56 protein-coding genes and 1 tRNA gene are annotated in these 55,972 nt (G+C 69.2%); 22 read left to right on the top strand and 35 right to left on the bottom strand.

Going from position 1 to position 55,972, the window contains the following annotated elements:
* Window positions 1–463: 463 nt before the first annotated feature.
* The 4 genes from IG98_RS0138965 to IG98_RS0138950 all read left to right on the top strand — a co-directional run bounded on the left by IG98_RS0138965 (window position 464) and on the right by IG98_RS0138950 (window position 2,711).
* Window positions 464–844 carry a hypothetical protein gene (locus IG98_RS0138965; RefSeq protein ID WP_157594778.1) on the top strand — a complete coding sequence of 127 codons (381 nt, stop codon included), beginning with the start codon at window positions 464–466 and terminating at the stop codon, window positions 842–844.
* The gene (locus IG98_RS0138960; protein ID WP_157594777.1) at window positions 841–1,797 is read left to right on the top strand and encodes a WXG100-like domain-containing protein; all 957 of its coding nucleotides are present in this window, start codon (window positions 841–843) and stop codon (window positions 1,795–1,797) included. The genes IG98_RS0138965 and IG98_RS0138960 overlap by 4 nt, the downstream gene beginning before the upstream one ends.
* Before the next feature lie 14 nt (window positions 1,798–1,811).
* Window positions 1,812–2,198, top strand: coding sequence for a YbaB/EbfC family nucleoid-associated protein (locus IG98_RS0138955; protein WP_030924492.1), 387 nt, complete (start codon window positions 1,812–1,814; stop codon window positions 2,196–2,198).
* A gap of 99 nt (window positions 2,199–2,297) precedes the next feature.
* Window positions 2,298–2,711, top strand: coding sequence for a Fur family transcriptional regulator (locus tag IG98_RS0138950; RefSeq protein WP_030924489.1), 414 nt, complete (start codon window positions 2,298–2,300; stop codon window positions 2,709–2,711).
* A 40-nt stretch (window positions 2,712–2,751) separates the two neighbouring features.
* Here the strand turns inward: IG98_RS0138950 and IG98_RS0138945 are convergent, their stop codons facing one another.
* Window positions 2,752–5,688 carry a poly(A) polymerase gene (locus tag IG98_RS0138945; RefSeq protein WP_030924485.1) on the bottom strand — a complete coding sequence of 979 codons (2,937 nt, stop codon included), beginning with the start codon at window positions 5,686–5,688 and terminating at the stop codon, window positions 2,752–2,754.
* A gap of 2 nt (window positions 5,689–5,690) precedes the next feature.
* On the bottom strand, window positions 5,691–7,472 hold the full coding sequence (locus IG98_RS0138940; RefSeq protein ID WP_030924482.1) for an RNA ligase family protein: 1,782 nt from the start codon (window positions 7,470–7,472) through the stop codon (window positions 5,691–5,693).
* Between the two features lie 274 nt (window positions 7,473–7,746).
* Between IG98_RS0138940 and ygfZ the strand changes: the two genes are divergently transcribed.
* The gene (gene ygfZ, locus IG98_RS0138935; protein ID WP_030924481.1) at window positions 7,747–8,730 is read left to right on the top strand and encodes a CAF17-like 4Fe-4S cluster assembly/insertion protein YgfZ; all 984 of its coding nucleotides are present in this window, start codon (window positions 7,747–7,749) and stop codon (window positions 8,728–8,730) included.
* A 139-nt stretch (window positions 8,731–8,869) separates the two neighbouring features.
* Here the strand turns inward: ygfZ and dtd are convergent, their stop codons facing one another.
* Window positions 8,870–9,295: a D-aminoacyl-tRNA deacylase gene (gene dtd / locus IG98_RS0138930; RefSeq protein WP_030924480.1), complete on the bottom strand. Its 426-nt coding sequence runs from the start codon at window positions 9,293–9,295 to the stop codon at window positions 8,870–8,872.
* A gap of 58 nt (window positions 9,296–9,353) precedes the next feature.
* Between dtd and IG98_RS0138925 the strand changes: the two genes are divergently transcribed.
* Window positions 9,354–10,295: an asparaginase gene (locus tag IG98_RS0138925; RefSeq protein ID WP_030924477.1), complete on the top strand. Its 942-nt coding sequence runs from the start codon at window positions 9,354–9,356 to the stop codon at window positions 10,293–10,295.
* Between the two features lie 36 nt (window positions 10,296–10,331).
* Here IG98_RS0138925 and IG98_RS0138920 read toward each other — a convergent pair whose 3' ends face one another.
* Window positions 10,332–11,999 (bottom strand): DUF2207 domain-containing protein, encoded by a 1,668-nt coding sequence (locus IG98_RS0138920; RefSeq protein WP_063766363.1) that lies wholly within the window; start codon window positions 11,997–11,999, stop codon window positions 10,332–10,334.
* A gap of 134 nt (window positions 12,000–12,133) precedes the next feature.
* On the opposite strand from IG98_RS0138920, the gene IG98_RS0138915 reads away from it, so the two are divergent.
* From IG98_RS0138915 to IG98_RS0138905, 3 genes are all read left to right on the top strand, one after another.
* Window positions 12,134–13,162, top strand: coding sequence for a neutral zinc metallopeptidase (locus tag IG98_RS0138915; RefSeq protein WP_051753499.1), 1,029 nt, complete (start codon window positions 12,134–12,136; stop codon window positions 13,160–13,162).
* 250 nt (window positions 13,163–13,412) lie between these two features.
* Window positions 13,413–14,051, top strand: a complete 639-nt coding sequence (locus tag IG98_RS0138910) for an SGNH/GDSL hydrolase family protein (RefSeq protein WP_051753498.1) — start codon at window positions 13,413–13,415, stop codon at window positions 14,049–14,051.
* Between the two features lie 341 nt (window positions 14,052–14,392).
* On the top strand, window positions 14,393–14,719 hold the full coding sequence (locus IG98_RS0138905) for a hypothetical protein (RefSeq protein WP_157594776.1): 327 nt from the start codon (window positions 14,393–14,395) through the stop codon (window positions 14,717–14,719).
* Between the two features lie 350 nt (window positions 14,720–15,069).
* Here IG98_RS0138905 and IG98_RS45880 read toward each other — a convergent pair whose 3' ends face one another.
* The 16 genes from IG98_RS45880 to IG98_RS0138830 form a co-directional block, all read right to left on the bottom strand.
* Window positions 15,070–16,653, bottom strand: coding sequence for an endo-1,4-beta-xylanase (locus IG98_RS45880; RefSeq protein ID WP_051753497.1), 1,584 nt, complete (start codon window positions 16,651–16,653; stop codon window positions 15,070–15,072).
* Between the two features lie 42 nt (window positions 16,654–16,695).
* The gene (locus IG98_RS0138895) at window positions 16,696–18,213 is read right to left on the bottom strand and encodes a cellulase family glycosylhydrolase (RefSeq protein ID WP_084195979.1); all 1,518 of its coding nucleotides are present in this window, start codon (window positions 18,211–18,213) and stop codon (window positions 16,696–16,698) included.
* Window positions 18,214–18,328: 115 nt separating this feature from the next.
* Window positions 18,329–20,845 (bottom strand): glycoside hydrolase family 9 protein, encoded by a 2,517-nt coding sequence (locus tag IG98_RS0138890; protein ID WP_051753496.1) that lies wholly within the window; start codon window positions 20,843–20,845, stop codon window positions 18,329–18,331.
* 136 nt (window positions 20,846–20,981) lie between these two features.
* Window positions 20,982–22,988, bottom strand: coding sequence for a glycoside hydrolase family 48 protein (locus tag IG98_RS45875; protein ID WP_342666883.1), 2,007 nt, complete (start codon window positions 22,986–22,988; stop codon window positions 20,982–20,984).
* Window positions 22,989–23,058: 70 nt separating this feature from the next.
* Window positions 23,059–23,616, bottom strand: coding sequence for a cellulose binding domain-containing protein (locus IG98_RS54685; protein ID WP_342666882.1), 558 nt, complete (start codon window positions 23,614–23,616; stop codon window positions 23,059–23,061).
* Window positions 23,617–24,011: 395 nt separating this feature from the next.
* Entirely contained in the window at window positions 24,012–25,577 is a 1,566-nt protein-coding gene (locus tag IG98_RS0138880; protein WP_051753495.1) for a cellulase family glycosylhydrolase, read from the bottom strand.
* A gap of 275 nt (window positions 25,578–25,852) precedes the next feature.
* A complete protein-coding gene (locus IG98_RS0138875; protein ID WP_063766362.1) occupies window positions 25,853–27,238 on the bottom strand; it encodes a serine/threonine-protein kinase in 1,386 nt (461 codons plus the stop codon).
* Complete coding sequence (locus tag IG98_RS0138870) at window positions 27,225–28,229, bottom strand: LacI family DNA-binding transcriptional regulator (protein ID WP_030924448.1); 1,005 nt, start codon at window positions 28,227–28,229, stop codon at window positions 27,225–27,227. The genes IG98_RS0138875 and IG98_RS0138870 overlap by 14 nt, the downstream gene beginning before the upstream one ends.
* 105 nt (window positions 28,230–28,334) lie before the next feature.
* On the bottom strand, window positions 28,335–28,889 hold the full coding sequence (locus IG98_RS0138865) for a GNAT family N-acetyltransferase (RefSeq protein WP_030924445.1): 555 nt from the start codon (window positions 28,887–28,889) through the stop codon (window positions 28,335–28,337).
* A gap of 67 nt (window positions 28,890–28,956) precedes the next feature.
* The gene (locus IG98_RS0138860; RefSeq protein WP_030924443.1) at window positions 28,957–29,283 is read right to left on the bottom strand and encodes a DUF2516 family protein; all 327 of its coding nucleotides are present in this window, start codon (window positions 29,281–29,283) and stop codon (window positions 28,957–28,959) included.
* A 204-nt stretch (window positions 29,284–29,487) separates the two neighbouring features.
* Window positions 29,488–29,907: a hypothetical protein gene (locus IG98_RS51430; protein ID WP_030924441.1), complete on the bottom strand. Its 420-nt coding sequence runs from the start codon at window positions 29,905–29,907 to the stop codon at window positions 29,488–29,490.
* Window positions 29,908–29,910: 3 nt separating this feature from the next.
* The gene (locus IG98_RS0138850; RefSeq protein ID WP_030924438.1) at window positions 29,911–30,438 is read right to left on the bottom strand and encodes a helix-turn-helix domain-containing protein; all 528 of its coding nucleotides are present in this window, start codon (window positions 30,436–30,438) and stop codon (window positions 29,911–29,913) included.
* A 111-nt stretch (window positions 30,439–30,549) separates the two neighbouring features.
* Window positions 30,550–31,476 (bottom strand): M56 family metallopeptidase, encoded by a 927-nt coding sequence (locus tag IG98_RS0138845; RefSeq protein ID WP_030924435.1) that lies wholly within the window; start codon window positions 31,474–31,476, stop codon window positions 30,550–30,552.
* Complete coding sequence (locus IG98_RS0138840; RefSeq protein ID WP_084195977.1) at window positions 31,477–31,845, bottom strand: BlaI/MecI/CopY family transcriptional regulator; 369 nt, start codon at window positions 31,843–31,845, stop codon at window positions 31,477–31,479.
* Between the two features lie 121 nt (window positions 31,846–31,966).
* Complete coding sequence (locus tag IG98_RS0138835; RefSeq protein WP_030924430.1) at window positions 31,967–32,758, bottom strand: class I SAM-dependent methyltransferase; 792 nt, start codon at window positions 32,756–32,758, stop codon at window positions 31,967–31,969.
* Between the two features lie 3 nt (window positions 32,759–32,761).
* Window positions 32,762–33,499: an SDR family oxidoreductase gene (locus tag IG98_RS0138830; protein WP_030924427.1), complete on the bottom strand. Its 738-nt coding sequence runs from the start codon at window positions 33,497–33,499 to the stop codon at window positions 32,762–32,764.
* Window positions 33,500–33,597: 98 nt separating this feature from the next.
* Between IG98_RS0138830 and mshA the strand changes: the two genes are divergently transcribed.
* From mshA to IG98_RS0138815, 3 genes are read left to right on the top strand one after another with little or no spacing between them, the layout of a single operon-like run.
* Window positions 33,598–34,881 carry a D-inositol-3-phosphate glycosyltransferase gene (mshA, locus tag IG98_RS0138825; RefSeq protein WP_030924425.1) on the top strand — a complete coding sequence of 428 codons (1,284 nt, stop codon included), beginning with the start codon at window positions 33,598–33,600 and terminating at the stop codon, window positions 34,879–34,881.
* A 22-nt stretch (window positions 34,882–34,903) separates the two neighbouring features.
* Window positions 34,904–35,383 carry a type III secretion system chaperone family protein gene (locus tag IG98_RS0138820; protein WP_030924423.1) on the top strand — a complete coding sequence of 160 codons (480 nt, stop codon included), beginning with the start codon at window positions 34,904–34,906 and terminating at the stop codon, window positions 35,381–35,383.
* A 34-nt stretch (window positions 35,384–35,417) separates the two neighbouring features.
* Window positions 35,418–36,161, top strand: a complete 744-nt coding sequence (locus IG98_RS0138815) for a phosphoglyceromutase (protein ID WP_030924421.1) — start codon at window positions 35,418–35,420, stop codon at window positions 36,159–36,161.
* 90 nt (window positions 36,162–36,251) lie between these two features.
* Here IG98_RS0138815 and phoU read toward each other — a convergent pair whose 3' ends face one another.
* A complete protein-coding gene (gene phoU / locus IG98_RS0138810) occupies window positions 36,252–36,911 on the bottom strand; it encodes a phosphate signaling complex protein PhoU (protein WP_030924419.1) in 660 nt (219 codons plus the stop codon).
* A gap of 158 nt (window positions 36,912–37,069) precedes the next feature.
* Here phoU and IG98_RS0138805 point away from each other — a divergent pair, with 158 nt between their 5' ends.
* Window positions 37,070–38,254 carry a sensor histidine kinase gene (locus tag IG98_RS0138805; RefSeq protein ID WP_030924417.1) on the top strand — a complete coding sequence of 395 codons (1,185 nt, stop codon included), beginning with the start codon at window positions 37,070–37,072 and terminating at the stop codon, window positions 38,252–38,254.
* On the top strand, window positions 38,251–38,940 hold the full coding sequence (locus IG98_RS0138800) for a response regulator transcription factor (RefSeq protein ID WP_030924415.1): 690 nt from the start codon (window positions 38,251–38,253) through the stop codon (window positions 38,938–38,940). The genes IG98_RS0138805 and IG98_RS0138800 overlap by 4 nt, the downstream gene beginning before the upstream one ends.
* Before the next feature lie 103 nt (window positions 38,941–39,043).
* Here IG98_RS0138800 and IG98_RS0138795 read toward each other — a convergent pair whose 3' ends face one another.
* The gene (locus tag IG98_RS0138795) at window positions 39,044–39,625 is read right to left on the bottom strand and encodes a copper chaperone PCu(A)C domain-containing protein (protein WP_030924413.1); all 582 of its coding nucleotides are present in this window, start codon (window positions 39,623–39,625) and stop codon (window positions 39,044–39,046) included.
* Between the two features lie 261 nt (window positions 39,626–39,886).
* Here IG98_RS0138795 and IG98_RS0138790 point away from each other — a divergent pair, with 261 nt between their 5' ends.
* The 4 genes from IG98_RS0138790 (at window position 39,887) to IG98_RS0138775 (ending at window position 41,657) form a co-directional block, all read left to right on the top strand.
* Entirely contained in the window at window positions 39,887–40,369 is a 483-nt protein-coding gene (locus tag IG98_RS0138790; protein ID WP_030924410.1) for a CarD family transcriptional regulator, read from the top strand.
* A gap of 17 nt (window positions 40,370–40,386) precedes the next feature.
* Complete coding sequence (gene ispF, locus IG98_RS0138785) at window positions 40,387–40,845, top strand: 2-C-methyl-D-erythritol 2,4-cyclodiphosphate synthase (protein ID WP_030924407.1); 459 nt, start codon at window positions 40,387–40,389, stop codon at window positions 40,843–40,845.
* A gap of 187 nt (window positions 40,846–41,032) precedes the next feature.
* Window positions 41,033–41,299, top strand: a complete 267-nt coding sequence (locus IG98_RS0138780; protein WP_030924403.1) for a GlsB/YeaQ/YmgE family stress response membrane protein — start codon at window positions 41,033–41,035, stop codon at window positions 41,297–41,299.
* A gap of 91 nt (window positions 41,300–41,390) precedes the next feature.
* A complete protein-coding gene (locus IG98_RS0138775) occupies window positions 41,391–41,657 on the top strand; it encodes a GlsB/YeaQ/YmgE family stress response membrane protein (protein WP_030924390.1) in 267 nt (88 codons plus the stop codon).
* An 11-nt stretch (window positions 41,658–41,668) separates the two neighbouring features.
* On the opposite strand, the gene IG98_RS0138770 is transcribed toward IG98_RS0138775, so the two are convergent.
* Entirely contained in the window at window positions 41,669–42,880 is a 1,212-nt protein-coding gene (locus IG98_RS0138770; RefSeq protein WP_030924387.1) for a fumarylacetoacetate hydrolase family protein, read from the bottom strand.
* A gap of 61 nt (window positions 42,881–42,941) precedes the next feature.
* Window positions 42,942–44,228, bottom strand: coding sequence for a DUF2637 domain-containing protein (locus IG98_RS0138765; RefSeq protein WP_030924385.1), 1,287 nt, complete (start codon window positions 44,226–44,228; stop codon window positions 42,942–42,944).
* A gap of 193 nt (window positions 44,229–44,421) precedes the next feature.
* On the opposite strand from IG98_RS0138765, the gene cysS reads away from it, so the two are divergent.
* From cysS to IG98_RS0138750, 3 genes are all read left to right on the top strand, one after another.
* Complete coding sequence (cysS, locus tag IG98_RS0138760; protein WP_030924382.1) at window positions 44,422–45,819, top strand: cysteine--tRNA ligase; 1,398 nt, start codon at window positions 44,422–44,424, stop codon at window positions 45,817–45,819.
* 23 nt (window positions 45,820–45,842) lie between these two features.
* Window positions 45,843–46,811 carry a 23S rRNA (guanosine(2251)-2'-O)-methyltransferase RlmB gene (gene rlmB, locus IG98_RS0138755; RefSeq protein ID WP_030924379.1) on the top strand — a complete coding sequence of 323 codons (969 nt, stop codon included), beginning with the start codon at window positions 45,843–45,845 and terminating at the stop codon, window positions 46,809–46,811.
* 72 nt (window positions 46,812–46,883) lie between these two features.
* Window positions 46,884–46,956 (top strand) — tRNA-Thr (locus IG98_RS0138750).
* Window positions 46,957–47,007: 51 nt separating this feature from the next.
* On the opposite strand, the gene IG98_RS0138745 is transcribed toward IG98_RS0138750, so the two are convergent.
* The 11 genes from IG98_RS0138745 to IG98_RS0138695 form a co-directional block, all read right to left on the bottom strand.
* Window positions 47,008–48,162: a tyrosine-type recombinase/integrase gene (locus IG98_RS0138745; protein ID WP_037972473.1), complete on the bottom strand. Its 1,155-nt coding sequence runs from the start codon at window positions 48,160–48,162 to the stop codon at window positions 47,008–47,010.
* Window positions 48,162–48,416 carry an excisionase family DNA-binding protein gene (locus IG98_RS0138740; RefSeq protein WP_245651899.1) on the bottom strand — a complete coding sequence of 85 codons (255 nt, stop codon included), beginning with the start codon at window positions 48,414–48,416 and terminating at the stop codon, window positions 48,162–48,164. Before IG98_RS0138740 ends, IG98_RS0138745 begins: the two co-directional genes overlap by 1 nt.
* Window positions 48,413–50,131: a replication initiator gene (locus IG98_RS0138735; RefSeq protein WP_030924373.1), complete on the bottom strand. Its 1,719-nt coding sequence runs from the start codon at window positions 50,129–50,131 to the stop codon at window positions 48,413–48,415. Before IG98_RS0138735 ends, IG98_RS0138740 begins: the two co-directional genes overlap by 4 nt.
* A complete protein-coding gene (locus tag IG98_RS0138730) occupies window positions 50,128–50,322 on the bottom strand; it encodes a hypothetical protein (RefSeq protein WP_030924370.1) in 195 nt (64 codons plus the stop codon). Before IG98_RS0138730 ends, IG98_RS0138735 begins: the two co-directional genes overlap by 4 nt.
* Entirely contained in the window at window positions 50,322–51,767 is a 1,446-nt protein-coding gene (locus IG98_RS0138725) for an FtsK/SpoIIIE domain-containing protein (RefSeq protein WP_030924367.1), read from the bottom strand. The genes IG98_RS0138730 and IG98_RS0138725 overlap by 1 nt, the downstream gene beginning before the upstream one ends.
* Before the next feature lie 85 nt (window positions 51,768–51,852).
* Entirely contained in the window at window positions 51,853–52,170 is a 318-nt protein-coding gene (locus IG98_RS0138720) for a hypothetical protein (protein WP_030924364.1), read from the bottom strand.
* Window positions 52,167–52,592 carry a hypothetical protein gene (locus IG98_RS0138715; protein ID WP_030924361.1) on the bottom strand — a complete coding sequence of 142 codons (426 nt, stop codon included), beginning with the start codon at window positions 52,590–52,592 and terminating at the stop codon, window positions 52,167–52,169. The genes IG98_RS0138720 and IG98_RS0138715 overlap by 4 nt, the downstream gene beginning before the upstream one ends.
* A 119-nt stretch (window positions 52,593–52,711) precedes the next feature.
* A complete protein-coding gene (locus IG98_RS0138710) occupies window positions 52,712–53,446 on the bottom strand; it encodes a GntR family transcriptional regulator (protein WP_030924358.1) in 735 nt (244 codons plus the stop codon).
* A 147-nt stretch (window positions 53,447–53,593) separates the two neighbouring features.
* The gene (locus IG98_RS0138705; protein WP_030924355.1) at window positions 53,594–53,941 is read right to left on the bottom strand and encodes a hypothetical protein; all 348 of its coding nucleotides are present in this window, start codon (window positions 53,939–53,941) and stop codon (window positions 53,594–53,596) included.
* A complete protein-coding gene (locus IG98_RS0138700) occupies window positions 53,928–54,272 on the bottom strand; it encodes a hypothetical protein (RefSeq protein WP_030924352.1) in 345 nt (114 codons plus the stop codon). Before IG98_RS0138700 ends, IG98_RS0138705 begins: the two co-directional genes overlap by 14 nt.
* 289 nt (window positions 54,273–54,561) lie before the next feature.
* Window positions 54,562–55,347 (bottom strand): GntR family transcriptional regulator, encoded by a 786-nt coding sequence (locus IG98_RS0138695; protein ID WP_030924349.1) that lies wholly within the window; start codon window positions 55,345–55,347, stop codon window positions 54,562–54,564.
* A 76-nt stretch (window positions 55,348–55,423) separates the two neighbouring features.
* Here IG98_RS0138695 and IG98_RS0138690 point away from each other — a divergent pair, with 76 nt between their 5' ends.
* A complete protein-coding gene (locus tag IG98_RS0138690; protein ID WP_030924346.1) occupies window positions 55,424–55,882 on the top strand; it encodes an NUDIX hydrolase in 459 nt (152 codons plus the stop codon).
* Window positions 55,883–55,972 lie beyond the last annotated feature (90 nt).

Here is a 55,972-nt window from a genome sequence, read left to right as displayed (position 1 = left end):
CGGACAGCCACCTCGCTAGCCCAACTATGATCAACCATTGTTCGGACCACCTCCTTTCGGCGTGCCTGTACGTTATGAAATCTCATGCCGTCGAGGCAAATGAATATTCGCCATCCCGCCGAGCCGAGGGTCCGGCCCCAAAGTCGATCCCCTGACCAGGCCCGATACGGCCTGATGGGAGCGGGCAAACGATCATACTTGATCCGCCGTTGCCGACTCTGGACAGGGCTGCGGTACATGCCGCCATGCGCCGTGGCGAGCCCCCGGTCTTCCCGAGGGGCTTCGGGCCGGAGTTCAGAGCAGGGATCGCCGAGTCGCGTCGGTGCGAGGTTCGTCCGGCCGGCCAGATGAGATGATCAAGATTAATGCCATTTTAATTATAAATTACCCCATTTGGAACATGCGGCCAAGACACTCTCGCTCGTAGTGTCTTGTGATCTGTTCACGGTTAGGAGTCCGGCAGTTGGCCGATCCCGAGTCCGCAGGCAATTCGTCAACCATGGCTTACGACCACGACCAACTGCAGAATCAGGCGGGGCTCGGCTTTGCCGATGTCAGCAGTGATCTTGGCGCCGTGGTCAAACGTGCCCTTGAGGACTTACAGGCCATCGGTCCCCTGCCGAGTGGGGAGGAGGTGGATCAGCGGTTTCTCGAATGGTTCACCCCCAAATACGAACAGATGCTGACACTGACGGCCGACCTCGCCGGCGCTTACGGCGACATCGGAAAAGGGCTGATCGCGATGAGCCGCAATATGTTGGACATCGACTGGGGCTTGGCGAAGAGCCTGGACGCGGTGCCGGACTACACCGACGACGGCCCGGTGAAGCGGGCCGAACCATGATCCCGACGAAGGCTCTTGCCATGGTCGGTCTCACCGGGTTGGGCTCCATGGCCGCGCTGAAGATCTACGCCGGCGTCACGGCTCCCGAGATCCCCCCCGACAAGCTGCGGGAGATCGCGAAGGTCTTCTTCCGGCTGGCCGACGAGATCGACGGCGGAAGCGGGAAGGACGGCATCGCGGATCAGGCCGACGCGCTGGCCGTCTCGGTGTGGAAGAACTCGGGGAGCGAAGACCAGGGCAGCGAGGGTCGGAGTATCGAGGCGTTCCGCCGCGTCTATCAGGACGCCGTGTCCGTCTACGTGCCACAGCTCGCCAAGGACTGCCGCATCGTGGCCATCGGCTGCGAGGCGTACGCGGAACAGATCGAGGAGGTCAAAAAGGGCTTCGCCGTTTACGAAGATCTGATCTTGCAGATCGTGTGGCTCGTGGCGTTCCAGCCGATGACGACCGCCCTCTACGGGTTCGCCGCCGCGCGGATCGCCGCACTGGCCGCGGCGGCGAGAGGCCTGCAGACCGCCTTCGCCATGAACGCGGCGAGAATCATGGCGATGGCCGTGCCGAAGTACGCCATGACCACGCTTCTCTACATGGCGGTGGACGGCGCGGCCTACGCGGCCGGGCCGATGGGACTGACCAAGCTCGTCCAGCTCGGCAACGACCAGCCGACGGGGTCGGGGAAGGAGAACGCCGCCGAGTTCGGCAAGATCGTTGGAGCGAACGGCGCGTACGTCCTCGCCTACGACCTGGCCAAGGTACCCCTTGGCAGTGCGCCGACCACTCGCGGCATCGAGCTGGGCGCACGCCTGTTCGGCTCGGGCGCCGGCTTCACCCCCACCTACAACCTGTTGGACGACAACGGCAAGGTTATGCCCACGGACGAGGAGTGGATGACCAAAATCACCGGGCACGGCCTGCGCTCGGTCATCTTCCCGCCCGGGTGGAAATTCAAATAGCGAAGGAGCACACCGTGGATCGCCCGAACGACGCGACACTGCGCGTGATGGAGGACGGCCTGAGTGATCTCACCGGCAAGGGTGAGGCGGCGGACGCGATGATCCAAGCCGTCACCGACTCGGCGGGCCGGCTCCTGAAGCTCACCCTGAACCCGCGCGTCATGCGGATGGACAGCCAGAAGCTGGCGGAGGAGCTCTGCCTGGCCGTACAGCGGGCACAGCTGGACGGGGAGCGCAGGACGCGAGAACTGGTCGGTGAAGCGCTCGGCTCGCCGGCACCGGGAAACCTGACCGATCGCGCGCAGTTCTGGGACGAGCTGCGGGGGCTGCGGGAATCCCTCGACCAGTCGATGACGGAGCGGGTGGAGAAGGTCGCGCGACGGCTCCAGGACCTGGACTAGCTCCTCGGAGTCGAAACGCCGGCCTTCGGGGCTGTCCGGCGTACGTGTTCCGTGGCGGAGGGCGTTCACCGACATGACGACTGCTCCTAGACTCTGGACATGACCGAGACGTCGTGGCATGAGGAACTGCGGGCCCGTGGTTACCGGGTCACTCCGCAACGCCAGCTGGTGCTTGAGGCGGTCAAGGCCTGCGAGCACGCCACCCCGGAGGAGATCTGCAACCGGGTGCGGGAGACCGCTCGCGGGGTGAACATCTCGACCGTCTACCGGACCCTTGAGCTCCTTGAGGAGCTCGGCATGGTCACCCACTCCCATCTCGGGCACGGTGCCCCCACCTACCACCTGACCTCCGAGGCCGATCACGTGCACCTGGTCTGTCGCGGCTGCGGGGAGATCAGCGAGGTCAGTCCGGATCTGGTGGAGAGCTTCGTCGACAACCTCGACCAGAAGCTCGGGTTCGTCACCGACGTGCACCACCTGACGGTCTTCGGCCGCTGCCGGAACTGCCGCTAGCGGCGGAGTCCGGCCGCCGGGAACCCGGATCGAGGTGTGATCAGCAAAGCGTCGGTACCTCGCCGCCCTCCGCCCACTCGACGTCGACTCCGCGCAGGCCCGCCGCCCACGGGCCGGCTGCCTCGGCCAGCGCGGCCGCGTCCGGCGGTGTGCGGCCGAGCCCTATCGCGAACCGGGCCATTCCCGGCCCGGCCTCGAACGGCCTGGGCCAGGCGTGCGCGTCCCGTACTCCCGCGCGTTCCAGGGAGGTGAGCAGCGCACGCACCCGGCCCCGGACGCGGCCCAGCGTCACGGCGAATCTCTCGGCCCGCTCGTCCCGTACGGTCACCACCGCCCACGCGGCGTGCCGCCGGTGCGACGACGGTGCCGACAGCAACTCCTCCCGGGGACTCCGGCCGGTCCGCGCCGCCTCCTCCACGATCTCCCAGGCGGTGTAGAGCTCCTGTGCCAGCAGATCCCGCCCGCCGGCGCCGACCTGTTCGCTGCACAGGCGGACGGGGGCCGTGGGGGTCATGACCGACACGGCCGCACCGGACTCTCCGCCCGGCGGCCCGTCCGGTGCCCCCGGCCACAGGCCGACCGGCCGGCGCCAGTCCCACGCGGCCCAGGTGGCGAAGAAGCGCCGGAGCAGGTCGCCGGGAGGGAGATCCCCGGATTCGCACACCGTCAGCGCCGCGAGGATGGTCCAGGCCAGGCCCGGCAACCCGCCGAACGGGGCCGAGTCCAGCCCGTGCGCCCTCGCCCATGCCTTCACCTCCCGGGCCAGCCCGGCGAAGGCGGCGTGGTTCGCACCGACCGCGGCGAGCACGGCGTCGGCGTCGCTGACCGAGCTCAATGCGATCGCTGAGGCCTCGTCCAGCTCCGTACGGCGCGACACCGCCTCGGCGGGGGTGACGCCGGTGACCGCCACGACGGCCAGATCGACGTTCAGGCCGTCGATCCGCCACCGGAGGCCGGGCACCCTGGCGCCGATCACACTCCGCAGCCCGGTCGCCTCCGGCAGTGCCGCCCGCACCCGCGCCTCGACGTCCGCGAGGGCGACCGCCGTGGGCAGCGCCACCACCAGGTCCAGGTCCGCGTCGGCCAGGGCGCAGCCCAGGCGTCGCGACCCGGCGACGTGCACGACCCCCTCGGCCAGCGAGACCCGCAGCCGCGCCACGACCTCCCGTGCCACGGCGTCGCCGTGACGCTCCCGCGCCTCGGAGCCGTCCTCCGCGCGGGCGCCGTCCTTTCCCGATCCCGGGGCGTCCCGGGGGGTGCGCGCCGGGTCCGGCTGGGCGTCTGGCGCGGGTGTCCCGTGGTCGAGCCAGCGCACCTCGCCCGTTCCGAGGGCGACGGTCGCCCGGGGCCGCATGGGCTCCGCACCCCGGCGTGACAGCAGGACCAGTTCGCCGACCCGCACCGACCCGCCGCCCAGCCGTGCCGCGCAGTTGGCGACCAGCCGTTCGGGATCCCGGACCCTTCCCAGGGTCAGGTGCGGGGTGTAGCCCTCGGAGCGGCCCCGGCAACGCGGGAACCCGCGCTCCAGCACGCCGCGCAGCGCGGCCCACGGTTCGGCTCCGTCCGCGGCCGGGTCGAGCCAGACCGTGGAGCCGTCACGATGGGAGAAGACGTGCACGCCCTCCAACCGGGCGGTGAACGGGGGGATCGCGGCCGCGGCGGCGGACAGGAGAGGGGCCGCCTCCTCGAAGTCGGCCTCCGGTACGAAACCGAACATCACCGTGACGTGCGGTGGCCACCTGTGGATCTGAGGATCGTGCTCCCGGCGGATCTCCTGGATCGCCGGCCAGAGTTCCCGTGGCGGGATCCAGGCCAGCGCGGTCCGTGCCGTCGGGCGCGCGTCGAGGACGCCGGAGACGCCGGAGACGCTTCCGCCGATGGTGACGTCGGCGGCGACGGCGTAGTGGTCCGACACGAACAGGCCGTCCGGCGTCGGAACGTCACCCCGTACGGCCGCGGTCGTGACGCGCAGGTCGTGGCCGCGCAGCAGGACGCGGTCGAGCCGGGAGGCGCGGCCGGAGAGCGAGGAGAGGGCCGCCAGCGGATTGACCCGCGGATCGAAGGTGGCGGTCGCATCATCGGGGCCGTGGGCCTCGATCCAGGCGTCTCGCAGGCCCAGCACCTCGGCGGGCCGGCCCCCGCCGTCGTTGAGATCGCCCAGAAGGATCACATCCCCGTCCACGCCGAGCAGCACCTCGGCGAGCCGGGCGAGCTCGGCCTCGCGCCGGGCGGGGCCGTCGTCGGTGTGGTCGCTGGTCAGATGCGTGGCGGCCACCACGACCGGCCCGGCGGCGGACTCCACCGTGACGGCCGCGACGGCCTTGTGCGGGCCGAGAACGTGCAGGCCCGCCTCTCGAACGGGCAGGCGGCTCAGCAGGAGGAGCCCGGCGTCGTCGACGCTCTGGCCGGCCGGGTCGGTGCTCAGCGTGTAACCGGAGCGGATCCACGGGGTCCGCAGCAGCATGCCGAGCAGCTCGGCCTCCACCTCCTGCAGCGCGATGACGTCCGCGTCGGCCCGCTCCAGCTCCTCCAGCAGCAGCCGCCGGCGCCGCGCGGTGTCCAGCCGGTCGCTGTCGTAGCGATCCCACAGGGTGTTCCAGGTCAGCACGCGCAGGTGTGCCGTCGTGGGCGCGGCCCCGGCCGGCACGGGGGGCACGGGACGCCAGCCCGCGACCGGATCCCACCCGAACGGTGTCCTGGCCGCGAAGAACGGCGCCCGGAGCCTGCGCGGATCCCGTACCCGGCCGGCCTGCGAGGAGTCGATGCGGTCCAGGCCCGCCGACCGGTCCCAGACCGTCTCGCCGTCGGCCTCGACGAACAGGATCCGGTGCCACGGGATATCGCCTCCCGGTACGAACGCGGGCAGTGGCACGCGCTTGGGCGAGGCCCCGCGCACGTTGATGCCCAGGACGAACCGCGCCGGGTCGAACCGCGGATCCCAGCAAATCCGGTGGAAGATCTCCTCGCTCGTCCGCATGATCATTCCTCATCGCCGTCGAGGGCCCCGGCGACGTCGAGGACGTTCCCCTCCGGCCCGATGTACCACGTACGGTGCGCCTCTCCCGGATAGGGCGGGGAGAAGCGGCGAAGCTGGGCGGAGAGCACCTCCGGCGGCACCGGGTGCGCACGGCCCACGTTACGCCGGGCCAGCACGTCGCCGGGGACCAGCATGACCGCCTGCGTCGTCAGCGCGTCGCGCCCGCGGGCCACGGTGTGCACCAGGGAGCGCTGGTGCCGGTTCAGCGCCGTGGCGTCCCACACCACGGTTCCGCCGTCGGCCAGGAGCGCGTCGAGCCGGTGCAGGCCCTCGCGGAGGATCGCCGGGTTGGCCCGCTGGTCGGACCGGGCCCCCCGGGCCTGGCGCAGGTCGTCGAGCGCGACGACGGCCCCGGCCTCCGGCAGGCCGCCGGCGAACGTGCTCTTCCCGCTGCCCGACGGGCCGACCATCACGACGAGCCGGGGAAACCGGCCGGACCGCCAGCGCCCGCTCAGCGCCAGGCCCCCCTCGGCCGTGGCGATCCGGCCCAGCGCGTAGGACTCCCGCGTCTCGGCCCAGCACCGGTCCGCCACGTCGGGATCACACCCGTCGAGCGCCTGACGCAGGCCCAGGCGCAGCGGCTCCAGCGGCGCCTCGCCCAGCAGCCCGGCCTCCTCGGCGTGGAGCTCGGACCAGCCGACCTGCTCGCGCGCGTCGGCGGCCTCATCGCCGGCGCGCCCGGTCAGGGCCGCGGCGGCGACCGCGTGCAGGACCCCCAGGTCGGCCGCGGCCGTCAGCCGTACCAGACCGGTCCTGCGCTCCTCGTCGGGAAAGGGGCGGTGCAGGCGGGTGCTCAGCTCGGCCAGGTCGGCGACCCGTCGGGCCAGGGGCATGCCGAGGGGAGCCACCAGGGCGGACGCCAGCCAGGTCCGGCGCGTGCCGTGGAACAGGGTGGCCAGGACGCCCGCCAGCCGGGCGTCCCCCGCCCGGCCGAGCAGATCGAGCCTGGCGGAGACGTCGGCCACGGCTGCCTCGACGCGCTCGGCGGCGGCTACCGGGATCGCCTGCCCCGCCGGGTCACCGGCCGTCATCCCCGTCATGCCCGTCGCCGCGATGAGCGTCGGCACGTCCGGATCGGCTCCTGAACGCACCCCCCACAGTGCGGCGGCCGGTCCCAGGCCGTTCTCGACGACAGGAGCGAGCATCCAGTGCTCGGTCGTCCGGACATGCCGTGGGCGCACCCATTTGGCGATGCGGTGGGCGAACTCCTGCCGGTGGAATCCGGCGGTCGTTCGCACGACGTACCCTTCCCGCCGCGCCGTGTCCAGGCGCAGGGCCCGTAGCGCCCGCTCGTCGAAGGTGCCGCGCCACAGCACCGGCGGAACCGGGATCCCCAGCCGCCGGGTCAGGCGCACCGTCCTGTCCCAGTCGAGGCAGTGGTCACCGTCCCAGACGGAGAAGGCGTAGAACCAGCTCTCCAGGTCCCGGTACTCGATCGAGTGCCGGGCGTAGAGGTTCTCACCGCATATCCGTCGGCCCGGTGGGAGGAGTTGGGCGATCCTGCCCTGCAGGGCCTTGACCCACGCGCGGGACGGATGGTGTGCCGAATCCAGCGAACGGGCGTGCACCCCGTCGGGGTACACGGTGGTGTTCTCCCCGTCGAGCTTCTCGGTGACGACGACCTCCCGGCCGGCCAGCCCCGACAGGCCGTCGGCGCGTACGTCGTCCGAAGTGGCCCCGGGAGACCAGGGCAGGTGAGGGGTGCGGGGATAGTGCACTCGCATGATCCGCTCCCCATGACGACGTCGCGTTCCGGCGACTGTACGGGGAGGGGGAGAGGCGGATCCACCGGATAAACGCGCGGCCCGACCTGGTCCGCGCCAGGATCGTGCCGACCGGCGCGAGCCGGCCGCACCGCCGGGACACACGCGCCCGTTGATCCTCTGGAGGCGCTCCGCCGCTGAGCCACCGCGATCCGCGGACGCCTCCGGAATTCCGTCCCGGGAGCGTGGCGGAGCCGCCGCCGCCCTGCTTGGTGCGGCCTCGTAGGCTGTGTACATGCGAAGCCCTCTGCTGGACACTCCCGGCGCGGTCGCGGCCGAGGCCCCCGACGCCGATGTCGCCGGACACTACGGCGACCCGTTCGCCGAGCAGCGCGCGCTGCTCGCCGGAGAGGCGATGGTCGACCGGAGCAACCGCGAGGTCGTCCGGATCTCCGGACCCGACCGTCTGAGCTGGCTCAACAGCCTCAGCTCGCAGAAACTCGACGACCTGAAACCCGGTCAGCCCACCGAGACGCTGCTGCTGGACGCCCAGGGCAGGGTGGAGCACCACCTCGTCCTCGTCGACGACGGTGAAACCGTCTGGGCGCATGTCGAGCCGGGTACCGGCGCGGAGCTGGTGGCGTTCCTCGACAGGATGCGCTTCATGCTCCGGGTCGAGGTCGCCGACGTGACGGACCACTACGCCGTGGTCTCCGTGCTGGGGGAGACGCCGCCCGATCTGCCCGAGGGGGCCGTCGTGGTGGGGCGTGACATCCTGCTCCCGCGTGAGGAGCTGGCGAAGGGGCTCGGGCTGAGGCTCGCCGGGCTCTGGGCGTACGAGGCGCTGCGGATCGAGGACCATCGTCCCCGGCTGGGTTTCGAGACCGACCACAAGACGATCCCGCACGAGGTGGGCTGGATCGGCACGGCCCTGCACCTCAGCAAGGGCTGCTACAAGGGCCAGGAGACCGTGGCCCGCGTCCACAACCTGGGCCACCCTCCGCGCCGCCTGGTCTTCCTGCACCTGGACGGCAGCGTCGACACCCTGCCGAAGCACGGTGCCCCCGTGACGTACGACGGCGTGGAGATCGGCTCCGTCGGCAGCGCCGCGCGCCACCACGAGCTGGGCCCGATCGCGCTGGCCGTGGTCAAGCGGACGGTGCCGGTGGACGCCACGCTGGAGGCCGGCGGGGTGGCCGCGTCCCAGGAGGTCATCGTGCCGCCGGACGCCGGACGCAACGTCCAGATCGACCCCTCCCTGCGCCGCCGCATCCGCTGACGGCACGACGTCATCGGCTCACCGGGGCCCAGGCGGCCCCGGTCCTGGGCGGCCCCGGTCCCGGGCGGCCAAGCGGTCCAGGACCAAGGGGCGGACGGTTTTCCCGGGCGCCGGGTTCCGGTTTCGTCGGGGACCGGGGTCAGACGTCCAGGATCAGGGTGATCGGGCCGTCGTTGGTCAGCCCGACCTTCATGTCGGCGCCGAAGACCCCCGTCTCCACATGAGCGCCCAGCCCGCGCAGCTCCGCGCAGACCGTCTCGACCAGCGGCTCGGCGACCGGGCCCGGCGCGGCGGCCTGCCAGGTGGGGCGGCGACCCTTGCGGGTGTCGCCGTACAGGGTGAACTGGCTGACCACCAGCAGGGGCGCTCCGACGTCGGAGCAGGACTTCTCGCCGGAGAGGATCCGCAGGCCCCAGAGCTTGGCGGCGAGCCTGGCCGCCTGTTCGGGGGTGTCGGTATGGGTCACGCCGACCAGGACCAGCAGTCCTGGCTCGTCGATCGCCCCGACCGTCACGCCGTCCACCACCACTGACGCGGAACTCACCCGCTGCACGACCGCACGCATGCCTCCCATCATCTCGTGCCTCCCGACCTCCCTAGACTCTGGGCGAAAGGAGACAAAGGTGTCTGCTGAGTCATTGTTCGTCGAGGTCGTCCGTTCGGGGTTCGTGGAGTCCACCCATCGGGCGCGGATGCTCGCCGTCGCCGCCGACGGCTCCCTGGTGAGGGTGCACGGGGCGGTGGACGCGCCGGCCTCGCCGCGCTCGTCGATGAAGCCCCTGCAGGCGCTCGCCATGGTCCGCGCCGGGCTCCTCCTGGAGGGGGAGCTGCTCGCGCTGGCGTGCGCGAGCCACGCGGGTGAACCGTTCCATGTGGACGGGGTACGCGAGATCCTGGCCGGGGCCGGGCTGGACGAGAGCGCGCTGGGCTGCCCGGAGGACCTGCCCGAGCACACCGCCTCCCGGGAGGAGGTGCTGCGCTCCGGAGGGGACCGGGCCAGGGTCTACATGAACTGCTCGGGCAAGCACGCGGCGATGCTCGCCACCTGCGTGGTCAATGACTGGCCGGTGGAGACCTACCTCGACCAGACCCATCCGCTGCAGCGGGCGATCCGCGCCACGGTCGAGGAGCTGACCGGCGAGCGTGTCGCGGCCGGCGGGGTGGACGGCTGCGGCGCCCCGTTGTTCTTCGTCTCGATGCTGGGCGTGACCCGGGCGTTCCGCGCACTGGTCCTGGCCGAGCCGGGCACCCCGGAGCGCCGGATCGCGGATGACTTCCGGGCCCACCCCGAATGGACGTCGGGCACCACCCGCCCCGAGGCCCGGCTGATGCGGGTGATTCCCGGGCTGATGGTCAAGATCGGTGCGGAGGCGTTCGACGCCTTTGCCTTCGGCGACGGGCGTTCCGGGACCGTCAAGATCGAGGATGGTGGCCAGCGCGCCCGGGTTCCGGTCACCGTCGCGGCCCTGCGGGCGCTCGGCTTCGAGAGCCCCGAACTCGACGAGCTGGCCACCGGGGTGCTGCTCGGTGGCGGGCGTCCGGTGGGGGAGATCCGCGTGCGGTAGTGATCCGCAGGTCTCCCCGGCACCCCACCGACGAGCTCACAGGGAGCGGAACTGGCGGGTGGTGGAGATCGCGCCGGAGGTGGTCATGGTGAAGGTCCGCATCGAGTCGGCGAACCTGGACAGGTCCCACTCGGCCGGGCCGTGGTACCAGTACAGGTTGTCGGCCTGCCGGCCGTCGCCGGTGATCGAGGAGACCACGCGGGCCCAGCGGTCGACGCTGTCGAAGATCACGGCGTAGGGCAGGTAGCGGGAGAACAGCTCCACCCGCTGGGCCGTCGGCACGTCGTCGGCGATGTCACCGCCGGACAGGTACTCCTTGAACCCCAGGGTGTGGGCGAGGGCTCCCGCACCCTTGGCGGTCTTGGCCGGCATGTACTGGCCGCCCACCGCCAGGGCGGCACCGGCGATGATCAGGGCCAGGCCGAGCAGTCCGTACGTGGTCAGCCAGGCCAGCGCGAAGGTGGTGAGGACGCCGAGCACGGTGAGAAGCACGCCGAGGGTCGTCCAGCGGGTGCGGACGGTGTCGGGGCGGCGGGCGAACCAGCCCTGCTTGACCACGTCGCGGTAGAGCGCCTCGCGGACCTTGCCGAGCTTGGCGCCGAACGACCCCTGGAGTTCGGAGAGCAGCACCGTGTCGCGACCGTCGAAGATGGCGTCGTAGAGCTCCAGTTCGTAGGCCATCAGCGCGGAGAGCTGGGCGGTGGGCAGCCTTACGAGCCTCCAGTCGGGTGTCTCGTACGTCTGCCGGGGCTGCTCGTCGATCCTGAGGTAGCCCCGGACGGCCAGGTCGACGATCGTGGCGGTCACGTCGATCACGTCGGCCTGCTCGTCCATGAGGGTGCCGATCTGACCGGGGCGGACGCCGTCCGGCGGGGCGAAGTGACCGTTCTCGACACCGCTGAGCGAACCCGACTCATGGCCGACCACGCGGGCGTCCCGGCCTCGCGTCCAGTAGAGGAGGGCGAGGCCGCCGAGCATCAGGAGGAGCAGGACGGCCAGCGCGCCGCCGGTCACGGTGTTGAGGGTGAAGGCATTGGACAGCTCGAAGCGGCGCGCCAGGATCGGCGCGCCCTTGGTGGCGGCGGCGGGGTAGCCGATGACCACGGTGAGCACCTCGCCGGCGTCCAGGCCCTGCTGCCCGAACTCGGCGGCGATGCCCGTGTGGTCCATGGATGCCTCGGTGCAGGCGATCGCCGAGGTCAGGGGGCCGGCGAAGCACGACAGGTGCTGCAGCGCGGCCGGGCCGCTCACGGTGACCCTGGCCTGCTCGACCGGGACGGACCAGCCGCCCACGGCGTACCAGCGCAGTTCCTGGGCGTCGGTGAGCGGAGTGATGGTGCCCCTGACGTCGTACTCCAGGACGGCGCTGCCGGTGCCCTTCAGGGTGATGGTGCCGTCGGTCAGGGTGGCGTCGCCCTTCAGGTCGGTGACCTGGTAGAGCCGGTCGCTGCGACTGTCGTAGCGGGTCCGGTCGACGAGGTCGCGCGACGGCGCGTCGCCTTCGAAGGTGACCTCTTCCTTGACATGGAGCACCCCGTCCTGCCGGAGCTCCATCCGCACCGTCGTGCTCGTCACCTTGCCGTCCTGCGCGGCCTGGGGGGACGCGGAAACAGCCGCGAGGGCAGGGGAGACGCCGACCAGCAGCGCGAGGATGGCCGTCGCGGCCAGGCTTCCGGCTGCTCGGTGCAAGAAAGATGCCGCCATGGGTGGGGAGCCTATCGAGAAGCACCGAGCCGTGATGATCGGCCCCGTCTCCATTTCTTCGCACCCGTAAACCCATATGTGTATGTATCCGCTAGATTGCCGCCCGGAGATCCACTCTTGGGAGAGGCGGTCGCATGCGCCCACGGAGGTCGAACCCACTGGCCTTTGGCGTCCTGGGCATTCTCGCCCTGGCGTTCGCCGGGGTCGTGGTGATCGCCGGCCTGGCCGGTGGCGAGGAGGCCGAGAGTCCGGCCGGTCCCGGGACCGGCCCGGTGGCGACCGGGAAGGCCGTCCCCACCCAGACCGGCGAGGTCGAGATCACCCCGCCGGCCTTCACCCCGCCGCGGAAGCTGAACCTCGGCTCGCTGGGTGACACCGGGATCGTGCCGGCCGCCGCGGAGCGGAGCATGGCCGTCGACCTCCGCCACATGCGCCGTTCCGACACCGCGGCCCGGCTCAAGCGCAACCCGCTGTACGGCACCGGCCTGATGCGCCCCACCTCCTGCCGTGCTCCTCGGCCCTCGACCCACCCCGGTGACATGCTCGCCTATCTCAATGCCGTCACCGGTTGCCTGGACCGGGCGTGGAGCGCGAAGTTCTCCCAGGCCGGAGCGGTCTTCCTGGAGCCGAGCAAGGTCTACTGGTCCCGTGCGGGACGCGGGCCCTGCGGGGTCTATCCCAACCCCGACGCCTCCGCCTACTACTGCCCGGCCAACCGGGGCATGTACATCGGCCTGAGCCATGTGATCCAGCAGAGCGGTCAGGTCGACCCCGCCCGGAACCACGTGCCCTACCTGACCGTGCTCGCCCACGAGTACGCCCACCACGTACAGTCCATGGCGGGCATCGGCGGGGCCTGGTGGTGGGAGGTCTCCACCAGGTCCCGTGAGGCGCAGGACGCGCACTCCCGGCGCCACGAGCTCCAGGCGCAGTGTCTCGCCGGGGCCTTCGTCCGGACCGTGCGGGTCCCGCTGGGTGTCACCGGCGCCCGCTGGCAGCAGGTGCTGCGGACGGAGTACGGGCGCGGCGACGACCAGAACGGCGCCCCCCGGCGCGACCACGGCACCGGCGAACACTACGCCGCCTGGCTCCACCAGGGCTGGAAGTACGCCCGGACCGGCTACTGCAACACCTGGGTCGTCCCTCCCTCCCAGGTCGGCTGACCCGCTCCCGCCGAACGGGCAGGCCGCTCGGAGAGGCCTGCGGACCCTGTGATGCCGCAGGGTCCGGCTTTTCCGCTTTCCGAGTCCGGCTACCGGCGGACATCTACAATCATGTCGGCAGTCCGACGTCCCCCGAGGTGGCATGCGCACGCCCGCACGTAGACGACCGTGGGCGTTCGCGGTCGCGTTTGTCATAGCGATTTCCTGTCTTATTTCGGGATGTGTCCCTGAGAGCGGCACGGCCGTACCGGTGACACTGGGTGCCGAACTCCCCGCCTCGGCCACCCCGTCACCCCCGAGCCGGGCACCGCTCGTCATGATCATCGGTGACAGTTTCACGGTCGGGTCGGGGCCGGTACAGGGCTGGGACGGCTACGCGGCACAGGTCGCTCGGCAGCTGGGCTGGCAGCTGATCACCGCGGGCGCCGCGGGAACGGGCTTCGTCAATCCGGGCAGGGTGGACCGGACCTTCCAGCAGTCCTTCGTCAAGGAGCTTTCCTGGCGTCCGGAGCCCGACCTGCTGATCATCTCCGGCGGGCGTAACGACCGCCGGATCGGGGCCGCCAGGATCGAGGGAGCGGCGGTCCGCCTGCTGGAGCTGGTCAGGCGGTGGTGGCCGCACACCAGGATCGTGCTGGTCGGCCCGATCTGGATGACGAGGGCTCCCCGATGGGCCTACCGGGTGAGGGAGGCCGTCTCGACCGCGGCCGACCGGCTGGAAGTGCCCTTCCTCGACCCGTTCGAACCGCTCGGCCCGTACGGCCGGGGCTGGGGCAGGGGGGCGGTGCTGCCCGACGGGGTCCATCCCACCCTCGTGGGCCATCTGCGCCTCTCCCGCTGGATGGTCACCAGGCTGCACGAGTACGGCATCGAGGCCCGTCCCCTCTGACCCGCACCGCCCTCTGTCCTGACCGGCGGTACGAAAAGCGGTCCGTTCGTTCACGGCCGTGGGACCGGGAGTCACGGGTTCGGCGGCTCACCTGGTCCTGGTGGATTGCGGCCCCTCAGGGTGCATAAAGGATATTTCATCCCAAAGCGACTCATAATAGTTTAATGTCCGCCATAAGTAGACAAGAATAGCGTAAAAGCCTTGAATCATTGTTTGTGGGCAGACATGGCAGGAAACTATGACAATCAGTGATGGCTCACATCTGGCCATCTCAGGCGATTTTCGGCCGATCTACGAAATGCCGGAAATTGGGGTAACTGAACCTTTCGAGGGGAAACACAATGCCCAAGTCCAAGAGTGTTATCGCAGGGCTCGCGATCAGTGCGGCACTGACCGGTGGGGCTGTCGGTATGGGGGCGGCGACCACCGCCACGAGCGCCGGCGCGACCACCACCACGGTCACCGCCGCGGCCTTCCCGACCTGGGGCGGTGGCTGCGGGCGCGGCTGCGGCTGCGGCGGCGGCTGTGGCGGCTGGGGCGGCTGGGGACGCGGCCACCGCAACCACAGCCGCGTCAGGGTGATCATCAACAACCACAACAACAACGTCAACCGGCTGAACAACAGGAGCGGTGGTTCCGGCTTCCGCGGCTTCGACGACGAGGACTAGGCCTTCCGGTCGTCCAGCCGTGGTCGCGCTCTGATCGGGGCGCGATGCGGGGCCGAGGTATCCGGGATGTCGAAGACATCCGGGATGTGAGGTCACTCGCGGCCGGATCCGCGATTTCGTACGGCTCCGGAAGCGTTGCCAGGAGATGGGGATCCCGTATTCACCGGGACCGTGTTTTTCCACAGAGAAACGCCGCCCCGAACTGAGGGCACGGAAATCCGGGAGAGATCTCTTCGGGGTCCTGACTCTCAATACAGTGCGAGTTGTTGTTTCTCACAGGATTACCGGCGGCGGCACCGTGGTTTTCGAACCGCGGTGTCGCCGCCTCGCGCTGTCCGGCTTCCGTCGCGTCACCGGCTAGGAGATGGTGGGGGTGGGTGGGGTGCCGCTTCCGTTCCAGCTGCCGATGAAGCCGAAGGTGGTGGATCCGCCGGCGGGGATGGAGCCGTTCCAGGCGGCGTTGGTGAAGGTGAAGTGAGAACGGTCTTCCAGCCGGTGACGGCGGCGGGGCAGCTCACGGTGACCTCGCCCTGGAAGCCGCCCTGCCAGGAGTTGACCGTCTTGTAGGTGGAGGCGCAGGGGCCGCCGGGCTGCCCGGCGAGGGTGGTGAAGGTCACCGCCGCGGAGGCGGCCGAGGTGTTCCCCGCCGCGTCACGGGCGACGACGGTGACGCTGTAGGCGGTCTGCGGGCTGAGGCCGGTCAGCGTGACGGAGTTGGTGGTCGACGAGCCGAGCCTGGTGCTTCCCTGGTAGACGTCGTAGCCGGTCACCGCGCGGTTGTCGGTGGAGGCGGTCCAGTTGAGGGTCGCTCCCGAGGAGGTGACGGCCGAGGCGGTCGGGGTTCCCGGCCTGGTCGGGGCCTCGGTGTCCGGGGTGGTGGTGCCACCGGCCAGCGCGTCGTGCACCGCCGTGTAGGCGGGCTTCTTGGCGTAGTTCGCGTCGTAGATCAGGGCTGCGCCTTCGCTGGGGAAGGTGTCAGGGACCCAGGAGTACTTGTCGGTGAAGCCCCAGAGCGTGATGCCCGCGCACTGGGTCACCGCCAGGCAGGCGTTGATGACGTCACGGTAGTAGGTGGCCTGTTGGGCGTCCTTGGCCGCGTCGCGGGGCATCTGGATCCGGATGTCGATCTCGGTGAACCTGACCTGGACGCCGAGGTCGGCGAAGCGCTGGAGGTTCTGCTGGACCTGGCCGGGGAAGCCGTACTGGGTGGCCAGGTGCCCCTGGAACCCGACGCAGTCGACCGGCACGTTCTGCGCCCGCAGTGTCCGCACCAGGTTGTACATCGCGGTGCTCTTGGCGTTGACGCCCTCGACGTTGTAGTCGTTGATGCAGAGCCTGGCGTCGGGGTCGGCGGCTCGGGCGGCCCGGAAGGCATCGGCGATGTAGGTGTCGCCGAGCTTCTGGTACCAGAACGAGTTGCGCAGGTTGCCGTTGTCGTCGAAGACCTCGTTCACGACGTCCCAGGAGACGACCGTGGGGTTGGCGGCGTAGCGGCCGACGACCTTGGCGATGTGGTTCTGCATCGCGGAGCGCATGTCGGTGGCGTTGAGGTTCTGCACCCAGTTCGGCGTCTGGCTGTGCCAGACCAGCGTGTGCCCGTGCACCTGCTGGTTGTTCTGGGTGGCGAAACTGACGACGGCGTCCGCCCCGGTCCAGTTGAACTGGTTCTGGCTGGGTTCGGTGGTGTCCCACTTCATGACGTTCTCGGCGGTGATCTGGTTGAACTCGGTCGCCGCGATGTTGCGGTAGGAGGTCTCGTTCGCCAGCGGGGAGGTGGCGACCGCGGCGCCGATGAACTTGCCGCGCGCGGCGGCGTGTTCGCGCAGGGAGGCGGAGGCATGGGCCGGGGTGGCGGGCAGGATGGCGACGGCTGCCGTGACGAGCGGGAGCAGGGCGATCGCCCCTGCCGAGATCGCTTTGCGGAGGCTGGACATGGGGGGTCCTCTCTGAGGGTGATGGAAGATCCGGCCTAATGGTTAGAAAATTTGCGATAAACTACCGAAACTTTCGGAAACCGGCCGGGGGGAGGGGGCGCGGCGGGTGAGCCGTGCCCCCTTGCCCGGCCGCACCGGGTCCTCGTGCGGGAGGGGCGCTCGCGCGGGAGAACTCCGGGTGAGAACGGTCTTCCAGCCGGTGACGGCGGCGGGGCAGCTCACGGTGACCTCGCCCTGGAAGCCGCCCTGCCAGGAGTTGACCGTCTTGTAGGTGGAGGTGCAGCCGCTCGGCGGGGCCGAGGTGGTGGTGAAGGTGGCGGTGCTGGAAGCGGGGGAGGTGTTGCCGGCCGCGTCCCTGGCCACCACGTGGACGGTGTAGGAGGTCTGCGCGCTGAGCCCGGTCAGGGTGATCGAGTTCGTCGCCGCGGAGCCGAGCCTGGTGGTGCCCTGGTAGACGTCGTAGCCGGTGACGGCGCGGTTGTCCGTCGAGGCGGTCCAGGTCAGCGTGGCGCCACTCCCGGTGATCGCGGAGGCGGCGGGCGTGCCGGGCTTGGTCGGCGCCTCGGTGTCGGGGGTGGTGCTCCCGCCGTAGATCTTGGCCTCGACGGAGGTCTGCGCGATGCCGTTCGCGCCGTTGAAGAGCCGCTGGCCCCAGCTGGTGAGGCTGGCGGCGTTGAAGTTGGTCACCTGGTCGAGGTACTCGACGCCGCCGCCGTTGCCGCTCCACGACCAGCCGAGATAGCCGATGCCCCTGGCCTGGGCCTGGGCCATGATCGTGTCCTCGTCGGGGTTGCCGTCCGAGTGGTCGAAGCCGAACTCGCCGACGACCAGGGGCAGTCCGGCGGTCTGGAAGCTCTGCATGTAGCCGGTGACCTCGGCGGCCGTGTCGAACACGCCGTACATGTGGATGGAGAACACGGTGTTGCGCTGCGAGTCGGCGGCGAAGACGGTGGCCGCGTTGTCGCGCATGGTGAAGCCCCAGTCCTGGCCCCAGTTGGGCGCGTCGACCATGATCAGGTGCTGGAAGCCGTTGCTCCGCAGCCGGGAGATCGCGGACGAGGTGGCCTGGGTCCAGCCGGGGGTGGTCGCGTTGTTGCCGAAGGGCTCGTTGCCGATGTTGAGGACCACGTAGTCCTCCTGGCCGACGATCGCGCTCTTGACGCTGATCCAGTAGTCCACGGCCTGGTCGAGGGTGTAGGCGCCGCTCTGCTCGCCGTACCCGGTGGTGTCGTGGTTCTCCAGCACGCAGATGAGCTTGTTCTGCTTGCAGAGCGAGACCACGTTCGTCACGTCGGAGACGCCGTTGGCGGTCCACCGGCCGCCGCTGAGCACCACCCGGACCGTGTTCGCGCCGAGTGACTTGATACCCGCGAACGAGGCGGTCTGGGACGGGTACCAGGTGTGCGCGTGGCTGGTGCCCCGCATGACGAACGTGTTGCCGTTCGACTCAACGATCTTCGTGCCGCTCACCCGGAGACCGACGGCGGCGTGGGCGGGTGGGATCGAGACGAAGAACGAGAGAAGGAGCGCCGCGAGCAGCGCCAGGCTTCTGAAACGCATGACCTACCTCGGTTGGGGAGTGCCCGGCCGGGCGGAGGGGTCGTCGCGCCCGGCCGGGGCAGGGGGGCGCCGGCCGGGTGGACCGGGGCGCCTGGACATGGAGGGACGAGAGGAGTCAGCTCGCGGTACAGGCCACCGGAGTGGGGATGGCATTGACGCCGCTCTGGCTCGCGGTGAAGCCGAAGGACGCCGACGCGTTCGGGGCGAGGTTGCCGTTCCAGGCCACGTTCCTGACCGACACGTCCGCCCCGGTCTGGATGAGCGTGCCGTTCCAGAGCTGGCTGATCGTCTGGCCGTTGGGGAACTTCCAGGTCACGGTCCATCCGGTGATCGCCGAGGTGCCCTCGTTCTTGACGGTGACCTCACCCTGGAAGGCGCCCTGCCAGCTGTTGCCCACCGTGTAGGTGGCGGTGCAGCCGCCCGCCGGGGCCTGGGTGGTGGTGAACGCGGTGCTCTCGGACGCCTCGGAGGAGTTGCCCGCCGCGTCCCTGGCCACCACGGACACGGTGTACGCCGTCGCCGGGGTCAGGCCGGTGAGGGTGTACGAGGCGGCCGTGGAGGTGGCGACCTTCGTCGTGCCCCGATAGACGTCGTAGCCGCTGACGCCCACGTTGTCCGTCGACGCGGTCCAGGTCAGTGTGGCGCCGCTACCGGTGATCGCGGAGACGACGGGCTTGCCGGGCCGGGACGGGGCGACGAGGTCCTCCTGCGGCGGCGGCTCGTCACCGGGGGGAGTGCCCCAGATCTTCGTGGTGCCGGAGTAGAGCGTCATGTTCTGCACCCGGACCGGGGTCGCGCCGGGGGTGGTGGCGACGCCCACGTACGACCAGTCGTTGGACGGGTCCCACGTGCCGGTGCTCGCGAGGCGGAACTGCACCTCGCGCCGGTGCTGTGACTGGCCGGCGGGGGAGATGGAGGTGCCGGAGCAGTCGATGGTGACGTAGTAGGTCTTACCGGACAGCAAGGTCGGCCCGGTCGGGGCCTTGCACTGGTTGTAGGCCGACGACACGGTGACCTGGTTCGCGGTCGTGGTGCCGTCCAGGGTGAAGTAGTAGCGGAACGAGCCGTTGGTCAGCGGACGCGCGGGCCAGGCCGACTGGTTCCTGACGATGGCCTTGATCTCGGTGAACGTCGAGCCGGCGGCGTTCACCCCGGCCTCGGTGAAGATCTCCGGCCCGTCCGGGGTCTCGGCGACCGGGAAGTTCGCGGCGGGGGCTCCGCCGTACTCCCGGTAGAGCCGGGCCAGGGCACTGGTGAAGCCGGCGTTGTAGTCGGTGGCGACCTCGTTCATCACGTAGTCGTCGCGCTTGTCGGTGTAGGCGTCGTTGGGGTCGGGCGGACCGCCGACGAGGGCGCCGTACAGGGTGTGCCGGGTCTCGACCGGGTTGGTCATCTGGTCGGTCCACGAGCCGTGCGCGGTGCGGTGGTGCGGGTTCTTCGGCGGGTTCGCGCCGAACCCGATCACGTACGAGGAGTTGCGCGGGTTGTCGCCGAGCGCGTAGTTGATCTGCCTGACCGCGAAGTCGTGATATCTCGCCTTACGCGTCGTGTCGGAGATCGAGTCCGAATGGACCAGGGCCGCGAACGAGGTGTTGGCCGCGTAACGCAGCGATCCCCACCGGTCGAGCACCGCCTGGCCGCCCGGTGAGTACTTCACCCGCTGGCCGTCGACCCCGACGGTCCAGTAGTCGAGCCAGCGGTTGGCGTCGTCGAGGTACCTCTGCTTGCCGGTCAGCTTGCTCAGCAGCACGTAGCTGCCGTACGACTTGTCGTCCCAGGCGATCGTCCACTTGTAGGACTTCGTGGTGGACTGCGGCTCGGTGCCGAGGTTGTCGTAGTACGACTCCGCCTTGGCCAGGTAGGAGGCGTCCTGGGTGGCCCGGTGCAGCCAGATCGCACCCCAGACCAGCTCGTCGTTGTAGCCGCTCCACGACTGGTAGTAGCCCGACGCGTCGGTGATGCAGTCGCTGTACTTCTTCCGCACGGTGTCGGCGAAGGTGTAGAGCTGCTTGGCGTGCGTCACCAACGTGTCAGCATAAGTCGGATTTGTCGGACGGAAAACGATGGACGACGCAGCCATCGCCGCCGCCGTCTCCCCAGCCAGGTCCGCTCCGCCGCAGGAGGCGTCGATCTTGTAGGCGGGCCGCTCCATCTGCATCGCCTCGGCGGGACCCCACCAGGCGTGGTCCTTGCCGCCGTTGCCGACCTGCCCGTACAGCACGTTCGCCGAGGGGTGGGCCTTGATGAAGTAGTCGTTGACGAACTTGAGGTTGTTCAGCAGGTGGGTGAGCTGCCCTGAGGAGACGTACGCGTCGCGGTACTCCACCGCGCCCCAGGCCAGCATCGTCGCGCTGGCCGCCATCGGCAGGCCGAACTTGACGTGGTCGCCCGCGTCGTACCAGCCGCCCGTCAGGTCGAGCCCGACGTCCTGGCCGTCGGTGAGCCCGGAGTCGCCGCGCCAGCTGACGCGGTTCCAGCTCGGCAGCTTCCCCGACTGCTGGGCCTCGTAGAACCAGATGGACTTCTGCAGTGCCTCGCCGTAGGCGAAGGCGGGCGCCGCCGCCTGGGCGGCGGCCGGCACCGGCACCGCCGCCAGTGCCAGCAGCGCGAGCGCCGCCAGGGTTTTCTTCATTGGGGTTGCCTCTCGGAGGTGGTGCTCGGGGCGTGACAGCAGGTCAGGGGTGCCGTCACGCCCCGAGGTCTCGGGGGAGGTGGATCCCGGTCCGGCTCAGACGAGAGCCGGACCGAGGATCGGGGAAGGTGCCGGATCAGGGGAAAAGCCGGCCGTACTCGGCCAGGGCGACGGCGACGTCCACCTGTGCCCAGAACCGGTGGTAGTTGAAGGACGGGGCGGGCCCGGTGCCCTTCAGGAAGGCGTCCACCTTCGGCCAGTCCGGGTCGTTCTTGTAGAAGGACCGGATGGACAGGAAGGTCGAGCTGGAGTTGATCACGTCGCCGTTGGGCATCTTGCCGCTCCAGCCCGCGGGGACGTAGACCGGGTCGTTGAGGCGCCGGTAGTCGGCCTTGGTCTCGGGGACCGAGACACCCTTGGCGTCCTGGTTGTTCTTCCACATGCCGTCGAGCAGGCCCTTGGCGACGTTCTTGGCGGTGGCGTTGCCGGACTTGGCCGCGTAGTACATCAGCACCTTGGCGTAGGAACCCGCCACGCCCACGTCCGTCGTGTAGTCCCTGATGCTCACGTGCAACTCGCTGTTGCCGCCGGGGTTGTTCGCGTTCCAGGTGTCGGGCTGGCCGGTCCACACCAACGTCGAGGGGATCTGGTAGGTCCCGTCGGTGTTGACGGTGGTGTTGTCGGTGGCCCACTTGACCCACTTGTCGAGGATCAGCTTGGCGTCGGCGTTGCCGGTCGCGTAGTAGAGCTCCGCGACCCGCTCCATCGTCCACGCCTGGAAGCCGAACCACTGGTTGGACGGCGGGTCGTGGTAGACCGGCTGCCAGTCGTAGGCCATGCCGTAGAAGGTGGGCAGTGTCGACGGCGGAGCCGCGTAGTGACCCTGCCAGCTGTTGGTGGCGCCACCGGCGATCGCGCCCTCGCTCGACTGGAGCCAGCGGTAGAACTCAAGCTGCCGCTTGGCGCTGGTGGTCCAGTCCGCGACGGCGGTCGTGCCCTTGGGCTTGAGCACGTCCACGCTGGACAGCGCCCAGGCGGCCATCGGGTTCTGGTAGCCGGAGTGGTTGTGGCTGGAGCCGATCCGCCAGGCCCAGCCGGCGGAGCTGTCGTTGGCGCCGCCCCAGGCGTAGTACCAGCTCAGCAGGTAGGAGGCACTGTCCTTGCCGGTGCCCGCCGCACACCCGGTGCTGGTGCAGCCCTGCTTCTTGAAGTACTTGTCGTACATCGCGTAGCGCAGGTAGTCACCCATCTTCGCGGCCTTGGCGACGGTGGCCGAGACCTGCGACGCCTTGTTCTGCTCGGTGGCCCAGGTGTGCGCCCAGTAGGCCACCTGGACGGCGCGGGCGTCCGCGTCGGGGGCGTTGGTGTACTTCCACTGCTTGGCGTAGCTGCTGTCCCCGGTGAACAGGTCCAGGAAGCCGTTCGGGCCGCCGTGCTTGAAGGTGTCGCAGGACGGCTGCGGAATCGTCTCGAAGACCGACTCCTCGGGACCGCGCTGGTAGGTGTTGATGTAGGCGGGCCTGGTGGTGCCGTCCCCGCAGCGGCCGAAGCCGTAGGTGTTGTCCACGTCCAGCAGCCAGTGCATGCCGTAGACGTCGCTGGTGCCGTAGGCGGTCTTCAGTTCGTTCGCGATCGGGTCGACGCCGACGCTCACGCCGTTGTCCAGCTTGGACGGGTACTGCTTGATGTCGTCCCACTCGCCGGCGTACGTGGCGGGCTTGGACGGGTTGTAGAAGGAGTTGGTCGGCTGGTCGGCGGTGGCCGGGATGATGTACTTCTCCATCGAGGCCCAGGCGGCGTTGAACCTGGTCCAGTCGCCGGTCACCTTGCCGTAGGCCGCCTCCAGCCACAGGTAGTAGCTGTAGGCCTCGGAGGTGGTCTCGTGCCCGTGGTCCGGCGCCTCGACCATGAAGGTCTCGACGGAGTGGTAGGGCACCCCCTCCGGCGAGAAGTAGCCGTTCGCCGGGTCCTTGAGCTTGTTGTACATCGCGGTGAAGCGCTTGATGTACTCGTTGTCGCCGCCGGTGACGTCGTTGTCCACCTCGGTGGCGGTCACCTTGGCCGAGGTGTGGCCGGAGGCGGTCGAGGTGAACTCCGCGCTGCCGGAGGTCTGGTCGGTGTCCTCGGCGGCGGCGATCCGCACCGTCTGGGCCGTGTTCCAGTTGGCGGTGGTGAAGGTCAGCGACGCGCCCAAGGAGACGGTCAGGTCGGTGTCACCGCTCGTCCTGGCGGTCGTCACGGTGACGTTCGAGGTCGGGGCCTTGGAGAGCTTGACCGAGAAGTCGGCGGTGCCGCCCTCGGGGACGGCGATCGTGGACGGGGTGGCGAGCACCGCGGCGGCGGAGTCGGCGGTGACGGTGATCCCCACGGGGGTGGAGGTGGTGACCGCCCCCGCGTTGTCGGTCGCCCTCGCGGTGAGCGAGTAGCTTCCGGCGGCGACGTTCGTCCAGTTGGTTCTTGGCGGTGACGGCCTGGCCGCTCTGCGCCCAGGTGGCGCTCCAGCCCTGGGTGACCTTCTGGGTGGTCGTCGGGAAGCTGAACCCGAGGGTCCAACCGGTCAGCGGGTCACCGAGGTTCTTGACGGTCACGTTCGCGGTGAAGCCGCCCTGCCAGTCGTTGGTCGTGTAGGTCACGTCGCAGGCGACTGCGGCGAGCGCGGGCGAGGCTGCCAGCGCGGTGGTCGTCCCGGCCGCCAGGCTGAGCAGCGCCAGCGCGGCGACTCGTCTCCGGAAGCGTGGGAGCGCTCCCGCTTTGATGGGATATCGATGCATGAAGTGAGCCTCCGGGGGTGAGATCAGCACGAATTTGCTGGTAGTGGCCTCGCGCAGGATCAAGCAAGGGAGAGAGGGGGTGGGAGCGCTCCCATAAGGGATTCTGGGGACAGTCCCGGGGATGTCAATGGCATGTGTTCTCGGTTACGTCGATGTTTCGCGGGTCATGCCGCCTGGCTGCTACGATCCGCGCCACTTTTTTCGCAGATCGTGAAAGTTTCAGACCTCCCGATCTTGAGGGTCGAGCGCTTGCTTGCGAGGCCGGGTCCGGCCCCGGGGGCCGCCGAACACCGGAGCTCGTGCCCAGGGCCCGGGGAGACGCACGCGAGGGCGTGCCGCTCGGCGGCACGCCCTCGACGGTGCCGACGGGCGGGCACCCGTCGGGGAGATGTCGATCAGGAACAGGTGATGTTGGACGGGCCGGGGGTGGCGGGCCCGGTGGCGGTGAACCCGACGACGACGGACTGGCCCGCCCCGAGGGTGGCCGCGTAGCTCGGGGCCTTCGCGGTGAAGGTGGTCCCGCTCTGGGTGACCGTGGCGTTCCAGCCGCTGCCGAGCGTCACCCCGGACGGCATGGTCCAGCTCGCCGACCAGTTGTTCCAGGTCGACGTCCCGGTGTTCTTCACGGTCAGCTCCGCCTGGAAGCCGCCCGACCAGGAGTTCGTGATCGCGTACGTCGTCCCGCAGGTGGTGGCCGTCGGCGTGGGCGTGGGCGTGGAGGTGCCACCGCCGCCGACCGGCGGGATCAGGTACGGCTGGAGGATGTCTTGCTTGTCCTGGTTGATCGAGGTCCAGTCGTCCTTGGCGATGCCGCCGGTGTCACCGGAGTTGGGATTCCACGACCAGTAGGTGAAGGACATCCCGTTCACCCCGGTGCCGGTGTATTTCATTAGTTCCTGGAGCCAGACCTTGTCCACGGCCGCCTGGAGCGTGGTGCCGAACTCGCCCATCATGATCGGAGCGATGTTCTGTTTGTAGAGATAGCCCCAGTACCTGTCCCAGATCGCGGGCATGTTCGCCGGATAGTTCGGCGCGTCGAACCAGGCCTGGTGGTAGACCGAGGTGGCGTATTCGTGGGGCGAGTAGACCAGCCGGTTCGCCACGTTCAGCCGCACGGGGAACTCCCCGGCCTTGGACAGGTTGCCGCCCCACCAGCCGCAGTCCTCGTCGTTGCTGGGGTCGTTGTCCCAGACGTTCGACAGGCCACCGCTCGGGCAGCTCACCCCCTCGACGAAGATCAGCCAGTTGGGGTTGACCGACAGCACCGCGTTGCCCGCCCGCTCGGCGGCCAGTCGCCAGTCGCGCGCGGTGTCGCCGCACCCCCAGCACGCCCCGGTGGCCGCCGGATTGGTGCCCTCGGCGTGCGGTTCGTTGTGCAGGTCGGCGCCGATGACCGTGGTGTTGCCCGCGTACCGCTGGGCGAGGGCCTTCCAGTCGTTGATCCAGGTGCTCTCCGGCGTCGAGGCGACGTACCACAGGGCCGACTGCCCGGCGGCGGTCGGCCGGTGCCGGTCGAGGATGATCCGCATCCCCTTGCTTCCCGCATAGGCGATGACCTTGTCGAGGATCTGCAGCGGTGTGTTGCCGACCAGATCGGGGTTGACGAAGTCGTTGATGCCGCTGGCGACCGCGCCGGACTTGAGCGCGTCGTTGGAGAAGGGCACACGCAGGGTGTTGTAGCCGAGCGAGGCCATCTTGTCGATCTGGCCCTTCCACGGGTTGCTCGACCACAGCCCGTGGAAGGTCTTGTTATCGGTCTCCATGCCGAACCAGTTGATACCGGTCAGCCGGACCGTCGCACCCGTGCTGTCGACGATCTTGTTACCGGAGGTGCGCAGGTAGCCGGTACCGGTTCCGCCCGCGGCACCCGCGGGGGAGGAGCCGAGCGCGACCGCCAGCGCCGAGGTGACCACGAGCGCCGCGAGCGCCGCCGGCCACCTGCGAACACGCAGGACTTTCATCAAGGACCCTTCGGGGACGGGATCTGTACGCGGGGAGAGGGCCCCGCGATCGAAAGGTGCGGCCGGTCGCGCTCGTCATGGTTCGGCGCCCACCCCGCTCCCGTCAACCGTGTGCGGGACCGTTCCCGCCTCTCACGGGTGCCCACGACCCCTCCCAGCTCGCTCTGTACGGTTCCCGTCCCGCCGATCACCAGGTGAAAGTTTCACCTGTCGCGCCACCCGCCGGTCCGCCCACCGGTGGCGGGGTACCGCCGCGGCAGGTCGGCGCGACGGGCTCAACCGGTCAGGGCGACCGACACCAGCTGCAGCTGGGCCTCCAGCGCGCGGCGGAAATCGTCGGGCAGGGAGCCCTCCCGGTTCCGGTCGGCGATCTTTCCCCAGATCGAGGTGAGGTCGCCGGAGTCCCGGACACTGTTGGCCAGCACCTGCCGCAGGTCCAGGGCCACGTCCGGGCGGATCCTGCCCTCGTCCTCCCCCTTCGCCAGCAGGGCGTTGAAGCTCCGCAGGCTCTGGTTGAGGTTCGGGACGGAGGAGCGGACAGCCTCCGTCCAGGGCGTCTGCTCCGCCTCCCGCCCGCCCCCCTTGCTGATGGCGGGAGTGGAGGGGGAGGAGCTGGGGCTCGGAGTCGTGCCCGGTTCGGGGAACGCGGTGGCGGGGTCGAGGGCGGCGGCCGGGAGCGTTCCGCGCCCCTGAGGGTCGGCCACCTGGCCGTCGGGGTAGCCGGTGAGCTGGCTCCACACCAGACCTCCCACCAGCAGTGTCGTCGCCGTCGCGGCGGCCATGCTCCAGCGCGTCAGGGTGCCCCTTCCGGTCGAACGAGGCGGAACCAGGGCTTCTGCCAGGCCGTCGGCCACCTCCTGGGCCTTCGGCCGGACCTCGGGCCGATGTGACAGGCAGACCTGACAGAGCGCGCTGATCTGTACGGGCATCCCCGGCACGTCCGCCGTCGGCGGGGGTCCCTCCCGCCGGACGTTCTCGATCTCCTCCCAGGTGCGTTCCGGATACGGGGGGTTGCCGGTGAGCATCTCGAACAGCAGCACGCCCAGCGCGTAGACGTCGCTCGCCGGGTCCGCGACGGTGCCGGTCAGCCGCTCGGGCGCCACGTAGGGAGGCGTGCCGTAGTCGGAGGCCCGGTCGTCGCCGTCCTCTCCGATGAACGCCGCGATGCCGAAGTCGAGCAACTTGGCGCCGGTGGAGGTCAGCAGCACGTTGTCGGCGGTGACGTCCCGGTGGACGATGCCCCGCTCGTGGGCGGCGGCCAGCACGGTGGCCAGCCTGGCGGCGATCAGTGCCGCCTCCGCCCACGGCAGTGGGCCCTCGATGATCCGGTCGGAGAGCGGTTGCCCCTCCAGCAGACGCATCACCACGTAGGCGGCCAGCCGGCCGTGCGAGGTCACGGTCTCCCCGTAGTCGTAGACCTCGATCGCGTCGGGGTGGATGAGGCGCGCGGTGGCGCGCGCCTCCCTGCGGATGAGCTCGCGTTCCCCGTGGTCGACGCCGAGCTCGCCGTCCAGCAGCTTGACCGCGACCATCCGCTGCAGCGACTGGTCGAAGGCGCGCCAGATGACGCTCATGCCGCCCCAGGCGATCCGTTCCAGCAGCAGGTACCTGCGGGTGAGCACGTCTCCCGCACGGAGTCCGACGGGGTCAGGCGGACTCACGGACCACCAGCTCAGTGGGGAGTACGGGGTTGTCACGGGATGCGCCCGCCGAGCCCATCGAGAGCAGCAGCAGCCTGATGGCCAGCGCGGCGAACTCCTCCACCGGCTGACGGACCGTGGTGAGCGTGGGGGAGGTCCGCCGGGCGGCGGGGGCGTCGTCGAAGCCGATGACCGCCACGTCCTCAGGCACCCGGCGGCCGGCCCGGCGCAGGGTCTGCAACGCGGCCGCGGCCATCACGTCGGAGGCCGCGAAGACCGCGTCGACGTGCGGCATCCGGCGTAACAACCACTGCATGCCGTGCACCCCCGACGCGTGGCTGAAGTCGCCGTACGCGACCGGCACGCCGGTCATCCCGGCCAGGGCGAGAGTCTGCAGGAATCCGTCGAGCCGGTCGCGGGCGGCCGGCAGGGCGGGCGGCCCCGCGATGACGCCGATGGACCGCCGGCCGGCGAGCAGCAGGTGCTCCGCCGCCTGCCTGCCGCCGTCGCGGTTGTCCATGTCGACATGGGGGAGGTCGATGCCGTCCGGGGGACGGCCCGCGCTGCGTACCGGGATGCCCGAGGCGGCCAGGGTCACCACGAGCGGGTGCCTGTCGCGCGCGCCGATCAGCAGCACGCCGTCGATGCCTCCGGCGACGAGCGGGGGCGTGGCGATGGTGGAGGTGGCCGCGGTGGCGGTCATCACGGCCAGGGGAACGCCGTGCCCGGTGAGGACCTCCTCGGCAGCGGTGATCATTCTCGCGTAGAACGGCTCGGTGAACAGTCGGTGCGCGGGTTCGCAGACCACTATGGCCACGACCTGGTCGGATCGGCGGCCGGAGCCGCCACGGGGAGCGCGATGCCTGACGTAACCGAGACGCGAGATTGCGTCATGCACCTGCCTACGAGTCGATGTGCTGACTCTGACTGAACCGGTGAGTACCCGGGACGCTGTGGCGGGGGAGACCCCTGCCTCTGCGGCGACCTGGGCAAGTGTGGGTAGATCCGTCATAACTTCCTCCACACCAAGATTCCGCACAGGTGGGAGCGCTCCCAGTGAACCTAGCATTGTTTCGGAAGTGTCAAAAGATGTTTCCGAAAAATCACCATGTGTATGTCAAATTTCCCTGACAGCCCAGTCAGAGGCAAGTATCGCCATGATTACGGAGTCGTACCATTCACCGTTCATGCGCAGTGCGTCACGGCATACCCCCTCCTGGGTGAAGCCGATCTTGCGGTAGACGTGAGCGGCCCGCTCGTTGAACGCGTACACCTCCAGGCTCACCCGGTGCAGCGGCGTGGAGGCGAAGGCGTGGTCGAGGGTCAGCCGGATCGCCTCGGTGCCGTACCCCCTGCCGTAGGCGTGCGGGCCGATCAGCGCGATGCGCAGGTTGCAGGAGAGGTTGTCGGCGTCGAGCTGGTTGAGCACGATCTCGCCCACGTAGGCGTCGTCGGTGGCGGTGCAGATCGCCAGATCCAGCCGGTCGTCGTGGTTACCCCGCGAGCCGTACCAGCTCTTGAGCGACTGGAACTCCGGCTTGCCGTGCGAGCCGGTCAGCCGGACGGTCTCGGGGTCGTTGACCAGCTCCCAGAGACCGTCCACATGCTCGGGGCCGACAGGCCGGAGCGTCACGTGCTCTCCGGAGAGCGTGGGTTTGTGCGCGAACATCATTGGGTGTGTCTATCGGCCGAAACCCCCGCAGGGCAATCGCGTCGTCCTCAGCCGGGGGGAGAGGGCCTCACCAGGGTCCGTACGGCCCCTGGTTGCCGCCCTTGCCGATCTCCCGCACGGCGGGCCGCACGTCGGCGAGGTAGATGCCCGAGGCGATGACGGACGCGATCGTGAAGATGCTCAGCGTGTTGAGATAGCCCACCGCGGCGGCGAAGCCGAACAGCGCCGCCAGCCCCAGGATGACCAGCCACAGGTTCTTGCTCTGCTTTCCGGTGACCGCGAACGCCCGCGCGGGGGTCTTCACCGCGTGGATGAGCGCCCAGCCCGACAGTGCGAACACCCCGACGGCCAGGATCCAGAAGACCAGGTCCAGGGCACCGTGGATTTGGATCATCGTCTCTCCAGAACGCTCGCCTCACCGGTTTCCCTCAGCCTAATGCCGAAAGTCCCCTTCGCGGCGTCATCGGCCCGCAGATGCCCGAACCGGCCGGGGAACGGCTCTCGAACGCCGCAGGACCCGTTCCGGCGGTGCCGGAACGGGTCCTGGAGCCGGTTGTCCTGTCCGGCCGCGACCTCGCCTGGCGAGCCCTCGACGGGCTCAGGCCTTGGAGGTGCCGGACTTCGAGGTGCGAGTGCCCTTCTTCTGGGCCGTGGGCCGGGCGGCCTCGGAGAGATCCTCCAGCTCCAGGGCGGCGTCGCCGCTCGTCTTGGAGACGACCTTGCGGCCGCGGTTGGCGAACTCCTCGTAGAGCTCGGTGGCCCTGCCCGCGAAGTGGTCGGCGTAGTCGCGCGCCTTCACGGGGAAGTCCTTGGCGTAGCCCTCGGCCTTGCCGGCGAGCACCCTGGCCTTCTCCGGGAGGTCCTTCGCGGCCTCGCGGATCTCCTCGCGGCGGCTCTGCAGCTTCTGGATCCGCTCCGGAAGCTCCATGAGCTTCTCGACGGCGAAGTCGCCGGCTCCGGCGACGGCGTAGAACGGCTTGGATTCGGCGAGCTTCTTGACTTCGGTGGTGATGGGCATGGGTTAACCTTCCTTGGTTTCCTTTGTGATGTGGCCGTTGCTCGGGGGCGCCGCGTAGGGTTTCAACGCGGTGAGATATTCCCCGGGCAGCGGTACCTCGTCGTCAGGCGAGGAGCCCGGGTCACCCTGCCGGGGCTCCGGTGCGGGATGCGCTTTCTGGGAGGTCTGCGCATCCTCGTCCGGAGCCTCAGCCCGGTTCTCCTTGCGAAACGACTCATAGATGTCGATCAGCACCTGGCGCTGGCGCTCGGTGATGAGATGGTCGGCTCTGATCGCGGTCAGCACGTCGCTGTCCGGCTCGCGCTCCTCGATGAGACCGGCCTGGACATAGAGCGCCTGCGACGAGATGTGCAGGCCCTTGGCGATCTGGTTCAGTATCTCGGCGCTGGGCTTGCGCAGCCCGCGCTCGATCTGGCTCAGATAGGGGTTGGAGACCCCCGCCGCCGCGGCGAGCTGACGCAGGGAGATCTTCGCGTGCGTGCGCTGCTCGCGGATGTACTCACCGATCGAGCCGACCTTGGGTAGTGCCATGCCTTGAGTCTGCCGCACCGTGCTTGCAATTGCAAACGCCATGGCTAACATTTGCAAGCGCTTTGGAGTGAAGTTGTCTAAGGATCGGCCGGTACGTCGGCCGAGGTGGGGTCAGTGCGGGATCAGCCAGAGCAGCGGAGCCGAGGTCGTCAGGGTGATGGAGAAGGCGACGATGGCGTAGCGGACCCCGAGCGGCAGGATCGGCCCCGGTGTCACCAGGCGCTCGACCCTGGCCATCACGGCGGCGGACGACGAGGTCACGGCGCCCAGCGCGCCGTGCGGCGCGGGCACGGCGCCCGCCGTGCCGAAGCGCAGCAGGGCGGTCGCCAGGCGGCGTGCGGAGCAGTAGCGGCGGGCGACGTCGTCGGCGGCCATCTCCACCAGCAGGCTGACCTCGCTCTGCGCGTCCTTGACCACGCGTGACCAGGGCAGGGCCCTGCGCAGCGCGGCGAAGGGCAGCAGCACCAGGTCGTGTCGCTCGCGCACATGGGCGGTCTCGTGGGCGAGCACCGCGGTCAGCTCGTCGGCGGAGAGCAGCTTCAGCGCACCCTCGCTGACCACCACCTGGGAGCGGAGGCCGGGCACGCAGTAGGCGGTGGCGCCCGGGTGGTCGAGCACCCGTACGCCGGGGACCACCGGGTCCTCCCTGGCGATCAGGGCGAGCAGGGTGCGGTGGCGGTGCCGGGCGCGGAACGTCTGCACGCCCGCGGCGAGGAGCACCATGATCAGTACGGCGAGCGCCGTCAGCCCGGCGATGAGCGCGACGATCCTCGGCAGGTCGTACGGCCGGGGCAACCCCTGGCCGCCGCCGAACGCGGAGGCGGCGAAGCCGGCCAGGCCGTGCAGCACCCCCTGGCCGTAGGGCTCCAGCGCGTAGCCGAGCAGAGCGCCCGTCCCGGCCAGCCCCCAGGTGACCCCCAGCGCCTGCCACAGCACGATGGCCACGTGCGGGGCGCGGTAGGTCCACCGCGCCCTGGTGAGCCGCCAGGCGCCGACCGCGCAGGCCAGGGCGAGCGTCGCCAGGGCTGCCGCGGTCATTTACTCGTCCTCCAGCTCCTCCTCAAGGCCGGTCAGGGCCCTGCGCAGGATGTCGGCTTCGGTGCCGGTGACGGCCTGGGCGAACCGGGTGAGGGCCGCCGACCGGTCACCGGTCAGATCCAGCGCCTCCAGCATAAGCTCCGCGACGTAGGCGTCGCGGCTCTCCGCGGGTGCGTACCGCCACGCGCGCCCGTCGCGGGTGCGGACCAGGAAGCCTTTGCGGGTGAGCCGGTCGAGCACGGTCATCACGGTGGTCGGCGCCAGGTCGCGGTCGGATATCAGGCGCCCGACCTCCCGTGCCGTCACGGGGGATGATTGTGCCCAGATGATGTCCATGATGCTGCGTTCAAGCTCGCCGAGACCCTTCACACCGTCAAGACTAACCCCCGCACCACGAGGGGTAGTACTACGGGTTGTCGAGTGATGCATTTCACGGCGGAGCCGCTCGTCTCGCGCTCTTCGCCCGGGGCGCGGCAGAGGCCGGCCGGGGTCATCTCGGGGCGACCGCGGCCCAGGGGAGGGTGATCTCACCGAGCCGCCAGCGCGACCGGCCGCCGAGCGGGGGGTGCTCGGCCAGCGGCCAGGTCCCGGCGAGCGTCTCCGCGGAGGCGATCCAGCGCTGGCGGGAACCGTAGGAGCCGAAGGGCGCGTTGACCGCCCAGGCGTGGTCGAGGTCACGCAGGAAGGCGTGGACGGGCTCACCGGGGACGTTGCGGTGGATGAGCGTCTTGGGCAGCCGGTCGGCCAGATCCGAGGGGCGTTCGAAGGAGTCGAAGCGGGCCGAGAGGGTCAGTGTCCGGGGACCCGAGCGATCGAGTCCGACCCAGACCGCGCGGTGGCCCACCTCCGAGCAGGTGCCCTCGACGATCACCCCGTCCGGCGCGAGCCGCTCGCGGAGCATCGCCCAGTACTCCCACGCCTGCGCCTCGCCGTACTGCCGCAGCACGTTGAACGCCCTGACCAGCAGGGGCGGCCGGTCCACCGGCAACTCGAAGCCGCCGAGCGCGAAGGACAGCCCCGGACGCTCGTGGGGTCTGGCCGCCGCGACCCTGGCCGGGTCGATCTCGACGCCGACGACCTCGACCGAGGGACAGATCCGGCGCAGCCGCAGGAACATCTCCAGGGTCGTGGTGTGCGAGGCCCCGTAGCCGAGGTCGACCACCAGCGGGCGGTCGGCGGCGCGCAGCAGGCGGCCGTGTGCGGCGATGACCCACCGGTCGGCCCGCCGCAGGCGGTTGTGACCGGTGGTCCCCCTGGTGATCTCCCCTATCGGCTTGGACATGGTTCAGATGCGGTGGAGCTTGTGCTGGGCGGCCTGGGCCCGGGGGCGCATGACGAGGCGGTCGATGTTCACGTGGGCCGGTCGGGTCACGCACCAGGCGATGGCGTCGGCCACGTCGTGGGCGGTGAGCGGGCCGGGCACGCCCTGGTAGACCTCGTCGGCGGCGGCGGAGTCGCCACGGAAGCGGTTCAACGAGAACTCCTCGGTATGGACCAGCCCGGGGGCGACCTCGACGACCCTGACCGGCCGGCCGACCAGCTCCAGCCTGAGCACCTCGGTCATCGAGGTCTGCGCGTGCTTGGCCGCGTTGTAGCCGCCGCCGCCCTCGTACGAGACGAGTCCGGCCACCGAGGTCAGCATCAGCAGCACACCGTCGCCGGACTCGATCAGCCGGGGCAGCAGTGCCTGGGTGACGCGGAGCGTGCCGAGCACGTTGACGTCGTACATCCGCTGCCAGTCCGCGACATCCCCGCTCGCCACGGGCTCCAGGCCGATCGCGCCACCGGCGTTGTTGATCAGCACGTCACAGCGGTCGAGCGAGGAGGCCAGCTCGTCCACCGACTCCTGCGACGTCACGTCCAGGGTGACCGCGCGGATGCCGGGCACCTCGGCGGCCAGCGCCTCCAGCCGCTCCCGGCGCCGTGCCGCGGCCACCACGTCGAAGCCCTCCGCTGCCAGCCTGCGGGCCGTCGCCTCGCCGATCCCACTGCTGGCCCCTGTCACCACAGCTGTCCTCTTCATGACCCTCCATCCTGCCAGGAACACCTCGCGCGGACCCTTCTGAGGTGATGTGTCGGGAATGTTGCGGATTATCAGATGGTTGAGCCCACTCGGAGGTGGTGTCGGTGAGGCGACGGCGGGTCAACCGAGTCGCGACGATCAGCATGCACACGTCCCCCCTGGACCAGCCGGGGACCGGGGACGCGGGCGGTATGAACGTCTATATCGTCGAGGTGGCCAAACGCCTGGCCGAACTCGGGGTGGAGGTGGAGATCTTCACCCGGCAGACATCCCGGGACCTGCCACCGGTCGCGGAGATCGTTCCGGGCGTCTCGGTCCGCCACATCACCGCCGGACCGTACGAGGAGCTCGACAAGGGTGACCTGCCAGGCCAGCTCTGCGCCTTCCTGTCGGGCGTGCTGCGTGCCGAGGCCATGTACGAGCCGGGCCGCTACGACGTCATCCACTCCCACTACTGGCTCTCCGGCCAGGTGGGCTGGCTGGCCAAGGAGCGCTGGGGCCTGCCGCTGGTGCACACCATGCACACCATGGCCAAGGTGAAGAACCTCCTGCTGGCCGAGGACGACAAGCCCGAGCCGACGGCCCGGGTACTAGGCGAGCAGCAGGTCGTGGACGTCGCCGACCGCCTGGTGGCCAACACCCCCGCCGAGGCCAGTGATCTCGTCGAGCTGTACGGGGCGGCCCCCGCCCGGGTCGAGGTGGTCAACCCCGGCGTGAGCCTCAGGGTCTTCCAGCCCGCCTCCAAAGGCGCGGCCCGGCACCGGCTCGGGCTGCCGCAGGATGCCCACGTGCTGCTCTTCGTGGGCCGCGTGCAGCCGCTGAAGGCTCCGGACGTGCTGCTGCGCGCCGCAGCCAGGATGCTCCTCGAAGATCCCTCGCTCAGGTCGAGGCTGGTCGTCGTCTGCGTCGGCGGCCCCAGCGGCAACGGCCTGGCCAGGCCCTCGTACCTCACCGACGTGGCCGCCTCGCTGGGGATCTCCGACGTGGTCAGGATCGTTCCACCGGCGCCCCAGCACGAACTGGCCGACTGGTACCGCGCGGCCGATGTGACGGTCGTCCCCTCGCACAACGAGTCGTTCGGCCTGGTGGCCCTGGAGTCCCAGGCATGCGGCACCCCCGTCGTCGCCGCGTCCGTGGGCGGGCTGCGCACCGCCGTACGCGACGGGGTCTCCGGGGTGCTCGTCGAGGGGCACGACCCCCACGACTGGGCACGGGTGCTCGGCCGGTTCGTGTACGCCCCCGACTGGCGGGAGGCATTGTCCGCGGCCGCGGTGGCCCACGCGGCGGCCTTCGGCTGGTCGGCCACCGCGGCCAGGCTGGCCGATGTCTACGCCGGGGCGATGGCGAACCTGCACCGGGTCCCCATCGCGGTCAATTCATGAGACCCGCTCGTAGGCTGGGCCCATGCGCGAAGTGATCGAGGCGGCGCTGAAGAGCGCGGACGTCTCCTACGAGCAGCCCAGACCGGGGGCCTTCCTGGTGAAGCTCCCCGGCCAGCACAAGCTCGCCACCATGACCTGGCTGATCGTCGGTGACCAGGCCCTGCACGTGGAGGCGTTCTTCTGCCGTCAGCCGGACGAGAACCACGCCGAGTTCTACCGCTGGCTGCTCACCAAGAACGGCTCCATGTACGGGGTGCATTTCGCCCTCGACCCGATCGGTGACGTCTACCTCGTGGGCCGGGTCCCGTTGGGGGCGGTCACCGAAGAGGAGCTCGACCGCCTTCTCGGGTGCGTGCTCACCTACTCCGACGAGGGGTTCGACCGCGCTCTGGAGTTGGGTTTCGCCACCTCGATCCGGCGCGAGTGGGAGTGGCGTGCCAAGCGCGGCGAGTCGCTCGCCAACCTCCGGGCATTCGCCCGCTTCGCCGATCCCGACCGCTGAGGGACACCGGGGGATGCCCACTAAGCTTGGCGGTATGTCGACTTTGGTGCTGCTCCGGCACGGTGAGAGTGAATGGAACGCCAAGGGTCTGTTCACCGGATGGGTGGACGCGGGACTCTCGGCCAAGGGCGAGGAGGAGGCGCGGCGCGGCGGAAGACTGCTGCTCGACGCCGGGGTGCGACCCGAGGTGGTGCACACCTCGCTGCTGACCAGGGCGATCCAGACGGCCAACCTCGCGCTGGGCGCCGCCGACCTGCTCTGGCTGCCGGTCTCCCGGTCCTGGCGGCTCAACGAGCGCCACTACGGCGCCCTGCAGGGCAAGGACAAGGCGCAGACGCGGGCCGAGTTCGGAGACGAGCAGTTCATGCTCTGGCGCCGCTCCTACGACGTCCCGCCGCCCGTGATCGCCGACGACGACGAGTTCTCCCAGTCCGGCGACCCCCGCTACGCGCTGCTGCCGAGCGAGCTGCTGCCCAGGACCGAGTGCCTCAAGGACGTCGTCGAGCGCATGCTGCCCTACTGGTACGACCAGATCGTGCCCGACCTCGCGGCAGGTAGGAGCGTGCTGGTCGTCGCGCACGGCAACTCGCTCCGGGCGCTGGTCAAGCACCTGGACGGGATCGGCGACGACGAGATCGCCGGGCTCAACATCCCCACCGGTATCCCGCTCCGGTACGAGCTGGACGCGGACTTCCGCCCCGTCACCCCGGGCGGCCGGTACCTCGACCCCGCCGCCGCCGAGGCCGCCATCGAGGCGGTGGCCAACCAGGGCAAGTAGCCCCGGCCTCACCCGCAGGAATGCCAGGAGGGCCCGCCGGATCCGGCGGGCCCTCCTGACATTCCGAGGGACTGAGAAGACCGATGGGGGTCAGAGGGCGCCGGTGTCCTGTGGCCTGGAGCCCGTCACCAGATAGACCACGTCGTGCGCGACCCGGACCGCGTGGTCGGCATAGCGCTCGTAGTAGCGGCCGATCAGCGTCACGTCGATGGCCGGCTCGACGCCGTACTTCCAGTCGGGGGCCATCAGGACCTTGAACAGCCTGCGGTGCAGCCGGTCCATCGCGTCGTCGTCGGCCTCCAGCTCCAGGGCGGACTCCACATCGCGCGAGGCGATGCAGCTGCCGGTCTTGGTGATGAGGCGCTCGGCGATCTGGCCCATCTCCAGGATGGTGGCACGGATCTCCGGCGGGATCGCGGAGTCGGGATGGCGCAGCCTGGCGACCTTGGCCACATGCTCGGCGAGGTCGCCCATCCGCTCCAGGTCGGTGCCCATCCGCAGCGCCGCGATGATCATTCTGAGATCCACGGCCACCGGCTGCTGCCTGGCCATCAGGTCGAAGATCGTGGCCTCGATCTCCGCGAAGAGCCGGTCGACCTCCTCGTCCTGGGAGATGACGTTCTCGGCGAGATGAAGGTCCGCGTCCAGGAGGGCTGTGGTGGCCCGCGATATCGCCGACCTCACGAGCCGGGTCATCTCGACCAGCCGTTCGGTGAGGGCGTCGAGGTCTTCGTGATAGGCGTCGCGCATGGAAATCACCGTACGAGGGGGTCGGTGAACGAACCTCGACCGCAAAGTGAACTTTGCGGGAAAGGCCGCTGTCACCGCCCCCGGGCCGTCCCCAACACGGAAACCCCCACCTACCATCGAAAACGTGAAGCCTACGGGAGGACCACGTGAGTGAGCTGATGGCGAGCCTGGCCGCGCTGGCCGGCTTCGTCGTGGGAGCGCTGGCCGTGATGGTCGTCCGCCAGCAGAGCCATGGACGGCGGGCCGGGATGACACCGGTGGACGGCGTCGAGCCCGGCGCGCTCCCGCAGGGGGTCGCCTCGGTGCTGGCCGTGCTGCCGTCCTCGGCGGTCGTGCTCGACAAGGAGGACCGGGTGCTGCGTGCCAGTTCGGCGGCGCGCGCGTTCGGCCTGGTCAAGGGAGAGCACCTGATGGCGGCCGAGTTGCTCGCGCTGGCCAGGAAGGTGCGCAGGGACGGCGAGATCCGCGAGAGCGAGATCGAGGTGGCCGGCCACAAGTTCGGCCAGGAGTCGACCAACTTCGCGGTGCGGGTCGCCCCGCTCGGCTCCTACGGCCAGGTGCTGGTCCTCGCCGAGGACCAGACCGAGCACCGCCGCGTCGAGGCGGTCCGCCGCGACTTCGTGGCCAACGTGAGCCACGAGCTCAAGACGCCGGTGGGCGCGATGTCGTTGCTGGCCGAGACCATCCAGGACGCCGCAGACGACCCCGAGGCGGTCACCCGCTTCGCCGGGCGCATGCAGCATGAGGCGGCCCGGCTCACCTATCTCGTCCAGGACCTGATCACCCTCTCCCGGATCCAGGGCGCCGAGCCCACCCCCACGCCGGGCCCGGTGCTGATCGACGAGGCGGTGCACGAGGCCATCGACCGCTGTAACACCACCGCGGCGGCCAAGGACATCACCCTGGTCTCCGGCGGCGTCGAGGGCCTGCGGATATGGGGCGACGACGAGCTTCTCGTCACCGCCCTGCGCAACCTCATCGACAACGCGGTCGCCTACAGCCCCGAGCACACCCGGGTCGTGGTCAGTGCCCGCGGCGCGGGTCCCAACACCGAATACGTCGAGATCAGCGTGAGCGACCAGGGCATCGGCATCCCCGAGAGCGCCCAGGAACGAATCTTCGAGCGGTTCTTCCGCGTCGACGCGGCACGCTCACGCGCGACCGGTGGCACGGGCCTCGGCCTGGCCATCGTCAAGCACGTGGCCGCCGCCCACAACGGGGCGGTCACGGTGTGGAGCAAGGAAGGCTCAGGCTCCACCTTCACCCTCCGCCTGCCCGCCTTCGGCGGCATGGCGGTGGCAGTACCAGCTACCACCACGATCCCCCTGGAGGCCGCGCAGTGACCCGCGTGCTTGTCGTCGAGGACGAAGAGTCGTTCTCCGACGCTCTGTCGTACATGCTGCGCAAGGAGGGCTTCGAGGTGGCTGTGGCCACCACCGGGCCGGAGGCGCTGGAGGCCTTCGACCGGAACGGCGCCGACCTGGTGCTGCTCGATCTGATGCTCCCCGGCCTGCCGGGAACGGAGGTCTGCCGCTCGCTCCGTCAACGCTCCAACGTGCCCGTCATCATGCTGACCGCCAAGGACAGCGAGATCGACAAGGTGGTCGGGCTGGAGCTCGGCGCCGACGACTACGTCACCAAGCCCTTCTCCTCCAGGGAGCTGGTGGCCCGCATCCGCGCGGTGCTGCGTCGCCAGGGCGATGTGGAGGAGCTGGAGTCGGCGGTGCTGGCCGCGGGTCCGGTCCGGATGGACGTGGACCGCCACACCGTCGCCGTGCGGGGCGAACCGGTGCAGCTGCCCCTGAAGGAGTTCGAGTTGCTGGAGGTGCTGCTGCGCAACGCCGGGCGGGTGCTCACCCGGGGCCAGCTCATCGACCGGGTCTGGGGCGCCGACTACGTGGGCGACACCAAGACCCTGGACGTGCACGTCAAGCGGCTACGGGCCAAGGTCGAGTCCGACCCGTCCAACCCGCGCTGCATCCTCACGGTCCGGGGCCTGGGCTACAAGTTCGACCCCGCCGAGGCCTGAGCCTTCGCACGCGCCTCCGGTCACCGGGGCCGGACCGTGTCCGATGGCCGGCTCCCGGGGATTCGGATCTCCCGGGGAGCCGCGGTGCGGCCACCGGGAGCGGTCAGTGGCCGTGCCCCTGCCCGCCCTCGGTGGAGGCGGAGGGGGTGGGGGTCGGCGTGGGAGCCGCGGAGGCGCCGGGGACCTGCGGGTAGGCGGTGAACTCGCGGCTGCGGGTGATGACCGGGACAGTGAGCTGCACGACCCCCGCGTTGGCGAACTGCAGCTGCACCGGGATGGCCTCGCCGCCCCTGAGCGGCTTCTTCAGCCCCTCGATCAGGATCGTGGGTGTCGGCCTGCCGATGTTCACCCGCTGGTTCTGGGGGAGCGGTACAGGCGCGCTCACCTTCGCCGTGCCGAGAGCCGGGTCGACGCCGAGACCGACGAGCTGGTCGGGGCCGTGGGTACTGACCAGGGACAGGTAGAGCGGCATGGCCGTCCCGGCCGGTAGCGTCCCGCCGGAGTCGGGACCCAGGAAGAACGCCTGGGAGATGTCGATGCCCTTTGTCTTGACCGACAGGGCCTCGGTCGGCGAGTAGGGCTTGTTGGTGATCGCGTCGGATCCGGCGCCACAGCCGGCCAGAGTCAGGGCGGCTGCGAGGAACGCGGCGGCGGCGATCGCCCGGTGACGGCTGTTGCGGGTCACGGTGCGAGTTCTCCTTGTCACGCATGAGGTAGGGCAAGGCCAACCCTATCGGCGACGTTTACCGGCTTCCGCCTCGCCCCGCCTGATCATTCGGAGGCGGGGAACGCAGGTCATAAGTGCTTTTTGCCCTCTTGATTCACACACTTGAGCACTTGTCAAGTCATAAGACGCGGCTTTGACCTGCAGTTATGGTGATTTCACTGTTCCGGGAGGCTGTGGATACGTGGTACTCTTGAGTACAGCGGAAGGGGTACTTGTCACATGACTTTCCAGGTCGGCGACACTGTCGTCTACCCCCACCATGGGGCTGCTCGGATCGAGGCGATCACGACCCGGACCATCAAAGGTGAGGAAAGGACCTACCTGGTTCTTAAGGTCGACAAGGGCGACCTTACCGTCCAGGTGCCGGCTGATAACGCCGAACTCGTGGGTGTTCGCGACGTAGTCGGACAAGAGGGTCTTGAGCGCGTTTTCGACGTGCTTCGAATGCCTCACACCGAAGAGCCTACGAACTGGTCCCGCCGCTACAAGGCGAACCTTGAGAAGTTGGCGTCCGGTGATGTCAACAAGGTCGCCGAGGTCGTTCGCGACCTGTGGCGACGAGACAGGGAACGCGGACTTTCCGCGGGAGAGAAGCGAATGCTGGCCAAGGCCAGGCAGATCCTCGTCAGCGAGCTCGCGCTCGCGGAAAAGACCAACGAGGACAAGGCCGAGGCCCTGCTGGACGAGGTTCTCAACTCCTGAACAGGACATTTCCACGGGTGGGCGTCGGAGTCGACGTCCACCCGTTCGCTTCCGGCCGCGAGCTTCATCTCGCCGGCCTGCACTGGCCCGGAGAGACCGGTCTGGCCGGGCACTCCGACGGTGACGCCGCGGCTCACGCGGCCTGTGACGCTCTGCTGTCCGCGGCCGGTCTCGGTGACCTCGGAGGCCTGTTCGGCACGTCCGATCCTCGCTGGGCCGGCGCCTCGGGTGCCGCGCTGCTGGAGGAGACCGCTCGTCAGGTGCGGGCCGCGGGCTTCGAGATCGGCAACGTGGCCGTCCAGGTGATCGGTAACCGGCCCAAGATGGCCCCCCGCCGCGTCGAGGCCGAGAAGGCCCTCAGCGCGGCCGTGGGCGCCCCGGTGAGCGTCAGCGCCACCACGACCGACGGGCTGGGCCTCACCGGCCGAGGTGAGGGCGTCGCGGCCATCGCGACCGCGATCGTGGTGAACCTCTAGCGGTTGCCGGGCGTCTTCTCATGCGGAACGTCGAAACGTTCCGGCGGGCGGCGCGGAATGCCCGTCAATCCACATTGAGGCGGTGGCCCGTTTCCTGGCGCGGTACGGGCCACCCCTTTTTGGGATGATCTATGAATGCGCTGGGTAACTCCCTGATGACTGTGTCTCGTGACAGGGGGAGCCGGACATGATCGGATCGATTGTCTCCGCAATCATCATCGGCGCCATCATCGGCGCGCTGGCACGCCTCATCCTTCCCGGGCGCCAGAACCTGAGCATCGGCCTGACGCTTATCGTCGGCATCATCGCGGCGCTTATCGGCACCGCCATCGCCGCCTCGGTCGGTCTGACCAACACGCGGGGGATCAATTGGTGGGAGCACCTCATCCAACTCGTGGTCGCCGTGATCGGAGTACTCCTCGTCGTTCAGATACAGGCGAGAAAGTCGCACTGACCGAATTTTTGCCGTTCACAGGAATATCCATGGCATGGGGGGTAGCCACCTCCCTGTGAGAGTGAAGGTCTCACCTCACTGGGAGGTTGAAATGACTATTGAGTCCATTCTTGGAGCAATCGTCATCGGCGCTGTGATCGGTGCCATCGGTCGTCTGCTGCTTCCCGGTAGGCAGGCGATCGGATGGATCCTGACCATCGTCGTCGGCATTGTCGCGGCGCTCATCGGCACCGCCATCGCCCAGGTTCTCGGCGTCGCCACCACGGACGGGATCGACTGGATCGAACTCGTCATGCAGGTGGTCCTGGCCATCGCCGGTGTCGGCCTGGTCGCCGGTCTCAAGCGCTCCAGGGTCTGACGAACAGACCTCTAGCCGACAGCGGGGCGGACCACTCCGGTGACCTCGCCGAGGCTCAGCTGGCCCCCCTCCGGACCGGAGGTGCTCGCGGTGACGCGCACGCCGTCGCCGTCCTCCAGGAAGACCCGTTCGGTCCCGTCCGGCATACGGAGCGGGTCTCGGCCGTTCCAGGTCAGTTCGAGCAGCGTGCCGAACTGGCTTCTGGCCGACCCTGACACCGGCCCGGAGGTGAGCAGATCGCCGGTCCGCAGCGGGGCGCCGCTCACACCCGTGTGAGCGAATAGCTGCGGGCCGGTCCAATACTGGGTGGCGAACGGCGGTTCCGACAGGAGCCGGCCGTTCAACTCGACCCGCAGGGTGAGGTTCAGGCCCCACTGCCGCCTGGCCAGCAGGTAGGGCGGCGGAGGTGGGTCCTGGGCGGGCGGCACCACCCGAGCCGGCTCCAGCGCCGCGAGCGGGACCACCCACGGAGAGATCGAGGTGGTGAACCGTCCGAGAAACGGCCCGAGCGGGGTGCTCTCCCAGGCGATGATGTCCTGGGCCCGCCAGCTGTTGACCACCACCACTCCGAAGACGTGGTCATCGAACGCCTGGGTTCCCAGCGCGTGCGGCGGGGTTGAGGGGACGCCGACCACGTAGCCGATCTCGGCGGAGAAATCCAGCTGAGTGGACGGCCCGAATACCGGGTCAGCTCCTCCCAGGCCCCGGAGCTGACCCGACGGGCGTACGACCGGAGTGCCGGAGACCACCACGCTCGACGCCCTGCCGTACTGCCCGATGGGCATCCGCGGCCAGTTGCGCGGCAGCGGATCGCCGGGTGGCCGGAACATCCGGCCCAGGTTCGTCTCGTGCTCGATGGACGACTGGAAGCGGATCAGGTCCGCCACGTGGAACGGCAGGTGCATCAGCACCTCGACCATCGGGATGAGCGCGGGCATCACCGCCGGGCGGCATGACGGCTCGGTGAGCAGATGGATCAACCGCTCCCTGACCTCCTGCCAGATCCGCGGTCCCGCGGACAGAAACGCGTTGAGGGTGCCGGAGGCGAACCAGTGCGAGCCCTTCAGCACCCCGGTCTCCGCCAGCAGGCCCAGATCCAGTACCTGGTCGCTGATCGCCACGCCGACACGGGGGAACTCGCCGCGGCGCGAGAAAACCCCGAAGGGCAGGTTCCGCACCGGAAAGCCGCTGTCATCGGAGGCCTTCACCCAGCACTTCGTCACGCCGGCTTCGTTCCCCGGATCCGGTCAGGGGGTCATGCGGGCGTGGTCAAGCTTTCACCCCTCACTCGCCGGGCGGGACGGGTGTGCTGCGCATCCGCCCGGAAGGGGGAGCCGCGGTGCCGTCTGCCCGGTCCGCCTGGGCCTCCTCCTCGGTCTCGGCGGCCTCGGCACCGTGCGCGGGGTCGGGCGAGCCGCCCGCTCTCCTGCCCGTGGCATCCGCCTTCGCCGCCGCCCGATCCTTCACGGCGAGGATCGGCTGGGTGTCGGCGTCGCGCTCGCTCACCTCGTCCTTGTCGTGTGGAGCCGTGCCGGGCGGGCCGGCCTCGGCCGTATCGACTTCGCTGGTCCGGGCCTCCTGCTCCCGGGAGAGGTCGGCGCCGGTGTCCCAGGTCTCCACCCGCTCGCTGACCCTGCCCTCGCCTTCCGGCTCCTCCTCGGTCGCCCGCAGGCCGGGACGGGGCGGGTGGACGAGCAGATCGCCCTGGCGGGGCCGGACCAGGTCACCCCAGCGCATCGGCTTCCCCTGCCGGGGGGCCGCGGCTCTCCGCGGCGGCGGGGGGCCCTGCGGGACGTCGGTGACCTCGGGGGTCTCCGGCGCCGCGGTGGGACCGACCACAGGCTCACCCGTCGGGAGATCGTGGTGCGGGACCGTCTCCAGCGGAGGGGCGGCGTGCGGATCGAGCATGATCTCGGCCGCGGGATGGTGCACCAGCTGCCCGGGGTGGCCAGGCCCCTGCCGGCGCTCCTCGCGGTCCGGCGCGCCCGGGTACTCCGAGGGCGGCCGGCCCGCCTCGGGGAACGGCACGATGTCGTGCTCGGAGGCGATCCGGCCGCTCAGGGGCGCATCGGTCGCGGCACGCCTGGCGGCGGCGTGCCTGATCAGCAGGAGCCAGAGCCAGAGGGCCAGGATCAGCATCACCCAGGGGGCGACGGCGACCACGACGGCCGCTCGTTGCTCGTCCACCGCCATCCGCATGGCGGTGGCCACCTCGGCGGCGGTCGCGCCGGCGAACAGCAGCGTCAGGACCACCCCCGCCTGCAGCCGTACCGGCCACCAGCCGCCCCTCAACAGCAGCACGCCGATCATCGCGACGACGAGCAGTGCGTCGAAGGCGGCGGGATAGAGATACGCGAGGTCGGCGGGCGCCCTGCCCGCCAGGGCGAGGGCGCGCAGGTCCTCGAAGGAGAGCACGCAGGCCGCGGCGGTGAGGGCGGCCACGCCGACTCCGGCGACGGCGATCCCGGCACGGCGCAGGGCGAGGACTGTCCTGCTCGGTTCGGCGGCGGCGGTCAGGGGCGGTGACGGGCGGGAGAGCGAGTCTGCCGCCGCGGGGGATTTGGCGTCCATGGCTCTTCGAGCCTACAGAATCGACACCCGGCATGATCGTCCATATCGCTTCCGGGTATGTCTTCTACCCGGTGCTCTTTCACTGACTGGCTGGGGGACATTCGCTACTAATGGTCAGAAAATCCTCTAGTGGGTGTCTTCAACGTCCCGCAACCTGGCTTGTGAGGGGAGGTGAGGCATTAGCCTTGCCCTCGTGAGCCTGCAGCTATACGACACCAGCGTACGCACCGTCCGCGAATTCGTCCCGGTCGAACCCGGCCGGGCCTCGATCTACCTGTGTGGTGCCACCGTGCAGGCTCCCCCGCACATCGGGCACATCCGCTCGGGCGTCAACTTCGACGTGCTCCGCCGCTGGATGATCAGGTCAGGCTACGAGGTGACCTTCTGCCGCAACGTCACCGACATCGATGACAAGATCATCAGGGTCGCGGCGGCGGAGAACGTGCCGTGGTTCGCCGTCGCCGAGCGTAACCAGAGGGCCTTCACCTGGGCCTACGAGGTGCTGGGCTGCCTGCCTCCGACCGTCGAGCCACGGGCCACCGGCCATGTGCCCGAGATGATCGAGCTGATGGACCGGCTGATCGCCGCCGGCCACGCCTATGCCGCCGGTGGCGACGTCTACTTCGACGTCATGTCCTACGCCGACCGGTACGGATCGCTCTCCAACCAGAAGCTTCAGAACATGCGGGCCGCGGGTGACACCGAGACCGACTCCTGCAAGCGCGACCCGCGTGACTTCGCGCTCTGGAAGGGCGAGAAGCCCGGCGAGCCGACCTGGCCGACCCCGTGGGGCCGAGGCCGTCCCGGCTGGCATCTGGAGTGCTCGGCCATGGCGACGAAGTATCTCGGCTCGACCTTCGACATCCACGGTGGTGGCGTCGACCTGATCTTCCCGCACCACGAGAACGAGCTGACCCAGTCCCAGGCGGCCGGCGACGGCTTCGCCCGCTACTGGATGCACAACGGCATGCTCAAGATCGGCGCGGAGAAGATGAGCAAGTCGCTCGGCAACTCTCTGCTGATCCCCGAGGTCACCAAGAAGGTCCGCCCGGTCGAGCTCCGCTACTACCTGGCGGCCCCGCACTACCGTTCCTCGATCGAATACTCAGAGGAGGCGCTCTTCGAGGCCGCCACGGCCTACCAGCGCATCGAGGGCTTCGTCACCCGCGCGGCCGAGGTCATCCATGACGTCGACGCGCACGCGCCGCTCCCGGTGGCCTTCTCCGAGGCTCTCGACGACGACCTGGGCACCCCTCAGGCGCTCGCCGTGGTGCACGAGGTGGTCCGCGAGGGCAACGTCGCGCTGGCCCAGGGCAACAAGGAGCAGGTCGCCAGGCTGCTCGCCGAGACGCAGAACATGCTCGACGTCCTCGGCCTCGACCCGCGCTCGGAGCAGTGGCGCTCCACGGGCGGCGAGACCGGCATGCGGGCGACCGTCGACGCGCTGGTCGCCGTCGCGCTGGAGCAGCGGCAGGCGGCGCGGGCCCGCAGGGACTTCGTGGCGGCCGACGGCATCCGTGACCAGCTTTCCCACGCCGGGATCCACGTCGAGGACACCCCCCAGGGCACTCGCTGGGAACTCTCGCGGTGAAACCAGGCCGTACGCTATAGACCATGGCTGGTGGGGGTAAAGGGTCCGGGCGACCCGCGAAGAAGAAGAGTCCGACCAAGGGCACCGGCGGCAACGTCCGCCGGGGCTTGGAGGGCAGGGGGGCTACCCCGCCGGCGCACTTGCGGCACTGGCACAAGGACAAGGCACGCGCCGAGCGGATCGAGCGCGAGGAGAAGGCCGGCAGGCCCGCCTCCTCGCGTACCTCGGCTCGTCCGAGACGGAGCGACGACGCGCCCGAGCACATCGGCGGGCGCAACCCCGTGGTCGAGGCGCTGCGGGCCGGAGTCCCGGCCAGCACGCTCTACGTGGCCCTGCGCATCGACAACGACGACCGCGTCAAGGAGGCGGTCCGCCTCGCCGCCGACCGTGGCATCGCGATGCTGGAGGTCGGGCGGGAGAAGCTGGACCGGCTTACCGAGGGGGGGATCCACCAGGGCATCGCCCTGCAGATCCCGGCGTACGACTACGCCCACCCCGACGATCTGGTCCGGATCGCCCGGGACGCCGCGGAGGTTCCGCTGATCGTCGCCCTCGATGGTGTCACCGACCCTCGCAACCTGGGTGCCATCGCTCGCTCGGCCACCGCCTTCGGCGCTCACGGCCTGGTCATCCCCTCCCGACGCTCGGCCGGGGTCACCGGTGGCGCCTGGAAGACCTCGGCGGGCACGCTGGCCACCCTGACGGTCGCCCGCGCCGCCAACCTCACCGCCACCCTGCGGGAGTACCGTGAGGCGGGCCTGTTCGTGATCGGCCTGGACGGCGAGGGCAAGGTCGACATCGGCGAGGCCAACCTCCTCGACGGCCCGTTGGTCGTTGTGGTGGGCTCCGAGGGCAAGGGCCTGTCCCGGCTGGTCCGCGAGTCCTGCGATCTGGTCGTCCGCATCCCGATGCACGCCGCGGCCGAGTCCCTCAACGCGGGCGTCGCCGCCGGCATCGCCCTTTACGAGGTCGCCCGCAAGCGTCGTTCCTAACGGTTCGCAATCGTCACGGCGTACCTCGGTGACGTGTGAGTCGCGAGCCGACTACAATCGTCTGGCGACCATGCCGACGTAGCTCAATCGGCAGAGCGACAGTCTTGTAAACTGTAGGTCAGGGGTTCGATTCCCCTCGTCGGCTCGTGACAAAGGGCCAGGTCAACCGGCACACGGTGACCTGGCCCTTTGGTCGTTAAGCGGACTTTTTGCCCTTTCGTGCCACCCGCGTGCCACTGGCCTTTTTCGTGGCCGTCTTCCGTGCCACCTTGAGCGCCTTGCCCAGAGCCTCCGCGATGGCCTTGTCACGGTCCTGGCTGGCGTGCTGGTAGATCAGTGCCGCCCGCGTGGAGGAGTGCCCCATGCGGGACATTAGCTCTTTGAGACTCGCCCCGCTGGAAGCGGCCAGGGTGTTGCCGACGTGGCGAAGATCGTGGAAATGGAGATCGGGGAGCCCGGCAGCCGCACGGACCCTGTTCCACGTCCGGCGAAATCCCGAGTGCTTCAAAGGCCCGCCGTTGGGGCCGGTGAAGACGCGCCCGTTCTCCTCCGGCTCCGCGAACATCTCCAGGTGTACCCGCAGGTCCGGAATGATCTCCGGGGGAATGGACACCACCCGCCGACCGGCTCGCGACTTGGGCGTCTCGTCCAGCACCTTGCCGCCGCCGATCTCGACCAGCGCACCGGCGACCCGAAGCATTCCCTGATCAAGGTCAAGGTGTGTACGGCGGAGCCCGGCCAGCTCACTCCAGCGCAGGCTCGCGAAGGTGCCCAGCAGCACGAGCGCCCGGTAACGGTCGGGAACCGTCGTCACGATCTCCACGACCTTGGTCAGCGGGATCATCTCCCGTTCCGGAGTGCTCGGCATCCCGGCGCCCTTGATCCGGCACGGGTTACGGCGGATCAGCTCATCCTCCACAGCCGTGCCCATGATCGACTTGAGCAGCTGGTACGCCTTGGCCACGGTGGACTGCCCGACGACGCCGAGCCGTTCCTTGCGCCAGCGCCGTACGTCGGCCTCTTTGATGTCGGAGAGGTAGCAATTGCCGAAAGTCGGCGCGAGATGGTTCTTGAACAGGCCCCGGTAAAGCACTTCCGTCCGGTGCTTGAGCACACGATCATCTATCCACTCGGTAGCGAAGGTGTCGAAACGGATCTTTCCAGCGTCGGGGGCCGTCCAGTCCCTCCGAAGGATCTCCGACTCTCTGAGAACGAGCCAGTTGTCCGCATCGGTCTTGTTGCCGAAGGTCTCGGGGGCGGTGTAGAACACGCCGTCAGGCCCCTTGTAGCGCGCCTGGAAGCGCCCAGAAGGGAGCTTACGGATGTTGCCGAACTTACGGCGCTCTGCCATCAGGCAGCCCTCCTGCGGCGTGTGGTGGTGACCGGTTCGACCAGCCCGGCAGCGATGAATGCGTCAAGGGCTGCTTCGGGGATACGGACGTTTCGCCCCACGTGAACGAAGGCGATGCGGCGTTCTTCGATCAGGCGCCGGGGGAAACGGGGTGTGGTGTTGAGCCGTTCGGCGGCCTCTTCCACGGTGAGCAACCGGCCCCGTGCCAGCTCTGGGAGGAGCGAGACGGGCTCTTGCCTGGCCTTTCTGGTCACGCAGCCACCTCCAGAGCTGGAGTTGCCGAAAGATCTGGAACAGGGGTGCCGTCTGCTCTGGCTTGGAGTTCGGCCAGGCGTGCTTTGGTGCGGTGACGGTCGGCGACCCCGCGCAGCAGCCGTTTGGCCAGCGGGGTCCGTGTGGGGTCGCTGGTCGAGACCGGCCGCCAGACGTAGCGGTGGGAGTCGGTCACGGCCTCGTCGGGCAGGCCGAGCATGTCGAGCACCCAGGCCCGGCGGTCGGCCTTGTGCTCCCGGAGGGTCTTGTTCGACCACTTGCGCGAGACCAGGACGCGACGGCCCGCGTAGCCGAGGTGTTCGGCCTTGTGTGCCTTGCCCTTGCACCGGCCCGGCAGCATGCCCGCCTTGGCCCCCTTGGGCTGGATGCCGTAGCGCAGCCAGTTCGCACATGTCGGCGAGCACGGTTCGTAGCGCAGCGCCTCGACCATGCGGACGGCGTGGTCGCGGCGGGCGAGGTCGTTGGTGGTGGGGTCGTCGGGGTCGAGGGGGTCGCCGAGGTTCTTGGTCAGGTACTTGGTGAGGTAGCCGATGCGCTTGTGAGCGTCCGGTGATCCGGCGACGATGCCCTGAACATCGACCTGGGGACCGAAGCGGACCACGTGCAGCGGTTCGGCCGCCTCGTCCCAGGTGGGCAGCAGTTCCCCGGTTTCGGGGTCGAGGTAGTCGCCTGCTTGACCGTCCGGGTAGGTGGCGCCGTCGCCCAGGTCGGCCCGTGGCGCCCAGATGGGCAGGTGGTCACCGTCGAACTTCACCTCATCGACCGATGGCCACCACACCTGGTGGTAGGTCGCGGCGGCAATCGCCTTGATCTCCGCGCGGGGCATGGTCCCGCGGATTGCCATGTGCAGATGCGGAGCGAGCCGTTTCTGAGGTTCCACCGTGGCGAAGTACTGCACGTCGTAGCCGGCCACCCGGCGCAGGTTCTGCACGAACCGGTCCACCAGCTTGGAGAAGTGCAGCGCATCACGGGCCGCGCGAGCGTAGTCGTAGGTGCTCGGATCGACCGGCACGCCCAGGCCGGAACGGATCTTGCCGTAGGAGGGCAGGGTGAGCGTGACGAACAGCGACGGCCGATACACCCTGCCATCGGGGGCGATGAAGGTCCGGCCGAGGGTGGTGTCCTGCTTGGCCCGCTTGGGCAAGTCCGGCGCATCCTGGCGACGCCTCGTGGAACGGGAACGCTTGGGAGCCGTCCGCCCGCCCAGGACATTGCCCCGCATACCAGCGGCGTTGATCTCCGCATCGATGCCCGCGATGGCCTCCTCCCAGTCGAAGGTGTCTTCCCCATCGCGTTCGGCCTCGTCGCGCTTGGCCTGCACGTCGGCCCGGAACTCGATCAGCCACCGCTGGTCCTCGGTGGAGGGGTGGGGTTCGGCGATCGGCTCGTGATCCAGGTGCCAGCCTTCCCGGCATTGCGCCCGGCGCAGCTGCTGATTGCGCTTGGCGCACGGCGGGCACTTGGCCTCCTGTGTGGTCCCACAGGGGATGTCGAACGGTTCGCTCTGGCCGGTGTGGGTGTCCAGGCGCCGCATCTCGATGGGGCGGATGCACACGCCGTTGAGCTTGGCGACCTCGATTGCCACGTCCAGGGCGACGGGCAGGGTGTCACGGACGAGGCGGGGCAGGGTGCGGTCTGAGCCGTTCGGCGGGGTGTCGGTCGAGGGGGTGGACGGGTGGGCGGGGGTGTCGGTCACATGGCCCCCTTGGGGTCGATGAGGTCGGCGCAGATCCGGTAGGCGTCGCGGTAGGGGTGCTTGCGCAGCCGGGTGGAGTCGAGGTCAACGATCACCGTCACCTCGGCGAGGTCGGAGCCGTCGACGGTGCGCAGCCGCCGGAAGGGCAGGGCGTCGATCTCGGCCGGGGTGCCGTGCAGGATGATGCGCATCAGGCCGCCCCCTCCATCTCGATCGGCAGGGTGTCACTCGTGACCAGGGCCGCCATGGTCCGGATGTCGGCATCGGAGACGTAGGCCGCGCGGACCCGGATGGGGTCGGGTGAGGTCTCCAGTCGGACGTAGGCGACGCCCGCGCCCTGCTCAGGGATCGGGGAGATGTGATCGGCCAGCGCTCCCCTGTCTCGTGCGCCGTCGCCGAGGACCATGTCCACCTGCTCGGACTCGTCGAGCCGGAGCGCGATCTTGTCGGGGAACAGGTTGCGGACGTTCATGACCTCCTTGCGCGGGTCCTGAAGTGCCGCCATCACGCCGAACCCGACCGCGCGACCCTGCGTGGTGAGGGTGGCCAGGGCAGCGGAGATGCGGAGCTTGAGGCCCTTGTCCGACTGGTAGGCGGTCAGAAACGCCACCTCGTCGACGACCACCAGGACGAACGGGTCATCGAGGGTGGGGGTGTGGGAGCGCTGGAGTCCGGCGTAGCGGTCGGCCCGCTCCTGCATGATCTGCACGGCGGCTTCCAGGAGGTCGGCGCAGTCAGCCGGGTTCGCGGCGTAGCGGTCGCCGAACAGGCCGCGCCCGTAGGACAGTTCCATCCGCTTGGGGTCCAGCGCCCACACCTGAGCCAGGCCCGCCCGGACGGCCGGGAGGAGACCACGGATGGCCGACCACAGGAACGAGCCCTTACCCGCACCGGTCGCGCCCGCGATCAGCACGTGAGTTCCATGCACCTTGAGCCGGTACGGACTGCCGTCTTCACACTTGCCGATCTCGACCGGCCCCACCGAGGCAGCCACCGGGAGCGGAACCGCCGGCAGCGGGACGGCCAGCGGGTCACGGCGGGGAAAGGTTAGTTGGAGACGACCGGCCCGCACGACGACGACTCGGCAGGAGGAGGCACCGAACCCGTGGGCGAGGTGTTCGATGCGGTCGGACCAGTCCTTGACCGATTGGCCGCTGATCATCTTCACCGTGACCACATCGGCCCACGAGGTACAGGAGACGCCGACGAGGCGGGGCAGGTAGTCACGGCCCTGGAGATGACGGCCGAGCCCGGAGACGATCATTACCGGTTGCCAGTGCCGCCGGTAGATCCACACCCGGCGCCAGAAGGCCAGCAGCCGCCGGCCGATCCAGCGATCGAACGAGGGCCGATCGAAGAACGGCCACGGAGCCAGGAGCGAGAGGGGAACGGTGACGACGAGCAGGGCGACGCGCCAGCCGTACAGGACACCGAGCACAGCGGGAATGGCGAGCACGGTCATGGCGATCGGGTGACGCCAGACAAGCCGGATCACTCCGGCCAGCAGCTGCCACAGAAAGATCGTGATGGTGAGGATGGCCGGGGTACGCACGACGGCCGGGCGAAAGACGATGGCGGTGTCAGGGGTCGTGGTGACGAGGGTGCGCGCCTCGTCGCCGGGCAGTTTTTTGAACATTAGGCTTGTGCCTCTTCCTTGATTCGCTGTCTGGGGAGAACCGAGGGGCCGCCGGAATGCCAGTTCCAGCGGCCCCGCTTGCGTGTCAGGCCGCCTTGCCCTGCTCGGCCTGGTCGGAGTCGGCGAACTGTTCGGTGTGCAGGCGCTCACAGTCGGCCAGGTAGCGCGCGGCAGCGGCGAAGATCTCCCGAGCGAGAGTCACGTCCCGTTCGGTGACCGGCCCGCCGCCCGTGGTGGTGACCGTCATCTGTGCCTCAGTGCTGGACAGGGTCAGGAACGGCCGCTCACCGTCGCCCCCGAACGCCTTGGCCGACACCTCCGAGGTACAGAAGGAGACATCGAACCGGGTGACGCCCTCACGGATCGACGCGGTGACGTAGGTGTAGGGCTTGTGCTCACTCATGCCGCCACGTCCTTACCGGCCGCAGCCTTGGCCGAAGCCGCGCCGGAGCGGGGAGCACGCATCGCCCTTGCCCGAAGAGACCAGGCCAGGCGGCCGGTCTTCTCGGCGACGTAGGCGGTGGCGGTCATGCCGTCGAACTCGACCGGCACGAACGGCAGGTTCGGCAGCGGAGGCGGGGGAACCGGCTGGACCGGCGACAGGATCTTGACCGCCACCGTCTTCTGTCCGGCCTTGAGGGTGGGGTCTGCGTCCATGACGGCGACCTGCCAGACGAGTTCGCCGGTGGTCTTGTCCTTGGCATAGACCGTGCGCCCGCCGGTCGAGGCGGTGAAGTCCTTGACCTGCTCGACCTCGCCGACCACGTAGCAGCCGTGCGGGAAGACCTGGTTGAAGCTGACGGGGATGGGGCCTTGGATGGCCATGATGTTTTCTCCTGTTGTCTAGTCGCACTGTCGCTAACTCGTACTGTCGAGTTGAAGGTAATCAATGAACGGATACTCGACAAGACGAGTTTCCGTTCTGCTATGTGACCTGCGTCACATCACAGGGTGTAGGTGTCTTCTAGCTCATGGAGTACTCCCGGAAGGGCCACCTCGATGACCATGACGGGCCGAGTCCCAGCGAAGACGCGGGCCACCACCCCCAGCACCGCCGCCGTCTTACCGATCGCCAGCAGCTTGATCTCATCGGCTGTCGGGTGACGAGCCGCCAGGCGTTCGGTGACATGATCCAGCCGCAGGCCCTTGACCGCCTGTACGTGTTGGCGGATGCCCGCCGTCAACGGCAGCGCCTTACCAAGATCGGTTCCCTCGGCCAGCTCAATCGGGCACCACAAGGTGATCAGCTCACATGGTTCGCTGCCGTCGCTCAGCAGGACCCGGCGCATCACGACCGGCGCCTCTGTGGGCAGAGTCAGCATCATCGCGATGTTTGCGGGAGCCGGGCGCGGCCCCGCCTCCAGTACTGAAGCATTCTGATTGGCTTCCGGTCGATCCAGGACGGAACGGCCAGGCCGGGAGAAGTCCTCCTCGGCCAGCGGAGGAGCCGCTTTCACATACGAGCCCTTGCCGTGCTCACGGTCGATGAAGCCCCGCAGCTGCAACACCTGAAGCGCCCGCACGACCGTGGGGCGGCTGACCGCGAACTCCCGGATCAGCTGCGACTCGGAGGGCAACAGAGAACCGGGAGGATAGGTACCGTCCGCGATCTTGTGTCGGATCGCAGCAACGATCTGGGCGTACTTCGGAGGCGCGTACTCCTCGCCGGAAACAGACATCTCAACAACCCAACTACTCGACTTATCGTCAGCATAGAGCAGGCATTTAGCGTGCACAGCTGTTCCTCATAGGTGAACAAGGAGTGCGGCGATGCGGAACGTTGAGGTTTCCCTCCCGGACCTCGCGAACCGCACCGCCGCACCCGCCTAAAGGGGCGAACGCCGCATCATGATCACGCCCTTGTGAGGGACGCCCGTGATGATCGACGACTGATCGCCGAACTCGCACAGCACCCACACCACCTGGCTCTCGGCCACCACGGGAAAGCTGCGCCAGAGCCGCCGGCCGATCTCCGCGACTCTCCCCCACACCCAGCCCTCTGGGGAAAGATCTGGTTTGCGGTGCTCGACCTGGGCCGGCGACATTCTGATCCCGGCCGGAGCGGCGCCCGCGCCGTATTCGAAGGCGAGGTAGTCGCCGATGCTCAGGTCGTCGACCTGCCGCTCTTCGACAGGTCCGGCGTCGGCCAGTGCTCGCGGCTCAGCGCGGCCCATGATCGATTCCTTCGGTGTCCGGAGTCAGCCAGGCCGGTGAGTGGTGCTCGCGTAGATGCGCGTACTGGAATGCGACCCGCCGAGCCGCACGAGCCGGTTCCGTCGAGCAGTGCCACGCATAGACGAATCGGCCACGTCGCACGTCCCAGCCGGTGCGCCACCAGAACCGATCACCGTCGCACCAGACGACCAGGCCCACCCAGACCGACACCAGCGCCAGGCCGTAACCGTCGTGAACATCAGAGGAGATCTTGAGGCGATCGAGTTCGGCCTGGAGCGACTCGGCTGTTTCCGCCGGGGAGACGCCTCCCATCGTCAGCGCCCCGTTCACGACTGCCGTCCTTGCGGAGCCTGCGATGTGGTCAACCCCTGGCACATCGAGCAGTCATCGCGGACACGCATAGAGGGCGCGACTCCGACAGGTCCGGCGAGAAGTCCGCGCCGGGGACTGACGTACTTCCACCCCCGTCCTTCGCAGGACACGCACTGATCGGTCATAAGACACAGCCCTTCGGTCTGCTGATCTTCGCGTCGTAGATTCAGCTACTCCAGACGTCTGCTCGTCTATAGGAGTTTGAGCGTATGTCATTTATGACTCCTCTAGAGGAGTACGTCAAGTCCTATCGCGCAGGCAGCTCGTACGAGAGCACATAGGCATCGCTGGACATCACCGTGTCGCACACCTCCACGGCGCGACCATCGGCGGCATACGCCGTACGGACCAGGTGAAACACCGGAACACCCGGAGCCAGCTTCAGCGCCCGCACCTCGTCCCGCAACGGCATCCGAGACCGGATCTCCTCCACGAAACGATCCAGCCGGAACCCCAACTCCTCCAGCCGAGCGTAGATCCCACCCGGACCACTGTCCGGCTGCGCGATCCGCGTATCCCGCGCGATCTCCGCCGGGATGTACGACACAGCCGTCTCCACCGGCTGACCGTTGATCAGATACCGGCGCGACCGGGCGATCACCTGATCTTCCGAGCTGATCCCGAGTAGTTCGGCGACGTCCGCAGAGGGCCGCTCTTCGGTGATCTTGATAGAGTCGACGGTCGGCTTTCCGCCCGCGCCCTCGGTCTCCGCGATGAACGCGGCCTTGCCCTGCTCACGATGGCGACGGGCGAACCGGTCGGAGGCCAGCCGCCGCACCGGAGGATGAGAGCGGACGAAGACGCCGCGCCCGTGTTCGGCGACCGTCAGCCCTTCGCCTTGGAGGACCTGGAGCGCGTTGCGAATGGTCATCCGCGCGACGCCGTAGTGTTGCATGAGCTGAGCTTCCGAGGGCACCTTGTCACCTTCGGCAAGAGTGCCCCGCTCGATCGCATGCCTGATGTGATCGGCAATCTGCCGGAAGACGGCCCGATCGCTGGTCGGGTCCAGATCCGGAAACGGCAGCTCGGCCACGACCAACAACTCCTCAACTCGTACATACATGTACCGCAGCTTGAGAATAGCGATCAGCAGCCCCGGAGGACATCCGATGGATCACCACAACACGCAGCACTCCGTCAGCGTGGCAGGCGTGATCATCGACGACCAAGGCCGCGCACTCCTCACCCAGCGCCGAGACAACAACCACTGGGAAGCACCCGGCGGAGTCCTCGAACGCGACGAGGACATCACCACCGGCCTCCTCCGAGAGATCCACGAAGAGACCGGCCTACACGTCGAGCCCATCACCCTCACCGGCGTCTACAAGAACATGACACGCGGCATCGTCGCCCTCGTCTTCCGCTGCAAAGTCATCAGCGGCCACCTCACCGAAACCGACGAAGCCCGCGCCTTCCGCTGGGTCACCGCGGACGAGGTCCAAGAACTCGCCTCCGAGGCATTCGCCATCCGCGTCCTCGACGCCATGCACCACGACCAAGCGCCGGCCATCCGCCACCACGACGGCACTCGTCTACTCGGGTCATCAAAGCGTCACGAGTTGTCGTGACTCGCTTGATGCTTGACGCAATGGCATCGGATGATGCTTGACACTCCTAGCTGGTCTTTCGCTGTTTAGTATGCGCTCTGGACTTGATCC

The sequence above is a fragment of the Streptosporangium amethystogenes genome (genome assembly GCF_000721075.1).
Classification (GTDB): Bacteria; Actinomycetota; Actinomycetes; order Streptosporangiales; family Streptosporangiaceae; genus Streptosporangium; species Streptosporangium amethystogenes.
The sequence above is the reverse complement of the archived record's forward strand: the minus strand, read 5'-3'. Positions and strand labels throughout refer to the sequence as shown.

Coding starts and splice junctions, on each gene's coding strand:
- IG98_RS0138815 (WP_030924421.1), top strand. CDS start 35,418: ATGTCGACTTTGGTGCTGCTCCGGCACGGTGAGAGTGAATGGAACGCC.
- IG98_RS0138730 (WP_030924370.1), bottom strand. CDS start 50,322: ATGCGCATCATCCTGCACGGCACCCCGGCCGAGATCGACGCCCTGCCC.
- IG98_RS0138865 (WP_030924445.1), bottom strand. CDS start 28,889: ATGATGTTCGCGCACAAACCCACGCTCTCCGGAGAGCACGTGACGCTC.
- rlmB (WP_030924379.1), top strand. CDS start 45,843: ATGGCTGGTGGGGGTAAAGGGTCCGGGCGACCCGCGAAGAAGAAGAGT.
- IG98_RS0138905 (WP_157594776.1), top strand. CDS start 14,393: ATGCCCAAGTCCAAGAGTGTTATCGCAGGGCTCGCGATCAGTGCGGCA.
- IG98_RS0138805 (WP_030924417.1), top strand. CDS start 37,070: ATGGCGAGCCTGGCCGCGCTGGCCGGCTTCGTCGTGGGAGCGCTGGCC.
- IG98_RS0138845 (WP_030924435.1), bottom strand. CDS start 31,476: ATGACCGCGGCAGCCCTGGCGACGCTCGCCCTGGCCTGCGCGGTCGGC.
- IG98_RS0138720 (WP_030924364.1), bottom strand. CDS start 52,170: ATGAGTGAGCACAAGCCCTACACCTACGTCACCGCGTCGATCCGTGAG.
- IG98_RS0138715 (WP_030924361.1), bottom strand. CDS start 52,592: ATGGCCATCCAAGGCCCCATCCCCGTCAGCTTCAACCAGGTCTTCCCG.
- IG98_RS0138890 (WP_051753496.1), bottom strand. CDS start 20,845: ATGAAGAAAACCCTGGCGGCGCTCGCGCTGCTGGCACTGGCGGCGGTG.
- IG98_RS0138705 (WP_030924355.1), bottom strand. CDS start 53,941: ATGGGCCGCGCTGAGCCGCGAGCACTGGCCGACGCCGGACCTGTCGAA.
- IG98_RS0138690 (WP_030924346.1), top strand. CDS start 55,424: ATGGATCACCACAACACGCAGCACTCCGTCAGCGTGGCAGGCGTGATC.
- IG98_RS45880 (WP_051753497.1), bottom strand. CDS start 16,653: ATGTCCAGCCTCCGCAAAGCGATCTCGGCAGGGGCGATCGCCCTGCTC.
- IG98_RS0138710 (WP_030924358.1), bottom strand. CDS start 53,446: ATGTCTGTTTCCGGCGAGGAGTACGCGCCTCCGAAGTACGCCCAGATC.
- IG98_RS0138745 (WP_037972473.1), bottom strand. CDS start 48,162: ATGGCAGAGCGCCGTAAGTTCGGCAACATCCGTAAGCTCCCTTCTGGG.
- IG98_RS0138860 (WP_030924443.1), bottom strand. CDS start 29,283: ATGATCCAAATCCACGGTGCCCTGGACCTGGTCTTCTGGATCCTGGCC.
- IG98_RS54685 (WP_342666882.1), bottom strand. CDS start 23,616: ATGCATCGATATCCCATCAAAGCGGGAGCGCTCCCACGCTTCCGGAGA.
- IG98_RS0138725 (WP_030924367.1), bottom strand. CDS start 51,767: ATGTTCAAAAAACTGCCCGGCGACGAGGCGCGCACCCTCGTCACCACG.
- IG98_RS0138950 (WP_030924489.1), top strand. CDS start 2,298: ATGACCGAGACGTCGTGGCATGAGGAACTGCGGGCCCGTGGTTACCGG.
- phoU (WP_030924419.1), bottom strand. CDS start 36,911: ATGCGCGACGCCTATCACGAAGACCTCGACGCCCTCACCGAACGGCTG.
- IG98_RS0138870 (WP_030924448.1), bottom strand. CDS start 28,229: ATGACGGATCTACCCACACTTGCCCAGGTCGCCGCAGAGGCAGGGGTC.
- IG98_RS0138790 (WP_030924410.1), top strand. CDS start 39,887: ATGACTTTCCAGGTCGGCGACACTGTCGTCTACCCCCACCATGGGGCT.
- IG98_RS0138830 (WP_030924427.1), bottom strand. CDS start 33,499: ATGAAGAGGACAGCTGTGGTGACAGGGGCCAGCAGTGGGATCGGCGAG.
- IG98_RS0138895 (WP_084195979.1), bottom strand. CDS start 18,213: ATGCGTTTCAGAAGCCTGGCGCTGCTCGCGGCGCTCCTTCTCTCGTTC.
- IG98_RS0138850 (WP_030924438.1), bottom strand. CDS start 30,438: ATGGCACTACCCAAGGTCGGCTCGATCGGTGAGTACATCCGCGAGCAG.
- IG98_RS0138920 (WP_063766363.1), bottom strand. CDS start 11,999: ATGGCGGCATCTTTCTTGCACCGAGCAGCCGGAAGCCTGGCCGCGACG.
- IG98_RS0138835 (WP_030924430.1), bottom strand. CDS start 32,758: ATGTCCAAGCCGATAGGGGAGATCACCAGGGGGACCACCGGTCACAAC.
- IG98_RS0138780 (WP_030924403.1), top strand. CDS start 41,033: ATGATCGGATCGATTGTCTCCGCAATCATCATCGGCGCCATCATCGGC.
- IG98_RS0138960 (WP_157594777.1), top strand. CDS start 841: ATGATCCCGACGAAGGCTCTTGCCATGGTCGGTCTCACCGGGTTGGGC.
- IG98_RS0138775 (WP_030924390.1), top strand. CDS start 41,391: ATGACTATTGAGTCCATTCTTGGAGCAATCGTCATCGGCGCTGTGATC.
- IG98_RS0138765 (WP_030924385.1), bottom strand. CDS start 44,228: ATGGACGCCAAATCCCCCGCGGCGGCAGACTCGCTCTCCCGCCCGTCA.
- IG98_RS51430 (WP_030924441.1), bottom strand. CDS start 29,907: ATGCCCATCACCACCGAAGTCAAGAAGCTCGCCGAATCCAAGCCGTTC.
- IG98_RS0138945 (WP_030924485.1), bottom strand. CDS start 5,688: ATGCGGACGAGCGAGGAGATCTTCCACCGGATTTGCTGGGATCCGCGG.
- dtd (WP_030924480.1), bottom strand. CDS start 9,295: ATGCGTGCGGTCGTGCAGCGGGTGAGTTCCGCGTCAGTGGTGGTGGAC.
- IG98_RS0138915 (WP_051753499.1), top strand. CDS start 12,134: ATGCGCCCACGGAGGTCGAACCCACTGGCCTTTGGCGTCCTGGGCATT.
- IG98_RS0138820 (WP_030924423.1), top strand. CDS start 34,904: ATGCGCGAAGTGATCGAGGCGGCGCTGAAGAGCGCGGACGTCTCCTAC.
- IG98_RS0138940 (WP_030924482.1), bottom strand. CDS start 7,472: ATGCGAGTGCACTATCCCCGCACCCCTCACCTGCCCTGGTCTCCCGGG.
- ygfZ (WP_030924481.1), top strand. CDS start 7,747: ATGCGAAGCCCTCTGCTGGACACTCCCGGCGCGGTCGCGGCCGAGGCC.
- IG98_RS0138880 (WP_051753495.1), bottom strand. CDS start 25,577: ATGAAAGTCCTGCGTGTTCGCAGGTGGCCGGCGGCGCTCGCGGCGCTC.